At 34.9% G+C, this 57,671-nt stretch carries 56 protein-coding genes (2 of these 56 cut by a window edge); 38 read left to right on the top strand and 18 right to left on the bottom strand.

Features of this window, described 5'->3' with window-relative positions; genetic code table 11:
• From AC52CF_RS20030 to AC52CF_RS20085, 12 genes are all read left to right on the top strand, one after another.
• On the top strand, nt 1-1,034 hold the 3' portion of the coding sequence (locus tag AC52CF_RS20030; RefSeq protein ID WP_496517608.1) for a DUF7380 domain-containing protein. Its footprint begins 733 nt before the window's first position; only the last 1,034 of its 1,767 coding nucleotides appear in the window; the start codon falls outside the window, past its left edge; it ends in the stop codon at nt 1,032-1,034.
• Between the two features lie 147 nt (nt 1,035-1,181).
• Nucleotides 1,182-2,414, top strand: a complete 1,233-nt coding sequence (locus AC52CF_RS20035; protein WP_290264399.1) for a Shedu anti-phage system protein SduA domain-containing protein — start codon at nt 1,182-1,184, stop codon at nt 2,412-2,414.
• 273 nt (nt 2,415-2,687) lie between these two features.
• Complete coding sequence (locus AC52CF_RS20040; RefSeq protein WP_290264397.1) at nt 2,688-2,945, top strand: hypothetical protein; 258 nt, start codon at nt 2,688-2,690, stop codon at nt 2,943-2,945.
• 54 nt (nt 2,946-2,999) lie between these two features.
• Entirely contained in the window at nt 3,000-3,323 is a 324-nt protein-coding gene (locus AC52CF_RS20045; protein ID WP_290264395.1) for a hypothetical protein, read from the top strand.
• Nucleotides 3,324-3,397: 74 nt separating this feature from the next.
• Nucleotides 3,398-3,760: a VOC family protein gene (locus AC52CF_RS20050; RefSeq protein WP_290264392.1), complete on the top strand. Its 363-nt coding sequence runs from the start codon at nt 3,398-3,400 to the stop codon at nt 3,758-3,760.
• 643 nt (nt 3,761-4,403) lie between these two features.
• On the top strand, nt 4,404-4,679 hold the full coding sequence (locus tag AC52CF_RS20055) for a hypothetical protein (protein WP_290264389.1): 276 nt from the start codon (nt 4,404-4,406) through the stop codon (nt 4,677-4,679).
• A 409-nt stretch (nt 4,680-5,088) separates the two neighbouring features.
• Nucleotides 5,089-6,315 carry a T9SS type A sorting domain-containing protein gene (locus tag AC52CF_RS20060; protein WP_290264386.1) on the top strand — a complete coding sequence of 409 codons (1,227 nt, stop codon included), beginning with the start codon at nt 5,089-5,091 and terminating at the stop codon, nt 6,313-6,315.
• Between the two features lie 130 nt (nt 6,316-6,445).
• Nucleotides 6,446-6,868 carry a PepSY-like domain-containing protein gene (locus AC52CF_RS20065; protein WP_290264383.1) on the top strand — a complete coding sequence of 141 codons (423 nt, stop codon included), beginning with the start codon at nt 6,446-6,448 and terminating at the stop codon, nt 6,866-6,868.
• 193 nt (nt 6,869-7,061) lie between these two features.
• The gene (locus tag AC52CF_RS20070) at nt 7,062-7,643 is read left to right on the top strand and encodes an HD domain-containing protein (RefSeq protein WP_290264380.1); all 582 of its coding nucleotides are present in this window, start codon (nt 7,062-7,064) and stop codon (nt 7,641-7,643) included.
• Between the two features lie 26 nt (nt 7,644-7,669).
• Entirely contained in the window at nt 7,670-8,464 is a 795-nt protein-coding gene (locus tag AC52CF_RS20075) for a phosphatase PAP2 family protein (RefSeq protein WP_290264377.1), read from the top strand.
• A 10-nt stretch (nt 8,465-8,474) separates the two neighbouring features.
• A complete protein-coding gene (locus tag AC52CF_RS20080; protein ID WP_290264374.1) occupies nt 8,475-8,891 on the top strand; it encodes an EamA family transporter in 417 nt (138 codons plus the stop codon).
• A gap of 81 nt (nt 8,892-8,972) precedes the next feature.
• Nucleotides 8,973-11,198, top strand: coding sequence for a TonB-dependent receptor domain-containing protein (locus tag AC52CF_RS20085; protein ID WP_496517609.1), 2,226 nt, complete (start codon nt 8,973-8,975; stop codon nt 11,196-11,198).
• A gap of 100 nt (nt 11,199-11,298) precedes the next feature.
• On the opposite strand, the gene AC52CF_RS20090 is transcribed toward AC52CF_RS20085, so the two are convergent.
• The 4 genes from AC52CF_RS20090 to AC52CF_RS20105 form a co-directional block, all read right to left on the bottom strand.
• A complete protein-coding gene (locus tag AC52CF_RS20090; RefSeq protein ID WP_290264368.1) occupies nt 11,299-12,321 on the bottom strand; it encodes a sulfite exporter TauE/SafE family protein in 1,023 nt (340 codons plus the stop codon).
• A gap of 315 nt (nt 12,322-12,636) precedes the next feature.
• Nucleotides 12,637-13,920, bottom strand: coding sequence for a sensor histidine kinase (locus AC52CF_RS20095; protein WP_290264365.1), 1,284 nt, complete (start codon nt 13,918-13,920; stop codon nt 12,637-12,639).
• A 12-nt stretch (nt 13,921-13,932) separates the two neighbouring features.
• On the bottom strand, nt 13,933-14,610 hold the full coding sequence (locus tag AC52CF_RS20100; RefSeq protein ID WP_273077795.1) for a response regulator transcription factor: 678 nt from the start codon (nt 14,608-14,610) through the stop codon (nt 13,933-13,935).
• A gap of 857 nt (nt 14,611-15,467) precedes the next feature.
• Nucleotides 15,468-15,806 carry a Y-family DNA polymerase gene (locus AC52CF_RS20105; protein WP_317195182.1) on the bottom strand — a complete coding sequence of 113 codons (339 nt, stop codon included), beginning with the start codon at nt 15,804-15,806 and terminating at the stop codon, nt 15,468-15,470.
• A 588-nt stretch (nt 15,807-16,394) separates the two neighbouring features.
• On the opposite strand from AC52CF_RS20105, the gene AC52CF_RS20110 reads away from it, so the two are divergent.
• Together AC52CF_RS20110 and AC52CF_RS20115 are read left to right on the top strand one after the other, a co-directional pair.
• Nucleotides 16,395-16,940 carry a peptidoglycan-binding protein LysM gene (locus AC52CF_RS20110; protein WP_214588098.1) on the top strand — a complete coding sequence of 182 codons (546 nt, stop codon included), beginning with the start codon at nt 16,395-16,397 and terminating at the stop codon, nt 16,938-16,940.
• A gap of 456 nt (nt 16,941-17,396) precedes the next feature.
• Nucleotides 17,397-18,167: an XRE family transcriptional regulator gene (locus tag AC52CF_RS20115; RefSeq protein ID WP_214588096.1), complete on the top strand. Its 771-nt coding sequence runs from the start codon at nt 17,397-17,399 to the stop codon at nt 18,165-18,167.
• A 101-nt stretch (nt 18,168-18,268) separates the two neighbouring features.
• Here AC52CF_RS20115 and AC52CF_RS20120 read toward each other — a convergent pair whose 3' ends face one another.
• From AC52CF_RS20120 to AC52CF_RS20130, 3 genes are read right to left on the bottom strand one after another with little or no spacing between them, the layout of a single operon-like run.
• Nucleotides 18,269-19,390 (bottom strand): hypothetical protein, encoded by a 1,122-nt coding sequence (locus tag AC52CF_RS20120; RefSeq protein WP_214588094.1) that lies wholly within the window; start codon nt 19,388-19,390, stop codon nt 18,269-18,271.
• 5 nt (nt 19,391-19,395) lie between these two features.
• Nucleotides 19,396-20,538 carry a hypothetical protein gene (locus AC52CF_RS20125; RefSeq protein WP_290264349.1) on the bottom strand — a complete coding sequence of 381 codons (1,143 nt, stop codon included), beginning with the start codon at nt 20,536-20,538 and terminating at the stop codon, nt 19,396-19,398.
• 10 nt (nt 20,539-20,548) lie between these two features.
• Nucleotides 20,549-21,796, bottom strand: a complete 1,248-nt coding sequence (locus AC52CF_RS20130; RefSeq protein WP_290264348.1) for a phage tail-like protein — start codon at nt 21,794-21,796, stop codon at nt 20,549-20,551.
• 636 nt (nt 21,797-22,432) lie between these two features.
• Between AC52CF_RS20130 and AC52CF_RS20135 the strand changes: the two genes are divergently transcribed.
• A complete protein-coding gene (locus AC52CF_RS20135) occupies nt 22,433-23,056 on the top strand; it encodes a response regulator (RefSeq protein WP_214588088.1) in 624 nt (207 codons plus the stop codon).
• Here the strand turns inward: AC52CF_RS20135 and AC52CF_RS20140 are convergent.
• A complete protein-coding gene (locus AC52CF_RS20140) occupies nt 23,045-24,076 on the bottom strand; it encodes a sensor histidine kinase (protein ID WP_214588086.1) in 1,032 nt (343 codons plus the stop codon). The two genes, AC52CF_RS20135 and AC52CF_RS20140, sit on opposite strands and share 12 nt — an antisense overlap.
• Nucleotides 24,077-24,653: 577 nt before the next feature.
• Between AC52CF_RS20140 and AC52CF_RS20145 the strand changes: the two genes are divergently transcribed.
• The 14 genes from AC52CF_RS20145 (at nt 24,654) to AC52CF_RS20210 (ending at nt 36,331) form a co-directional block, all read left to right on the top strand.
• A complete protein-coding gene (locus tag AC52CF_RS20145; protein ID WP_214588084.1) occupies nt 24,654-25,187 on the top strand; it encodes a hypothetical protein in 534 nt (177 codons plus the stop codon).
• 82 nt (nt 25,188-25,269) lie between these two features.
• A complete protein-coding gene (locus AC52CF_RS20150) occupies nt 25,270-26,556 on the top strand; it encodes a phage tail-like protein (RefSeq protein ID WP_214588082.1) in 1,287 nt (428 codons plus the stop codon).
• 80 nt (nt 26,557-26,636) lie between these two features.
• Entirely contained in the window at nt 26,637-27,926 is a 1,290-nt protein-coding gene (locus AC52CF_RS20155) for a phage tail-like protein (protein ID WP_214588080.1), read from the top strand.
• A 748-nt stretch (nt 27,927-28,674) separates the two neighbouring features.
• Nucleotides 28,675-29,175: a M15 family metallopeptidase gene (locus AC52CF_RS20160; RefSeq protein ID WP_375191115.1), complete on the top strand. Its 501-nt coding sequence runs from the start codon at nt 28,675-28,677 to the stop codon at nt 29,173-29,175.
• A gap of 188 nt (nt 29,176-29,363) precedes the next feature.
• Complete coding sequence (locus AC52CF_RS20165; RefSeq protein ID WP_214588076.1) at nt 29,364-30,401, top strand: patatin-like phospholipase family protein; 1,038 nt, start codon at nt 29,364-29,366, stop codon at nt 30,399-30,401.
• 62 nt (nt 30,402-30,463) lie between these two features.
• Nucleotides 30,464-30,682 carry a hypothetical protein gene (locus tag AC52CF_RS20170; RefSeq protein WP_375191116.1) on the top strand — a complete coding sequence of 73 codons (219 nt, stop codon included), beginning with the start codon at nt 30,464-30,466 and terminating at the stop codon, nt 30,680-30,682.
• Between the two features lie 317 nt (nt 30,683-30,999).
• A complete protein-coding gene (locus AC52CF_RS20175) occupies nt 31,000-31,656 on the top strand; it encodes a DUF2589 domain-containing protein (RefSeq protein WP_214588074.1) in 657 nt (218 codons plus the stop codon).
• Nucleotides 31,657-31,730: 74 nt separating this feature from the next.
• Entirely contained in the window at nt 31,731-32,420 is a 690-nt protein-coding gene (locus AC52CF_RS20180) for a hypothetical protein (RefSeq protein WP_214588072.1), read from the top strand.
• Nucleotides 32,421-32,422: 2 nt separating this feature from the next.
• Nucleotides 32,423-32,977, top strand: coding sequence for a hypothetical protein (locus tag AC52CF_RS20185; protein WP_214588070.1), 555 nt, complete (start codon nt 32,423-32,425; stop codon nt 32,975-32,977).
• A gap of 240 nt (nt 32,978-33,217) precedes the next feature.
• Entirely contained in the window at nt 33,218-33,391 is a 174-nt protein-coding gene (locus AC52CF_RS20190) for a hypothetical protein (protein WP_214588068.1), read from the top strand.
• 153 nt (nt 33,392-33,544) lie between these two features.
• A complete protein-coding gene (locus AC52CF_RS20195; RefSeq protein WP_214588066.1) occupies nt 33,545-34,171 on the top strand; it encodes a leucine-rich repeat domain-containing protein in 627 nt (208 codons plus the stop codon).
• 123 nt (nt 34,172-34,294) lie between these two features.
• Nucleotides 34,295-35,215, top strand: a complete 921-nt coding sequence (locus tag AC52CF_RS20200) for a helix-turn-helix transcriptional regulator (protein WP_214588064.1) — start codon at nt 34,295-34,297, stop codon at nt 35,213-35,215.
• A 54-nt stretch (nt 35,216-35,269) separates the two neighbouring features.
• On the top strand, nt 35,270-35,899 hold the full coding sequence (locus tag AC52CF_RS20205; RefSeq protein WP_250902073.1) for an energy transducer TonB: 630 nt from the start codon (nt 35,270-35,272) through the stop codon (nt 35,897-35,899).
• A complete protein-coding gene (locus AC52CF_RS20210) occupies nt 35,900-36,331 on the top strand; it encodes a nucleoside deaminase (RefSeq protein ID WP_214588061.1) in 432 nt (143 codons plus the stop codon).
• Between the two features lie 72 nt (nt 36,332-36,403).
• Here the strand turns inward: AC52CF_RS20210 and AC52CF_RS20215 are convergent, their stop codons facing one another.
• Complete coding sequence (locus AC52CF_RS20215; RefSeq protein WP_214588059.1) at nt 36,404-37,162, bottom strand: type III pantothenate kinase; 759 nt, start codon at nt 37,160-37,162, stop codon at nt 36,404-36,406.
• Nucleotides 37,163-37,319: 157 nt separating this feature from the next.
• Between AC52CF_RS20215 and AC52CF_RS20220 the strand changes: the two genes are divergently transcribed.
• On the top strand, nt 37,320-37,922 hold the full coding sequence (locus tag AC52CF_RS20220; RefSeq protein ID WP_214588057.1) for a hypothetical protein: 603 nt from the start codon (nt 37,320-37,322) through the stop codon (nt 37,920-37,922).
• An 89-nt stretch (nt 37,923-38,011) separates the two neighbouring features.
• Here the strand turns inward: AC52CF_RS20220 and AC52CF_RS20225 are convergent, their stop codons facing one another.
• The 3 genes from AC52CF_RS20225 to AC52CF_RS20235 form a co-directional block, all read right to left on the bottom strand.
• Complete coding sequence (locus tag AC52CF_RS20225; protein WP_214588055.1) at nt 38,012-39,853, bottom strand: M1 family metallopeptidase; 1,842 nt, start codon at nt 39,851-39,853, stop codon at nt 38,012-38,014.
• 135 nt (nt 39,854-39,988) lie between these two features.
• Complete coding sequence (locus tag AC52CF_RS20230) at nt 39,989-40,453, bottom strand: DUF1572 domain-containing protein (protein WP_214588053.1); 465 nt, start codon at nt 40,451-40,453, stop codon at nt 39,989-39,991.
• 307 nt (nt 40,454-40,760) lie between these two features.
• Entirely contained in the window at nt 40,761-42,452 is a 1,692-nt protein-coding gene (locus AC52CF_RS20235; RefSeq protein WP_214588052.1) for a DUF6909 family protein, read from the bottom strand.
• A 366-nt stretch (nt 42,453-42,818) separates the two neighbouring features.
• Between AC52CF_RS20235 and AC52CF_RS20240 the strand changes: the two genes are divergently transcribed.
• Nucleotides 42,819-45,014, top strand: coding sequence for a glutamine synthetase III family protein (locus AC52CF_RS20240; protein WP_076391403.1), 2,196 nt, complete (start codon nt 42,819-42,821; stop codon nt 45,012-45,014).
• Nucleotides 45,015-45,458: 444 nt separating this feature from the next.
• Complete coding sequence (locus AC52CF_RS20245; RefSeq protein ID WP_214588050.1) at nt 45,459-46,172, top strand: C40 family peptidase; 714 nt, start codon at nt 45,459-45,461, stop codon at nt 46,170-46,172.
• A 378-nt stretch (nt 46,173-46,550) separates the two neighbouring features.
• On the opposite strand, the gene AC52CF_RS20250 is transcribed toward AC52CF_RS20245, so the two are convergent.
• The 6 genes from AC52CF_RS20250 to AC52CF_RS20275 all read right to left on the bottom strand — a co-directional run bounded on the left by AC52CF_RS20250 (nt 46,551) and on the right by AC52CF_RS20275 (nt 52,898).
• The gene (locus AC52CF_RS20250) at nt 46,551-47,129 is read right to left on the bottom strand and encodes a pentapeptide repeat-containing protein (RefSeq protein WP_214588048.1); all 579 of its coding nucleotides are present in this window, start codon (nt 47,127-47,129) and stop codon (nt 46,551-46,553) included.
• 106 nt (nt 47,130-47,235) lie between these two features.
• Entirely contained in the window at nt 47,236-48,465 is a 1,230-nt protein-coding gene (rodA, locus tag AC52CF_RS20255) for a rod shape-determining protein RodA (RefSeq protein WP_235132488.1), read from the bottom strand.
• The gene (locus AC52CF_RS20260) at nt 48,462-50,495 is read right to left on the bottom strand and encodes a peptidoglycan D,D-transpeptidase FtsI family protein (RefSeq protein WP_496517610.1); all 2,034 of its coding nucleotides are present in this window, start codon (nt 50,493-50,495) and stop codon (nt 48,462-48,464) included. Before AC52CF_RS20260 ends, rodA begins: the two co-directional genes overlap by 4 nt.
• Nucleotides 50,492-50,998, bottom strand: a complete 507-nt coding sequence (locus AC52CF_RS20265; protein ID WP_076391393.1) for a rod shape-determining protein MreD — start codon at nt 50,996-50,998, stop codon at nt 50,492-50,494. The genes AC52CF_RS20260 and AC52CF_RS20265 overlap by 4 nt, the downstream gene beginning before the upstream one ends.
• Nucleotides 50,991-51,845, bottom strand: coding sequence for a rod shape-determining protein MreC (gene mreC / locus AC52CF_RS20270; RefSeq protein ID WP_076391391.1), 855 nt, complete (start codon nt 51,843-51,845; stop codon nt 50,991-50,993). Before mreC ends, AC52CF_RS20265 begins: the two co-directional genes overlap by 8 nt.
• Before the next feature lie 27 nt (nt 51,846-51,872).
• Nucleotides 51,873-52,898 (bottom strand): rod shape-determining protein, encoded by a 1,026-nt coding sequence (locus tag AC52CF_RS20275; RefSeq protein WP_027381028.1) that lies wholly within the window; start codon nt 52,896-52,898, stop codon nt 51,873-51,875.
• A 396-nt stretch (nt 52,899-53,294) separates the two neighbouring features.
• Between AC52CF_RS20275 and hemA the strand changes: the two genes are divergently transcribed.
• The 6 genes in view from hemA to hemE are tightly spaced (at most 42 nt apart) and all read left to right on the top strand, a layout consistent with a single transcriptional unit that may run on beyond the window.
• Nucleotides 53,295-54,569, top strand: a complete 1,275-nt coding sequence (gene hemA / locus AC52CF_RS20280) for a glutamyl-tRNA reductase (protein WP_235132485.1) — start codon at nt 53,295-53,297, stop codon at nt 54,567-54,569.
• Entirely contained in the window at nt 54,556-55,467 is a 912-nt protein-coding gene (hemC, locus tag AC52CF_RS20285; protein WP_214588037.1) for a hydroxymethylbilane synthase, read from the top strand. Before hemA ends, hemC begins: the two co-directional genes overlap by 14 nt.
• A gap of 42 nt (nt 55,468-55,509) precedes the next feature.
• Nucleotides 55,510-56,091 (top strand): DUF1287 domain-containing protein, encoded by a 582-nt coding sequence (locus AC52CF_RS20290; protein WP_214588036.1) that lies wholly within the window; start codon nt 55,510-55,512, stop codon nt 56,089-56,091.
• A gap of 2 nt (nt 56,092-56,093) precedes the next feature.
• On the top strand, nt 56,094-56,750 hold the full coding sequence (locus AC52CF_RS20295) for a peptidoglycan recognition protein family protein (protein WP_214588035.1): 657 nt from the start codon (nt 56,094-56,096) through the stop codon (nt 56,748-56,750).
• On the top strand, nt 56,750-57,433 hold the full coding sequence (locus tag AC52CF_RS20300; RefSeq protein ID WP_214588033.1) for a uroporphyrinogen-III synthase: 684 nt from the start codon (nt 56,750-56,752) through the stop codon (nt 57,431-57,433). The genes AC52CF_RS20295 and AC52CF_RS20300 overlap by 1 nt, the downstream gene beginning before the upstream one ends.
• Nucleotides 57,434-57,473: 40 nt before the next feature.
• A protein-coding gene (gene hemE, locus AC52CF_RS20305) for a uroporphyrinogen decarboxylase (protein WP_214588032.1) crosses the window boundary here: on the top strand, nt 57,474-57,671 show its start. Its footprint extends 840 nt past the window's final position; 198 of the gene's 1,038 nt are visible here — the first part of the coding sequence; it begins with the start codon at nt 57,474-57,476; its stop codon lies off the right edge, out of view.

Here is a 57,671-nt window from a genome sequence, read left to right on the forward strand (position 1 = left end):
AACTTGGTGATTGGCATATTTCGCAACTGAAAAAGGAAAATGAACAAAGTTTTGTGGCTCACCATTTTTATTTAAATGCGTTGGAGGAGTATAGAAAAGCTAATCATAAAGAGAAAATAGAGCAGACGAGTGTATTGCTTGAACAAGCTAAGAAGACGATTAATTTAAAGAGAGTACCTCTTGAAATCAAAGATGAGAAAATACTTGAAGCTCTTAACCAATATTGGAAAATGACCGTTGATATCATTAAGCGGATTGTAACTGAAAAATCAAGTAAATATATTTACGAATATCTAATTGTAGAGGATTTTTTACCTAAACCAAATTCAGAAGAAGATGAACCTAAATCAGCTTTATCTGATTTGGTGACAACTATGACATTTGACATCAATAGAAATGTGAATAAAAATAAATCCGGAATGATCAATCTTTATCATCTGCATATTAATAATTTTACTTTCCCACAGATTAGCCGTGTATTTTTAGAAGGTATGAAGGAGGGAAAAATTACATTCGAATCCTTAACTGACTATATGAAAAATTTTACGTGGTACGGAACAGATTTTACATATGTAGATAATAATAATGAAAAACAAGGATTTGACTGGATTGAATTACTGACACCATCTTTACAAGTTTTCTTTAATCAAATCGAGACTGATATTAAAACAGTAACGAATCACCATCAAGGATATATTGTTGCGATAGATAGTTTAGTATTAAAATTTGAAGGTTTGTTGCGTGAATTTTCTAGAGCAATTGCAGCGCAAACAATCGAATTTAAGGCAGACGGAACAGAAGAGCGTATATCATTCGATAGACTCTTAGATAACAAAAAAATTACGGACTTAATACCCGCTAATGATATTGCGTTTTTTAAATATCTTTTTACTTCAGAAGGTATGAATCTAAGAAATAATATTGCACATTGTTTTTATAAAACAGAGAATTATAGCTCTTCCACAATGCTACTGCTAATAGTTGCTTTGCTAAGGCTCGGTAATTATCGCTTGGAGCAAACACATGATAAATAAGATTTATTTAAGATAGCTGGAAAATGTAATATCGATCAAAAATAAAATTTTTATATTAGTAACTTACATTGCTTTGCGAGTATCATATAGTTGGAATTTATGCAATGCACAAAGACAAAAGTTTGCTGAAACCATTAAACAAATATTGTGGATAAAGAAATATTAGACTATAAAGGAATTTCAATGTTGTTGTTAGAAAAAATTCTTGAATTGTATTGGAAACCTTTAAGAGAATACCTTAATGCAAAACCAGAATTGATTAAAACTTTTCCAGGCTTTTTATTAAATCCAGAAAAAATAATTTTCTATTTCAGTAAAACACATTTAGCAATTGAATATGTTGGATCAGAAAAAGTACAAGAAATAAATAATAGTTTTAATTTTTCAGTCGAAATAAGAGATTTTACCTTTATAGACGATAATATCGTAGAAAGTATAGTTGGTTTTAAATACGATGATTCAACCTTTAATAAAACATTTGAACTACCTAGATATTCAGAAAATTTAATTATGCCAACAAATCGAGGATTTGATAAACTACATGAATTAGGTTGGGATTTTATAGCTCAAAACGGAATCATTGCATTTAATGCAGGAAATTTTGAGATACCGAGAGATACACCATCAAGATATGTTAATGCCTTCTTTTTTGACTGTGAAAATGATAGTTTAAAAACTAGACATATTAAATGGCTTGAATGTATTCCAGCAAGTTTTTCAGATGATAATTCGGAATATGATTCATTCAATTTCAATATTGGTTTTCTAAATAATTTAGTAAATATTGATGCTCATTATCAATATCCTCTTCCTGAAGATTCAGATTTTAAATATGTTAAATTACCACAAATTAATAGATTTATTGAATTATTTGGAAATAAAAATACTCATGAGGTGGAATTGACAAATTTTCTGGAGAAGGATGAAAATAAATTCATTCTTTTAATGGCATTTTTTGGGAAAAATGTTCATTCACAATTAAAATGTGAATGGCAATCAGATGAAAGGAAACCAATAAAACCAGATTTCTTTATTGAACAGCCAAATGGTTACGCCAATATCGTAGAGTTTAAACTGCCAGAATTTAAGTCAAGATCATTAATAGGAAAACCAAATCGTGAAACTTTCTCTGCTGAATTAAATTCTTATATTTCACAAACAAGAGTTTATAAGAATTACTTTAATGACCCCAATAACAGAAAATGGTTTAAAGAAAAGTATAAATTTAATGTACATAATCCAAAAAGAATTTTGGTAATTGGGAGAAGGTGGGACTTTAATAATGATGAATGGAGAGAAATTGTTTCAGATTTTAGAGATGTAGAAATTGTAACTTACGATGATTTAGTTGATGGATTATTTGCTCAATTTTATAATTAATTTGGTTTCAATTACTATACTTTTTAGTCGCCAATATTTTTACATTACAGATGAAATTCAATCTCAAAAAACGATTCGATGAAAAATAAAAATTTACTCTATATGACATCTCTTCTATTCTTAATAGTGTTTCTTTTGAGTTTTATTTTAATACAGATAGAAGTGAGAAATACATATATTGATATTATTTACTCAGCGGTTATCTTATCAACTATGGTTACTAGTGTAGCTTTATTTTTTAATCTAATACTAAATCTAAAAAAATGATAAATAATGAAAATAGATGAAAACTTAATAATAAATAATATTGTAATAGAAAATATTACGGTAACAAATTCGGCTGAATTAATAGTATTTGGAATAGTGAATGGAAATATAACGATTGAATCAAATTCATCAAGCATAATTTACGGAATGATTAATGGAACAATTTATAATTTTGGAAGTTGTGAAATATTTGGAAAGATAAACGGAAATGTAATAGGCGAAAACATAAAAATTGACACGAATGCAGTAATCAATAAAAATTAAGTAATCAAAAAAAATCTCAACAATGATTGCTATCAGCCCAAATTTTATTATAAAATGAAAATATTAGGAATAATTTTAATTTCGTATTTGTTTGGAATTATAACTCAAAGAATTATAACCTATTATAATTATAAAAGAGAAAATGCAAAATCTTTAAAAGATTTAAATGATCTTCAAGAACGATTGAAAGCAAATATTCGGAAAGTAGAAGAGAGTACTTTTGACGGTATAATAACTTTAATTACAGGAGAAAAAATTGAAAGCGAATTTTTTCATAGGCTCTCAGATGATGTCTTTATTGACCGAAGAAATAAAACTGAATTTATTAGAGATAAAATTGTGAGTATAAAATATATTGAAGACCGAAGAAAGCAATAATATTAATAAATCTCAAAAACGATTCAAAAATTAACAAAAGAATAAGAACTATTTTGGAGCAATAACTACAAATTATGAATTTTACAAAATTAGTAGCCAGTATATTTTATACAGACATTTCAGACGGCCTTAAATTATTTGTTGACTGTCTGCAATTTTCCATCGAACATAAAGATTTAAATATATCGCAACCTTATTGTGTATTAGGAAAAGACGGAATAAGAATTATGGTGTTTCAAGACGAGCAATTAGCCAAAGAGCATTATCCAGAGATTAGACTTGAAACGAATAATATTGAGGAGGTTTTTGCACAAATATCCGTATCTCATCCTAATTTGCTCCACCCAAACCTTAACAAAGTTACAGTCAGACCTTGGGGGGCAAAGGAATTTGCAATAAAAGACAATCAAATAGGAATAAGATTTCAACAATGGTAATGTTGAAATAAAAAATAAACAGCAAACCACAAACAACTAATGGTTTACTTATTCCGATACTAAGTAATAATTCGGCTATAATAAGATTAAATTGTTTTTCTTTTTATTGCTGAATGTTTGATGTATTCTCTCTATATATATGAGATACTTATTTTGTCTCCAGACTTTTTGCAATCACCATATAAACATTTAACTTATTAATCCTATGGTTAATTTTGTAATTTTGGTAAATGATCTCATTGGAGAAGAAAATGAACGAAATCAAGATGTAGTTTTCATCTAGAAAATTTATTAAATATTTCAATTTGATAATGATTTTTTTAGTAAATTTAATTGTTAAAAACTTATTACCATGACTTCTTTTCTACTAACAGCAGTGCTTTTAGTTCAAGATTCTGCAACAAGTTTCTGGGATAAAAGCTCAGACAACGTTCCATTTTGGGTAACCTTAATCTCTCAGATTATAGTTGGTGGTGTGATAATCGCTTTCATTCAACAAATACTCAATAATAATCTAGAGAAATACAAATCTACACTTAGTCATAATAGCCAATTTCAGCTCTCCTGAAAAGATGAGGAAAGGAAGGCGTTAGTTGGGTTGCACGACAAAATTTTTGATCATTATATTTTTTTAACGGGTCAAATGGAGAATGCATTTATTCATGAAAGTTATAAAGAAATGGTTGCCAGAAATGAAGCTATAAATAACACAATTAATGAAAAAACAAAAGCAATTAAACATAGTGTTCTTTTTGGATCTGATGAAGAAATACAAAAACTAGTTAACGCATATAATAAACGATCAAATAAATATTATGTTGATTTATCCGAGTTTATGTTTATTTGCTTCAAATTTCAAAGCTTTGAAATTATGGATGGTTTGGCAATTGATAAAAAAGTTCTTAGCGATAAAGAGTAGAATGATCTTCAAACTGTCAAAACTAAAATCAAAAATCTTATTGATAGCTATACAATTCCTTTTATGGAAGATGCAGAACCAATTTTAAATAGCCTTTCGGGCAAAATTCAGAAAAAAATAAAAAGTATCGAATTTTGAATCAATCAGTGCAACATCATATCCGAAATCTGCACAGCAATTTCGGTTTTGTGATGCTTTACACCTTCTTTATCTTCATATTGCAGATATTGAATTTCACCTTCGATTTATTATATGCAATTTTATCAAGAAGTGAGAAATTACGGAGTTAATTTAAATTGTATAATTGGTATTGTAAGATTATGAGATGATAATTCAGAATTTCTACAAAATTGAGTTGTAATATTGCTTGTTAGCAAATTGATACATTTTAACCTTTAATTACCGTTTAATGAAAAGAATAATTACTTTGGTCATTTTATTAGTTGCAATTAATTTTTCAAAAGCCCAAATCAAAATTTTATTCGATGCCACTAAAGCTGAAATGGCTGGAAACGGAGATTGGGTCATAGATGCCGATTTACATAATCTTAAAGCAAATTCCAATGGAACTGTCACTGTTGGCGGATCGGATTCCAATCCCCAAAAAACTCCCACTCCGGCACAAAGTGGTATCACGGCAAGTACGCCCGAAACTTATTGGACCGGTGCTTTGAGCGCGTGGGCAGTAGATTTGGTAAAAAGAGGATATATTGTAGAAACGCTCCCTTACAATGGCATAATTACTTATGGCGACCCTACAAATGTACAGGATTTATCCAATTATAAAGTTTATATTATTGATGAGCCTAATCTAAAGTTTACAACAAGTGAAGCTAATGCTTTGATTAATTTTGTAAACAACGGCGGTGGATTATTTATGATCAGTGATCACGATGTAAGCGATCGGAATGGGGATGGCTGGGATTCTCCTGGAATTTGGAATGATATCCTGAGCAATAATACAATACAGACTAACCCTTTCGGGATCTCTTTTGATTTACAGAACATCTCACAAACGAGTACCAACATTGCAAATCTTCCAACAGACCCTATTCTACACGGTTCTGCAGGCACACCAGCACAAATCCAGTTTAGTAATGGGACGACAATGACACTAAATAAGGCAGCTAACCCATCTGTAAAGGGATTAATATTTAAAACAGGCTCTTCGACAACAGGTACTACCAATGTTTTATTTGCAACGGCTACTTATGGGCTTGGAAAAGTTTGTGCTTTGGGAGACAGTTCTGTTCCGGATGATGGGACAGGTGATCCTGGTGATACTTTGTACAATGGCTATACAGGTGATGCCAATGGAAATCATAAGCCGTTACTATTAAATGCAACTATATGGCTGGCAACAAGTTCTTCTAATTTAAATATAAATGATTTGTCATATGTCACTGGCGATATAAGTATTTACCCGAATCCAGCTTCAGATTATATTTATATCTCAACAGGCAAAGATTCAAATAATTATCAATATTCGATTACGGATTTCTTAGGTAGAAACCTAGAAACAGGAATAGTAACCTCAGGAAAAATCAATGTTGAAAAATACAATTCAGGAACCTATATTTTGACAGTGAAGTCAGCTTCAAATAGTACAAAATCATTCAAGTTTATTAAAAAATAAGCTATCGTAATCTTATAAATTTTTAGCTACCATTTACTTTGCATTTTACTGGTTTTTTTAAGTTCATTAAAAATTCAACATTTCTACAAAATTATGTTCCAATTTTACCATATTAATTTAAATCAGAAAAATGAAAAAGTCATTGTTAGTAATGTTATCAATATGCCTATGTACTTTGGCGTATTCTCAGGAAAAAATAAAAACTGAAGTCCCTGCAGCTGTAGAAAAAGCCTTTATGAAAGCCTTTCCTAATACAAAAGCAAAATGGGAAAAAGAAGATGGCAAATATGAAGCAGGATTCAAGTATAAAGGAGAGGAAATGAGTGTGCTTTATAATGCAAAGGGCGTTTGGGAAGAAAAGGAAACAGAGATTAAAGTGAGCAAGCTTCCGGTAGGAGCTTCATCTTATGTGGAAAAAAAACAATTGGGCAAAATAAAAGAAGCTTCTAAAATTATCAAGGCCGATGGTTCTGTAATGTACGAAGCAGAAGTCAAAAGCGGCGACATTTTGTTTGATACCAAAGGTAACTTTGTAAAACTGGTAAAAGATTAGGATCTGATAGAAAATAAAAAGAATTATAAAAGCTACTTGTATGAGTGGCTTTCTTTTTTTAAATGATTCGGTATAATTTTAAAATTCAAAATTTCTTCAAAATTATTACTCATCATTGTATAAAAGTACTTGTAATGGATAAAATCAAATAGATTATTTGATAACTACACAAGTTTTAAATTATACATCATTAATGAATAGTTTATTGGAAGCCGTAAGCTCTTATGTGACATTATTTCTTTCTGAAAATCTTTCAGATGAACTTATTTTTCATAACATCAATCATACGTATGAAGTCGTTGCTGCGGCAAAAGAAATAGGTTCACATTGTGTTCTTTCGGAAGATGAAATGTTGGTGCTGGAGGTTGCAGCTTGGTTTCACGATTGTGGCTATGCCAATACTTATATCGGTCACGAGGATGAAAGCAAGAAAATCGCTAACGATTTTTTGGAATTCTTCGGTTGTAATAAAAACTTCAAAGAATCTGTTTTATCCTGTATAGAATCCACCAAATATCCTCCAAGACCATCTTCATTAGTTGAAAAGGTTCTTTGTGATGCGGACCTCTATCACTTAACAAGAACCAATTACCAAAAGTATGAAAAAGCATTAAGACAGGAATTTGAATCATTCCTGAAAACGTCATACAGTGACGAAGATTGGCACACTATGAATTGCAGATTTCTCGTTGGTCATTCCTATTACACAGAATTTGGTCAGACGGTTCTTGCCCAATTAAAAGAAATCAATGTCCGAAACATTTGTCATAAATAATTTAAATCGGAATTAAGAAAATTAAGATGTTAAAATTTATTCCTAAATCAGTTTTTAGCATTTTTCTGCTAACTTCTGTATTCGTAAAAGTTGTTGCGCAAAATAACGATCCTATTCTGGCACAGCAGCCAAAAATTGACAGCATTGGTAATATGGATGTTGAGCTAAACAATTTGAAATTCCAAAGCTTGATTGTCCCTTCTGCGTTCATCGGTTACGGGATCGCAAGTTTGTCGGTAAAAGGTATAAAGCAATTGAATTTTTCGACGCGAGACGAAATTAATGAGCACAGACCAGATCATATTAAATTGGATAACTATACACAATTTGCTCCTGCCGCATTGGTTTATGGATTAAATGCATTAGGAATGAAAGGAAAGCATAATCTGCGGGACCGAAGTACTATATACGGAACCTCGATGTTGATTACTTCTGCATTGGTAATTCCGTTAAAGCATATGGTAAAAGAGGAAAGACCTGACCAATCCAATAATTTGTCATTTCCATCAGGGCATACGGCGATTGCGTTTGCATCTGCTCAATTTATGTTTCGAGAATATCAGGATACTAATTTCTGGTTGGGAGTTTCCGGCTATTCATTTGCAGTGTTTACAGGTATTTATAGAATGCTGAATGACAAACATTGGGTTGGAGATGTTGTTGGAGGTGCTGGTTTCGGGATTCTGTCAACTGAATTAGCTTATTGGCTCTATCCCAAAATAAATAATTTTTTGAGCGGCAAAAATAAAAATTCCAGTGCAATGGTAATGCCTTTTTATCAGAATAAGATCATCGGAATAGGTTTGGTGAAAAATTTTTAATCACGTATCTATGTGGTTCTACTATGCTTTGTTATCGGCATTATTTGCAGCACTTACGGCTATTTTTGCAAAAATGGGAGTGTCTAATGTTAATTCCAATTTGGCAACAGGAATCAGAACTGTTATCATTCTGGTATTGGTTTGGAGTATCGTATTTATAAAAGGAGAAGCAAAAGATATTAGTTCATTGTCGAAATTTAATCTTATTTTTCTTACCCTTTCCGGTATTGCAACAGGATTATCGTGGTTATTTTATTTTAAGGCTTTACAGATAGGAAAAGTTTCGCAAGTAGCGGCTGTAGATAAATTGAGCGTAGCCATCGCCATTATCCTTTCCACACTATTTTTCAAAGAACCGTTGACGTTTAAAACAGCGATAGGAGCTTTGCTTATTATCGGCGGAACTATTTTATTTGCTCTGAAATAGTATTAAATCTCTTTAATATCAGTCAAAATTCAAAATGTTTACAGAATTTAGCTGAATTTTTGCCGTCTAATAAAGTCTACTGTGAAACAATTATCAATTCTTTTAGTATTACTATTAACAATAACAATTAATGCACAAGCCGTAGCCGGAAAAGAAGCTGATTCTTTAAAAATCAATCGGGTTAAGACCATTCAGGAAGTTGTTATCAACGGAAAAAAACCGATTGTCGAAAACAAAGTTGATAAAATTGTTTACAATGTTGCCAACGACATCACATCTCAGAATGGTTCAGCTATTGAGGTTTTGAGGAAAGTGCCACAAGTGACGGTAGATGCAGACGGAAATATAGAATTACAGGGTAATCCTAATGTGAGATTCCTGATCAACGGAAAACCTTCCGGCGTATTTGGAAACAGCCTAGCCGATGCACTTGCTTCAATTCCTGCAAGCCAGATCAAAAGTATCGAAGCAGTGACCACTCCCGGAGCAAGATACGATGCACAGGGAACGGGTGGAATCATCAATATTATCCTTAATGAAAATAAAGTTAAAGGGATCAATGGGTTGATTAATACTTCCGCCGGAACACGTTTTGAAACTGGCTCATTAAATCTGAATTTCAGAAACAACCACTTGAGTCTGAATGCTTTTTTCAGCGGAAATGCTCAATTGAAATCAAGAACACCATCGTCTCAAAACAGAATTTCGCGCGATTCTTCCTCACAAACTCAAACCCGATTATTGCAAAATGCTTTAAGCTATTTTGAGAGACACGGTTATCGTACGGGATTAGGATTTGACTGGTCGATTAATAAAACGAATACTTTGTCCGGTTCCATTTCTTACAACGATTTTGCAAACAAAAGTGTCAGTTTGATTAATCAGGAACAGTACATTGCTGATTTTTTTAATGCAACAGAACAATCATCAATTGGTTACAGAAATTCATATAATCGTTCTTCAGTGAACTCCATTGATGGAAATATAAGTTACAGAAAAACATTTCCGAAAGAAGGAAAGGAGTTGACGGCAGATTATGTGATGAGCTACGGTTCTCCTAAAAGTAATTATTTGCAAACTCAGAATTTGGCAGGATCTTTATCTCCTTATGATGGCATTTCAGGTAGCAATCCAGGAACAGATGTTAGCCATAATATATCGTTAGATTATGCGCAGCCAATAAAAGATAATCTTACATTGGAAATGGGTACAAAAGCAATATTTCAGCATATTATAAATAACACTGATGTGAATATTTTAAGCACTTGGTCGGGACAATATGAATCGGATCTTAATCAGTCCTACCACTTGAAATATGATATCGGAATTTATGCAGTGTATCTTTCTTCATCATTAAAATTATTCAATTGGCTGGACATGAGAACTGGGATACGTTACGAATATACAACAGTGAAAATCGATTATCATAATACCAATATTCCCTCATACGGTCTGCTTGTACCGTCATTCATTTTATCCCATAAATTTGATAGTGCGGAAACAATAAAACTGGCTTATACGAGAAGAGTTGAAAGACCGGAATATTCTGAATTAAATCCATTTTTAAATTTCAGCGATCCTCATAATATTACAACCGGAAATCCGGCATTAAAGCCAGAGATAGGAGATAATATGGAGTTAGGCTACAGCAAAAATTATGAAAAAGGTGCTAATATTTCAATTACCCTTACAGAAAAAATCAACAGTCAGGATCTCAAGCAAATCACAACTTTTTACCCAGCATTTAATGTTAACGGAACAGATTACACTAATGTTTCAGTTACTTTAAGAGAAAATATTGGAAAAGAGTATAATTCCGGCGGTACGTTATCAGGTTCTGTTTCTTTTTTTAATAGTAAATTAAATTTTCGAGGAAATATGATGGTTTTTCACCGATTTATTGTAAGTGACTATTTTGGAAATGTAGATATGGGTATTCGATATCGTTTAAACTTGAACTTTACTTATCAGTTTCCAAAGGATTTTATAGTAGAAATATTCGGAAATTACAACTCGCCTGCAAAAAATATTCAGGGTAAAAATCCTCAGTCAATTACTTATAACATTGCTGCAAGAAAGCAGTTTTGGAGCAAAAAAGCAAGTATTGGAATTACAACTACTAATCCTTTTAACCAATATATTAAACAGGCAACAACTGTTAACACATATGATTACAGTTCATATTCTGTGCGGTATTTGCCACTTCGTTCGTTCGGGGTTAGTTTCAGCTATAAATTTGGCAAAGATTTTAAAAAAGCAAAAGATATCAGTGATGAGTATTTGAATGGAGCGATTCAAGGAACTTAAACGCCGCACTCTTATATAATAAATATATGGGTATAACATATAATTACTAAGTATTTAAACCTGAGAATAATATTTTATTGAAAAATTTCTGGATTAAAATCTAACTTTCAAATTTTGTAAGCTGATTGTTTTTGTAACAGTAGAATTCATAGGAAGGTTTGTTTCTAAACGTAAAAACTTTTTCAAGATGAATGATATCAAAATGATTTTTCAGCGAAGCATATTTGGTTTTAAGATGATCCGGCAATTCTTCCGGATGAATTGGTCTTTCAATTTCCAATCCCTCATCAAAGGCGAATTCAATTATAAAATCTGTTGACCGCCACGAAATAATGGATTCGCTTTTTGCAATCGTAACGCCCAATTTATTTTGTTGGATGATTTTGCCAGAAGTTCCTATTAATAAAATTATTCCTGAAACTACCATTGCGCCGTAACCGACTTTTCTGAAGAGATTTTCACTAAGAAGAGGAAGAATATATTTAAAAGTATAAGATGAAATAATGGTTGCCACCGCAACGGCTATTCCCAGCCATAATGCAAGATTGGAATAGAGTCCTAGCGAAATATAAATTATCAATTTAATTAGATGAAGAAAAACTTCATTGGCTGCTCTGGTGGCAACAATTTCTTCTTTTTTCAATCCAAACTGCAAATAAAAACGATTAAACAAAAGCCCTATCGCGCCCGTAATTCCGGAAACAAATCCTGCAAGAAAACCAATAATTGCCAAGACATATGTAGGAGAAGTGTTGTCATCTTTTTCATTGTCCTTAACTTTTTTGAAAAGCTGTGGAACATTGGAAACCAGAAAAAAAGCCACAATCAACTGCAGATAATTGGGGTTGATATATTTAATGAGATAAGCACCAATCAAAACTGCAGGAATCGAAAACGGAACGAACCAAAAGAAAATCTTCCAGTTGATGTGTTTTTTGAAAACTGCAATTCGTGATACAGAACTTGTAAATGTTCCGATTGTAAGAGAAAATGGAACTACAGAAGCTGGTAATAAAAGATTAAGAATCGGAATCAAAATGAGGCTTGCACCACCGCCGCAAATGGCGCTCAGCCAAAATGCGAAAATGGTTCCGAAGAACAATAAAATAATTTCAATAAGCATTTTTATCAACAAAAAGGTTACACCATAAATTTTACTTTACAAAGATGCTATCTGATTTTGAAGATATTTTGAAGAAAGTAATTTCACTTTCATCTTTTATTTTGAATCTTTAGTTAGACAACTTGATCATAAACGAATAATAAGTTTGATGAGCCAAGCAATTTATTTTATCGGCTCTTTGAGAAAGACTATTAGCCTAATGCTGAAAATTTACAGAAAATATCCTGTCGATAATCTTTTAAAATTGTATTAATCATTATTGTTACGTGTTTGTAAATGGGTAAAGCTAAATTCAATTTTGAGGAAATTCCGAATTTATAGTTTAACAGAAAAAATGTGGTTGTGGTTTTCAAACCTGTACTCAATACTCCAGTTCTGAGATTTACATATTTCTTTTACAATAGCTAATCCAAGTCCACTCCCTTTGTTTTCTTTTGAGAATCCTGAAAACCTTTTGAATAGCAAATCCGTATTCAATTTCTCTGTTCCCGAATTAGATACTTCAAAAAGAGATTGCATTAGTTTAATTCCGATTGAACCATAAGCGGGAGTATGTCGAATAGCATTTAAAATCAAATTATTAATCAGTACTTCTGTTAAGCCGATATTACCATTGACTTTAATCTCAGATGAAATTTCACTTCGAATAGTGAGGTTTTTTTGTTCAAAGTGTTCCTGCAGGATTTCCATACTTTGATTCAATAATTCATCAAAATTTATTTTGGAATTCTCAAACTGGTTGTTTTCAATCTTTGCCAGCAATAAAAGGTTCTTATTGATTCTGGAACTTCTCGACAAAGCCCGATTCATTTCCTCCACAATATGATACTGTTTTTCTGTTAAATCATCATCCTGCATAAGAATGTCGAGCTTATTTTTTAGAATTGCCAGAGGTGTTTGAAGTTCATGGGAAGCATTTTCTGTAAACTCTTTTTGAGTTATGAAAACCGACAGATTATGTTCTATTAACCTGTTCAATGACTGGTTCAGTTCATCAAATTCGGTAACGTCGGTTGGCGGCAATTCAATTTTTGTCTGATTATTAAGATTGAAGGTTTTCAATTTATCCAAAGTTGCACGGAAAGGTGTCCACACCGATTTGGAGAGCCATCTGTTCAAAATCAATAATCCGCCGACAATCAGGATAAAAAGTATAACCGTGGTTCCTGAGATGAAAAAGATCGTTTCTTGAGATTCTTCGATATTGGTTTCTATACTAAAGCGATAAGGCTTTCTGTTAAGATAGATGATCTTTGACAAGCATTGAAATCTGTCAACCTCTTCAAAATGAAGAAAGTCATGAGGTTTTTCGATGATATAAACACTGTCTTGGAGAGGATCATCCATTTCTGCCTTTTTGATATTTGTGGCAGGTTGTACTTTGTTCCACAACTTTATCGTTTCATCAAGTTTTTCATCGGATAACTTCAAACTGTTGATTTGAACCATTGTTTTTTCCGCAACAATTTTATTGTGCTCATCCAGCTCATTTTTCCAAATAGCATCTACAATAAGATAATAAATGGGAATACTTATGACCAAAATAATCAGGACATAAATGATGAAAGGTTTTGTTGCTTTGTTTAAAAGTGGTTTCAAATCGGATGCAAATTAAGAATTTTCCCACTTATAACCCGTCCCATAAACTGTTTTTAGATACTTGTCACAACCGGCGTCATGTAGTTTTTTTTTTAAATTTTTTACGTGCGCATAAACAAAATCATGATTGTCTAACATATCTGCAAAATCTCCGGAAAGGTGTTCTGCCAAAGTACTTTTTGAAATGACTTTATTTTTATTACCTACAAAATAAATCAGCAGATCAAATTCTTTTTTTGTCAATGTAATGATTTCTTTATTGACTGAAACTGTCTTTGCCAGAAGGTCAATCTGTAATTCATTTTGACTGATAATATTAGAATTATTAAATTGTTTTCGTCTGATTACAGAATAAATTCTCGCCATTAATTCCGACAAATGAAATGGTTTTGTAAGATAATCATCTGCTCCAAGCTGCAATCCTTTTATTTTATCATCCAAAGCATTTTTTGCAGAAACGATAATAACTCCGTCTTGTTTATTTTGTTTTTTTAGTTCTTCCAAGATTTCAAGGCCGTTGCCGTCAGGAAGCATTATGTCAAGGATGATGCAGTCATACTGAAATGTCTCTATCTTATACATTGCCTCATAAAAAGTGTACGCAAATTCACACAGGTAGTTTTCTTCAGAAAGATATTCTGCTACACTTTTGGCTAATTCGGTCTCGTCTTCAATTATCAGAATTTTCATCAGTAATCTATTTTATCCAATAAATTTATATATTGAATTTAGTAGAAATTTTGAAGATTAAAAAATACATATAAATTCATTTAGTAAAGAAATAATTTCTAAATTACACTTTTGCGTAATATTTATAGGGATATTCCTTGCTAGCTCCAACTAAACATTCGCTAAAGTTGTAAATAAAATTGTAAAAAAACACTTCAAATAGTACAAAATCATTCAAGTTTATTAAAAAATAAGCTATCGTAATCTTATAAATTTTTAGCTACCATTTACTTTGCATTTTATTGGTTTTTTAAGTTCAAACCTGTTTAAAATTATAAAAAACACCAAACATTCAGCAAAGTCAATTTAATTATAAACTATTGGTTTAAATTATAATTTCCATGTAAAAACTCTAATAGTTAGATTATGGTCCTGCTTACTGTTTTATTCAATAACATTTTTATAGCAAATAATTTAAAGATATTTTCAGATGTCTTCATTAAGAATGCACAAATTCTCCTCAATCTTTGATCATTATAAAACCCTAAAAATGCACGTTTCAAACATCCTATTCATGGTTAGGTTAGAATCAGTTTCTTAGATCATCTAAAGAAATACAGATCTTAATAATATATCTATTTACTTCTTTATGGCATCTTTAATTTCAGAAAACGTTTAATAAAGTTTAATCCTTAATTTAAAGAAAACTTTTTTTAACTATCAAAAATATTGATAAAAATTTTTCAGTTTGTAATAATTGCTGAATGTTTGGTGTATTTATAAATTCTAAAAAATTACCGAATCGACATATATATTTTATCAAAATATTAATATCATAAGCACGATTAAATATCAACACATTACAACGTTTTTAGCTTCTAACTTGTAATAATAATTTTCTTTTGATAATCAATTGAATACACCTCATAATCAGACTTATCCACATACGCTGTGGATATCTCTATAACACGCTGGCTTTTAAAATTATACAATTCGAATTTTGCGGAAAAACATTGTACATCATGCTCTTTAAATAATTCCTTATACTTAAAAGCTGGAGCTGCCATCGGAATTCCCAGATCTTTAGCTTCTTTACTTCTGGACACTACACAGCCATCGTTGTTGGAAAGTACTACAACAGGCTTATTTTCTAGTTTCGGATCAAGCGTTCTTTCGCAGGAAACAAAGAAATTATTGCAATCTACCAAAGCATACATAATTGTTGATTCTATAGAACAAAATTAGATACTATTTGTATCATTTCTAGTATATTTATAGATACAATTTGTATCAATATCAATTTTTTCAGATAACATCAGGTTTTCCAGGACTCAGAAAAATGTATCGCAGCAGGAATTGACTTCTTATTATAAAATCATTATAATTTCGGTAGAAAATGCTTTTTTAAGCTGTATAAGAACCAACTTGTTTTCCTTCTAATTCAATAAAAATTTTGTATCACTTGTGGCTCTAAAAATGTCTAAATTGTAGAAATGATATTTAATGTACAATGCATTTTGAAAATATAATTGATATATCTGAGGGAATTGATGATGTCCCCTAAATTTGTAAAAATTGTGGATTGATGAACTATTTACTAATAGAAATAACAGCAATTGATATATGCCCTCAACAATTTCTAAATGTTGAGGGCTTTTCTATTTAACGCAAATAATTGATCGTGTAGTTATTTTACTACATGAACTTCCGTTTTCCACTACAAAGAAAATTTTTTCGCCGCTGTAGATTTGTAATGTTCAAAAGAGAACAATTAAACAAAGAATAAAAAATTAAATAATACGATCATGACAAAACAAATCGCCATCGCAGCATTAACTATCGGAGCATTCATTTTAGGAACTAACAATGCCCAAGCTCAAAATACTACAGCGACCACAACAGTAAACATTACCCTGAACGATGTAATTTCTATCGATGCGGGAAGTACTGCAATCGGGAACACTGTAGATTTCAATTATGTTACTGCAGCGGATTATAACTCTGATCAAACGATAACTAAAGCCAACTCTTTAAAAGTTACTTCAACGAAGAACTTTAATGTTAAAGTAAAAGCAGGAGGTGCCAATTTTATGAATGGAACGAACCTGATTCCTGTAAATGTTTTAACCATCAAAGCAGCTACAGCTTCCGGAACTATGGGAGGAACAAAAAGTGCTGTTGTTTTATCCGCAACAGATCAGACATTAGTATCAAATGCTCCGCTTGGAAGTGCCTTAACACTGAATTTGGACTATACCATTCCGGCAGCAAAGTCTTCTTCTTCTGACATTTTAGGTAAACCGGCTGGAACTTATACGCAGACAGTAACTTATACTGCAACAGCTTTATAAAAAAATTTCATATTAATATTTTGTGATTTGGTGTTTCGAAGGCTTCCTAAGGGAGGCCTTCGATTTTTTACATATCAATACCAATATAAAGAAAATTCAAAATCCGGGAATAATCATTTATCAGCTGTAAGGTAAAATTTATGTTTTTAAACATTTTAAATCTAGTTAATAAATCACACCAAACATTCAGCAATTTATTAAGCCGTTTTATATCTTTTTTAAGCTGACTAGTATATTTAATAAGAATTATCCAAACATTATTATGAAAATTCATATTGATTATCAACCCATTAAGTAAGTAGATATTTTTAACCATTGATAATATTTAACTTTTGATAACAAGAAACAAAGAAATTATTGGAATCTGCCAAAGCATACATAATTGTTGACTCTACAGAACAAGATTAGATACTATTTGTATCATTTTCAGTATATTTACAGATACAATTTGTATCAATGTCAATTTTTTCAGATAACATCAGGTTTTTAAGGACTCAGAAAAATTTATCACAGCAGGAACTTGCGGACAAAACATTAATGAGCCGTGTCCGGTATTCGAAATATGAGGACGGGCGTTCTGAACCGCCTTATGAACTGCTGATCAGAATTTCGAAGTATTTCAATATCAGTATCGATCTGCTTCTTACGGTAGACATCCGCAAATATCCGCTGGAAGATGTATTAAAACTTCCGGATAACAGAATTGTTCTTCCGGTTGTGGTGGATCAATCGGGAAACAACAGCATTGAAATTGTCCCTCAAAAAGCATCGATGGGTTATTTATCCGGTTACAGTGATCCTGAATATATTGAAAGTTTACAGCGAATTTCTTTACCTTTCTTAATTAACGGGAAGTACAGGGCATTTCCGGCAGAAGGAGATTCAATGCCGCCTTTTAAAGACGGCTCTTATATTATCGGGAAGTATGTTGAAAATATTGAAGATCTAAAACCGAATAAAAGTTATGTTTTCGTGACTTTGAATGACGGCATTTCTTACAAAAGATTTAAAATCAAAAAGAAAAAATCAATAACAGTAGCTTCAGACAATTCATTTTATAAACCTTATGATATTCCTTTGGGAGAAATTGTTGAAATCTGGCAATATGCATCTGGAATTTTTCCGGAAGATTTTGAACCTGATAATTTTGATAATTATAATTTAAAAGATATGTTTCTGGAGTTAAGAAGAGATATTAAAGAAGTGAATGATAAATTGAAGAATTAAAAATCAGGGTAAAAGCTTCTTAGCCATACCGGACTTTTAATGTAATTATTTACAGTAGATTTTAAAATTCAGACTTTATTCGATGATTTTTTTAAAAAGCTTTAATTAATCTGTTCCCATTGATTATTAATACTCTGCAACCAAAGCACAGAGTTTGCAGCAATAGTTGAAGTACTTCCTCCAGAAATATTATTATAAGCTGATATCGAGGGGGTATTCGTAGTCGGATTTTTAATGATGTACATTCTGCCGTTACATAAACTTGCAGAAGGAAGACTTATGTTATGATTTCCTCCCAAAATGACAGTGAAGTTTAATTCGGTTAATGTTAAGGATGCGGTAGTAGTAACAATCGGTAAAGAAAGTGATCCTGAAATCTGCAGTGTTGAATTAGGAACGCTTCCAGCCATATTAATTCCCACCCGGACTGTATTATCCAATCCTGTACCCTGCAGACGAAGCATTTCGATATAGGTCTGAGAGGTATAGTTGTATTTATAAAAAAGGTAAGGTTCATCGCCGTCATCTCCTACCAGAAAATCAAATCGTCCATTTTCTGATGATCCATTACTTCCAAGTTCAAAAAAATCGCTGGAAGCAGCAGATCCTCTCATTCTAAAATTACCGTTGCTGTCTGTAAAGAAAACAGGTTTATAGATGGCAGCGTTATCTGCCTGAAATTGCAGGGCAGAATTTCCTGATGTCCCTCTCATATACATAGTAGATGCAGTTGTAGAGTTATAAGGGCTGGGTTTTGAGCTTTCCGTAAGCCCTAAAGTCTGCCTTGTTCCCAATTCTAGCATTTCGGTATTGTTGGAACGCAGCTGTAAACGCACATCATTCGTTGTACCTAACAAACTGCTTGCCGAAGCATTCGTATTACCAGTGAGGAACCAATTGTTAGTGGCTGCATCTGTGGAAGGCACCCACGTATTTGTCGTACTGTTCCAGCTTAAAACCTGACCGTTAGTCGCTCCCATCTGTCCCAGAGAATATGGGCTAGATGATGTTCCGTTACCGGAAAATATGGCTGCAGTAAAAACCGGACTTAATGCATTCACGGTACCGTTTCTTAAACCTATATAGATCTGGCCATCATCAGTTGCTTTGTACAGGTTACCTTCTGCTGCATTAGATACAGTAGAAGCGGATGCTATACTTTCCTGTCCAAAAGAAAAGATATTGATACAAATGACAAAAACAGCAGAATAAATTCCTTTCATTTTTATTAATTTATACGTTGCCAGTTAGTTCCATCACTCTGAAGCCATAAAATAGAGTTTGCCGTAAGTGCTGTTACAGCAGTTCCTGACAAGTTTCTGTATGAAGAAATTGCCGGAGTATTAGCCGTAGGATTCTTTATTACATACATCCTTCCCGTACAGGTATTTGCTGCAGGTAAAGTTATGGCGTGGTTTCCTCCGATAATTACTGTAAAGTGACTTTCAGTAAGTGTTAAAGCCGCTGTAGTTGTAATTGTTGACGTGGATAATGATCCGTTGTTCTGTAAAGTGGAATTGGCTAAAGCACCGGTATTTATTCCTACTCTTACATTGGTATTGAGACCATTCCCTGATAAGCGCATTAACTCAACCGTAGTGGCTGTAGCGCCATTGTATTTATTAAAAACAAAAGGCTCATCTCCATCATCCCCGATTATAAAATCGAATCTTCCGGCATTGGATGCTCCGCTGCTTCCCATTTCAAAGAAATCAGTTCCGGCTGAAGAGCCTCTTAGTCTGAAGTTTCCGCTGCTGTCTGTATAAAAAACAGGCTTGTAAAAACTCGCACCTCCTGCTTCAAACTGTAGCGCCGAATTCCCTCCTGTTCCGCGAACATACATCACCGATGCATCTGGTTGATTATAGGGATAAAGACCTGTACTGCTGGAATCATACAGCCCTAAAGTCTGTCTTCGCCCTACTTCCAGCATAGGGGTATTGTTTGATGCCAACTGAAGTTTTACGTCGTTAGTAGTCCCCAGAAAATTACTGGAAGTTGTATTGGCATTTCCGGTAATCAGCCAGTTAGATGCAGCTGCCGGTGTTGCAGGTTTCCAGCTGTTAAGGGTAGAATCCCAAGTCATCACCTGTTGGTTGGCAGCTCCGTTTTGAGCCAGTTTAAGAGGATTCGCTGCCGTACCTGCTCCCGAAAGTGTCACATTATCTACAACGATATTCCCTCCCACTAATTTAAGAGTTCCGTTTCGCAGACCTATATAAATCTGCCCATCATCTGTTGCTTTATATAAATTCCCTTCGGCTGCTGTTGCAAATCCTGTTGCCGTTGGTATAGTCTCCTGAGCAAAAGAATCAATAGCCGCGAAATTTAGTATGATAAGAAATATTTTGCCTAAGTTTAAAATTTTCATTTTTAAAGAATTACAGTTTTTCTACAATTAAAGATGAACCATTAGCAACCAGCTGAAGGGTTCTGTTCGTGGTGTTCCAAACCTTTCCCTGCACTCTTAAAATATCATTAGCATTAAGACTCAGTATTTTCGTTACTGTTACAGAACCTCTTGGGTCTGCACTGTTCCTATGAAACGTGAAGCCTGAAGTTCCTGCAACATCGGTTCCGTTTACCTGAAGTTTGTACTCTCCGGTAGCCTGAGAATTTGTAGTGACGGATGCAGATATACGATAAGTTACCCTGTACTTTCCTGCATTGGTAATCGTAATTGTTCCTGAGCCCGCAGTATAACCACTGTCTACAACTCCGGCGGTGGTTATTAACATCGTTGTAAATCCGGCTGCTGTAGCAAAAGTCTGTGTTCCTGCCGCATCATATATTTCTGCTACACTTGAAGTAAAGGGTGTAGACCAGCTTAAGGCACTTCCTGTTCCGTTTGATGTTAGGACCTGCCCTGCCGTTCCGGGTAAAAGAGTTTGGTAAACAGTTCCGTCTCCCTGCAAAACAGCGCCGACAGCGGGTACAGATGTATTTCCTGTACCTCCATTGGATGGTTTTAAGGTTCCGGCCAAAGTAACAGCTCCTGACGTTGAAGTGGAAGGAGTTAATCCTGTAGTTCCTGCACTGAAGCTGCTTACATTTGAAGGGACACTTATAGTACCGTCTGGCGCTACATTTAATCCGCTACCTACTTTTACTCCTCCGACAGAAGAAGCTGTAGCCGGATTTAATGTAATTGTATTAGCCGTATTGGTAAGCCCCGTTGAGAAAGTTAAAGCATTCTGCTTATTATTAAAGATATTCCAATCAGCAGATGATAAATAGCCATTAGCCGAAGATCCTGCCTGAGAAATTGAGAATACACCCGTTAAATTATTATAAGCTAACGGTGATGCTGCCGAAAAATTTGATAAAGTTAATGATGCTCCTCCTAACTGTTTCCAGGCTGTGCCGTCCCAGAATATAAATCCCGGAACCAGACTTCCGTCATTTGCAGTTAAATAAACCAATTGGCTGTTTGTAGTACCGGATGCATTGGAAACCTGATTTACCCGAGGAATTACGATTCCATCTTTAGGGTCTACAGCTCCTCCTGAATTTTTTCCTACTATTTCTAAAGTTGCTTTTGGTGTTGTTGTGTTGATACCCACCTGAGAATATGATACGCTACTACATAGGAGTAATAATACCTGGATTATTAGATAATTATTTTTCATTTAGTGTTTTTTTATTTTTCAGGAATGATCTTCTTCCCGAAAAACAAATATAAAAGAATTTTTGTAAAAGTTAAATCAATTTTCAGCAAAAATTTTCCTTTTTAACTCATTAAATTCTTTTTACACCTCTACTCTTTAATATTGATAATAAAAATGTTAGAGTAAAAAAATATTTAAAGCAATAACTTTTCACAAATCCCAACTTACACATTTTAATAATTTAGAGGAGACAAAAAATTATAGAGAATCTGCGATGCGCCTGTTTGTTTAGGATTAAAATAAATTAAGGCGTTAAACATATTTCTTTCCCAATTAAATTAAGTTGTCCCAAAGCAATCTATACAAAGTAGAATATCCTTGAATAAGCTAAGCTATTTAGTTATGCATCAGCATTCAAAAGAAATCTAACACAGACATTGAAGAATATTTAATACAACAGACGTATAAATAAAGATTTTTAACCCTCAAATCATATACCATAATAAAAATCTAGGACTTTAAGATTTTTTGGCTAAATTTACACTACGACCGGACAGATAAAAACACACTTCCAATTACACCTTTGATGAAAGATACGTAAATATACACAAGCCCTTATCATTGAGTGAGTTTGGAGTATAAAAACAAAAAACTCAAATGAAAAGAATTTTATTAGTAGATGATCATAGTATTGTAAGGCAGGGAATGAAGTATGTCATTAAAAGCATCATAGCACAAGCTGAAATCTTTAATGCTGATGACGTTAAATCTGCTATAGAGCTTATTAAAACTTCGGCTGTAGATTTCATATTTCTGGATATTAGCTTTCCTGATCAAAATATATCTACAACAACTGTAGAATTGATGAAACACATTTTACCCAATGCTAAGATTACAATTTTTTCTGCAATGGATGAGGAAATATATGCATCAAGATTTATAAAAGCGGGAGCCGATGGGTTTATCAACAAACTATCCAGCGATGAAGAACTTTTTTTTGCCTTAGATTACTTTTTTAAAAATGGAAGATACATTAGTGAGAATATCAAAAGTAAAATAATAGACGATTATTTAAACAAAAAGACCAGCAGTCAGATATCCCTTCTTTCCGATAAAGAATTAGAAGTATCCCAGTTTATCATTAAGGGATACTCTACTTCCAGTATAGCAAAAACAATGAATCTGAAAAAATCCACTATAAGCACATACAAAAAGAGAATATACGAGAAGCTTGAAATAAGCAATATTGCAGAACTGTTCGAAATATTTTCAATTATATAACGTCAGCCATATTTTTACTTCCAATCCGCCGCCCAATCTGTTTTTGAGTTTCATTTTAACTCCTGTTTTTTTAACTATTTCTGTAATGATTTTATAACCAATACCCTTAGAACTATCTACATCGGTATTCTGATAATTGTTTATTCTGCCAAGTTTTTCAGGATTCATCCCGTTTCCTGTATCCTGTATAAAAACAATTATATTTTGTTCTTTCTGATATGCAGAAATAGTTACCGTACCAATAGAAGTATATTTAACAGCATTATCTATCAGGTTATGAAAAAGCATCTCCAATAAAGCCTTGTTATTATTGAAAACAATGTTTTCGTCTACATTATTAATGAGATCTATATTCTTCTTTGCAGCAAGATTACGGAAAATCATGATTTTCTCATGGATAAGCTGCCTAAGATTGATCGTTTCCCTGTATTCATCATCCGTTAAAAATAATTTGGTATAATCCAGACTATTTAAAACAAAATGATACAGCTCTTCCGTGGTCTCCTGCGTGGAAATTAATGATTCTTTAATCTCCATATCATCTGTAGTCGAAATCAGACTTTTCAGGTTTAAATTAATAAACCTCAGAGGACTCTTAATATCATGGCAGATAAGGCGGGTTAGTTTTTCCTGATTTTCCAGCTTTATCTTTAATTTTTCTTTGGACTTCTGTAATTTATCCAGCAGAATGACCAGATCTTTTGTATGATTTTCTATTTCTATTCTTAGCTTTTCCTTTTCTCTTTCAATGTAAAAATTTCTTATCTTAATAAGGAAAAAAACCATTAAGATGAAAAGTATAAAAAAAGCAACTTTGAAGATCCCGGTTTCCCAAATTTCAGGTTTTTTATAAGGATCTACATTCCCATCCTGAAAATCTGCAAATAAATTATTTAGAGCTTCATCAAAAAATATATTATTTTCAAATAAGGTAAAAGGATCAAAGACATCCGTTCTTCTATGAATATTATTTACTTCTCTTTGGAAAAGCCGTCCATTATCTGAAATATAGCATTCCAAATTCTTTTTTTTCTGCTGAGAAAAAAAAAGGGAAAAGAAAAAGATAAAAAGAACAGCAAATTTTTTCATATCATTTACTACAAAAATATAAAATAGTTGCAGAAACTATATATAAAAAATTCTACAAAAAGAAGTAGAAAAAATTCTACACGCAAAGCTTTTATAAGTTCTTTATTTTATCCGTTTAAAAAAGTTTAACGAAGTCTGAATAATCAGAATCGTACAATAAATAAATCTCTTATTATAAAAACTATTTTTTTTCAACCTGCCATTTTCTGCCAATTAAAAATTCAGCAAAACGGGAATTATAAGAGGGTAAGAAAGTTCTGCACAGCTTGAGAACAGGAGGAATTTTCGGTTTTTAATACCTCAAAAAATATAATAATGAAAAGAGATTTATTTCGTTTTATTTTTATTTTACGGTTATTTTTTGTAGAAATAGTTCTACAAAAAGAAACTTATTTATTCTACACAATCTGTTTTTATTACAGCATATTTTTGTACAAAGCTTCACTACGTGTGTAAATTGATAATTAATAAGATATTTTTTAAAAACACTGCCTTTTTATTAAAAGTAGTGCTTTTATTATTAATTATTAATTCATCTTTTTCATTTTCTCAAGTAAAATTTGTAAATGCTGCTACATCTGATGATTCAGAAGCAAATACAACCCAGACCTACATTTATAATAAAGATCTTATTGTTGTAACAGGGGATGCAGTAATTTATGAAAAAACGAACGAAGAAGAAATAACCATAAGCAAATCCGCTAATCCGGAAAAAAAAGCGACTAAGAATAGATCCGGAAAAAACAAGCTGATAAGCAAGAAAAAAAACACTAAAAAAGATTCCGGACAATGCATCGCCAAAAGCAATTGTAACTACACCCCTCATCAGGACCAGAATAATTCCACAATAAAAAATAAAGGAGGCAGTTCTCTGGCTTCTGTAGACAATAAAACTCAAAAAGAGATTATCTTCCATTTTGGATCTTCCCCTTTTTTGGGAAGACTGTGGAGAGTTCATAAAAAGTTTTACCATTACAAATTTTATAATTCGAGTTTAAAAATTTGTAAAAACTCTTCAAGAGCTCCGCCATTTGCTGTTTGATTATCCAATGGCTTTGATTTTGGGCCATCAGACTATTTTGAATATTCAAATAAAGCATACAACCTATTTTAATTTTACTAAAATGAAGATATCATCTACCATTATATTTTTATTTTTTGCCTCTGCAATCAGTGCACAGACAGGAAATATCGGAGTAAATACTACTACTCCTCAAAAAACCTTACACGTTAACGGTTCTCTACAAGTTACAAACGAAATAAATGTAGGGGGCAATTCCTCTACAGCAGGAAGTGCCGGTACAGCAGGACAGGTTCTTACCTCTGGCGGAGCCGGAACAGCTCCCACTTGGGCAACAGTTCCTGGAGCCGGTTCTACAACCAACACACTTACCAATACTACCAATACTATTACCAGCACAGTAAATGGATTAGTTGCAACTGCACCCGCAGTAAATACTGTAGCTAACACTACCGTACTTACAGGAAATAACAACAGCTTGGTAACTACGGTAAACGGAGTCGCGAGTACTTCTGTAAACGTCCCTAACCTTTACACTGCAAACGGAACTCTTACTGCAAACAGAACGGTAACACAGGGAGCTAATACACTCGCATTTACCTCAACAGCAACGAATGGATTCTCAGTAGACGGCACCACATTTTCTGTAGATGCGGCCAATCATGAAGTGGGGATAGGTACAGCAGCGCCCAATACCAATGCGGTATTAGATCTTACTTCTACTACAAAAGGGTTATTAATCCCAAGACTTACATTATCAGCTCTTAACAGTGCGTCTCCGCTTTCTGCGAATGTAGCAGGAATGGAAGTCTATAATACCACTACGAATACTGCCACTTCCGGACAGGAAGTATACCCTGGAGAATATGTAAATAACGGGACCACTTGGGGAAGAACTTTAAATTCCGGTGATGTTAATGTTATTGCAGGAGCAGATGGCACAGACGCCATTGCCACTACATCAACGATTACGGTTCCGGCAGCAGGAGCTGTAAATACAGCCATCTATACCAACACATTTACCCTTACTAAACCTTCTTTAGTTACTTTCAGTGCAAGTGTTTCATTCAGAATGCTTAGCAATACTACCGATACCACAGTATCTAAATTATATCGTTCATTTTGGGAGTTCACATCGCTTCCGGCGGGCTCTACACTGGCAACGGCAACACCATACGGACCAAGTAGTGCATTATATTTTGGAGCGACAAATGCCACATCAGGAATTTTTGAACTTACCCCTAGTGTAACTCTGAGACTCATTGCAGGAACTTATACAGTACAATTAACGGGAAGAGCGGCAGAACCTACATCAGGAACCGGCTTTACCGCAAATTTTGGAGCCGGAAGCAATGATAACGTAAGCATAACAGCGGTACCTATAAAATAATCGTATCTAATTTAGGTTATCTACCATAAATAATAGAATACGATAACCGTAACTTCTATGTCTTACTAAAATCTAAAGAAATGAAAAAGATAATTATAGCATATACTTGTGTTCTCGGAACATTCATATATGCACAGACAGGAAATGTAGGCGTGAATACAACCACCCCTCAAAAAAACCTCCATGTTAATGGTTCTCTGCAGGTCACAAACGAAATTAATGTAGGAGGTAATGCCTCAACAGCCGGAAGTGCGGGAACAGCAGGGCAGGTTCTTACCTCTGGCGGAGCCGGAACGGCTCCCAGCTGGACAACAGTTTCAATTACGCCAATTACCACGAATACCCTTACTAATACTACCAATACTATTACAAGTACAGTAAATGGAACAGCTGCTACTGCACCCTCAGTAAATACCGTAGCTAACACCACAGTACTTACGGGAAATAATAACAGCTTGGTAACTACAGTAAACGGAGTCGCGAGTACTTCTGTAAATGTCTCTAATCTTTATACTGCGAACGGAACCCTTACTGCAAACAGAACGGTAACACAGGGAGCTAATACACTGGCATTTACCCCGACAGCGACCAATGGATTCTCAGTAGATGGCACCACATTTTCTGTGGATGCAGCCAATCATGAAGTGGGGATAGGTACAGCAGCACCCAACACTAATGCAGCATTAGATGTTAATTCTACCAGCAAAGGACTGCTGCTCCCAAGAGTAACATTATCCGCAACCAACAACGCCTCTCCGCTCTCTGCCCATGTAGCGGGAATGGAAGTCTATAATACTGCTACGAATACGTCCACTACGGGACAGGAAGTATATCCCGGAAAATATGTAAATGATGGTACTGCGTGGAGAAGACCTTTAAATATCAATGATATAAACATTGTTGCAGGAGCAGATGGTACAGATGCCATGGCTACTACCGCCACGATTACAGTTCCGGCAGGAGGAAGCGTGAATACCACTCTATACACTGCTACATTTACCCTTACGAAGCCTTCTTTGGTTACTTTTAAAGCCAGTGTAGGGTGTGGTATGACTGGAACCCCGGCTAATGATACTGCAGTTTCTAAACTTTACCGTTCTTATTGGCAATTTACATCTCTTCCTGCGGGATCCACACTGGCAACCAGCACCCCTTATGGTCCCAGCAGCGGATTGTTTCGTGGAACTACATTTGCAATTTCAGGAGTTTTTAACATGACCCCCAATGTCGCCTTAGCATTAATTCCGGGAACTTACACAGTACAGTTGGTAGGAAGGCTTACAGATGCTACAGGAGGAACAGGTTTTACGGCTACTTTAGGTAGTTCTGCTAATGATAACTTAAGTATTACAGCACTACCTTTAAGATAATACAGAGGTACAGCCAATAAATATAATAGTAAGACACAATGTTTCTCGCTATTATAGGCTGCCATCCCGTCTTCAGGATGTTTGGAATAAATATATCTGCGGTTTCTTTTGAAACCTGAAAAACAGATCTTATATTCTTATCATCCTGAAGACTTTTTTATGGGATAAAGGATTTCAGAAGCAGATAAAAACAATCTGAGTATCTTTCAGCAATCCTAACGCTTAATTTTAACACATAGTTTAAGTTTTTTAAGCAAAAAATTATTTTTCAAGCTCAAAAATAGAAATAGCCGATAATGTGATTTGACTCCATTTTTTATATTAAAATTTCGAGCTTTTTTCGGTATTAGTCTTTAAACATTCTGTTATAAAATCAGGATTCAAAACATTCTGCATACTATATTCTTTCTGAATTTCATTCTATTCCAGACTTTCATTTTTTCCACAATATTCGCGCCCATATCAAATGATTTATTCAGATACAAATCTTTTAAGCATCTTCAATATTACATCATATAATGTGTTCATGCATTAATTTTCTGCCACTCTTAGTATACAGCTGACTACTTTTAAGCATAATTCTATTGTTGTCATTTTCCAAAACAAATCCGGATTTGCTTGTTTATTTTTCGATTAATAAAAGCCCTCCTATTATTATTCATTTAGCCCAAAATTCATAAAAACACGTCAAGTTTTGGCGTTGTCAGTGTATAGCTTTGTATTTCAAAATCATAAAAAATATTTAATAATGGATAAAGCAACTTTACAGAGAATTGAAAAACTTCACCCTTATGTAAGAGAGGAAGTAAAGAAGATAATCGATGAATGCGACAAAGCATTAACAGGCAGAGCAAAAGTACGAATTACACAAGGTTTAAGGAGCTTTGAAGAACAGGAAAAACTTTATGCCATCGGAAGAATTACTTCAGGAAAAAAAGTAACCAATGCGAAGGCAGGACAAAGCATCCATAATTACGGATTGGCTGTAGATATATGCCTGGTAATTGACGGAACAACGGCAAGTTGGGATACCGCCAAAGACTGGGATAATGATCAGGTTGCCGATTGGTACGAGTGTGTAAAAATTTTCGCAAAGTACGGATGGGACTGGGGCGGAAACTGGAAAACCTTTAAAGATCTTCCGCATTTTGAAAAGAAAAATATTGTAACAAAGAAAGGATTAATAAAATCATCCTGGAGAACGCTTTCTAAAATGCCCAGAGATAAAGAAAACTACGTTATACTTTAATTCTCATTTATTTGAAAATTATTTTTAATACGTCAAGTTTTGTCGCTTCCCCGATCTATCTTTGCTTCAGTAAGATAACACTAAGACAATCATCATATCAAGCTAAAACCAATAGTTATTTCTCCTGAATCTATTGGTTTTACTTGTCTAAAATTGTTAAATGTTTCTTCAAAAAAGAGAAAAATCATATGAAAAAAACAACCATTCTTTCTTTGGACGGAGGCGGAATCAGAGGAATTATCACCTGCATTATTCTGCGTTACATAGAAGAGCAGCTTCAGATTCATGACAAGCCAAGCGCCAGACTTGGTGATTATTTCGATTTTGTTGCGGGAAGCAGCACCGGCGGACTGATTGCTTCTATTATTCTTTGTCCCGATGAACACCGGAAAGCAAAATATTCTATCCAAAAAGGATTAGAATTATATGCTGAAAAAGGTGGTGACATATTTCAGGTTTCTTTTTGGGAACGTTTGGTAAATCCTTTCGGACTTCTGAACGAAAAAATTTCTCAGGAAGCACTTGAAAAAAACCTGAATGATTTTTTTGGAAATTTAGAATTAAAAGAATTAATAAAACCTTGTTTAATAACCAGTTACGATATAGAAAACCGAAGAGCAAAACTATTCAATTCGTGGAAAGCCAGTTTAAGTACAGATAATTTTTATGTAAAAGACGTATGCAGAGCTACTTCTGCGGCTCCGACGTATTTCAGCCCGGTTCAGATAAAATCGATGTACGGGCAAATTTTCAGCTTAATTGATGGTGGAATGTTTGCTAATAATCCGGCTTTGTGCGCCTACGCAGAAGCAAGAAAAATTCCGTTTGCGGAAGTTCTGAAAAATCATCAGAAAGCCAATCATCCAAGCGTAAATGATATGATTGTTATTTCTATTGGAACGGGGATCGAAGCGAGATCATATTCTTTTAAAAAACTGGAAAAATCCGGAAAAATAGGTTGGGTAAATCCGATAATCGATATTTTGATGTCTGCCAACGCAGAAACAGTAGACTATCAGCTTTGTCAGATGTTCCAGACTTTAGGACTGAGAAATCAGAAAAATTATTACAGACTTAATCCTTCTTTAAAAAACGCTTCTCCTGCGATGGATAATGTAAAGAGATCTAATATCGAAAATCTGATACAAGCAGGATTAAGCTATATTGATGATAACAGAGAGATCTTAAATCAAATTGTTCAAAAACTAATTAAAAACAAAATATAAGCTATATACCTTATAAAATACAGATATAAGCTTTTTTAATTATATTTAAATAATAATTAATCATGAAAACAATATTCACATTTATTATTCTCAATATCCTTTCTTTCATTACAGGCTGTTTTATTTTTTATTTTTTGTTAGACTACTTCAATCCTCCGGTCACAAAAGATGGACATCCATATATGCCGATTGAAAATGTAATATGTTCGGTAATCGCTGCTTTTGTTTTTACTATTCTGTTTTTTGTATTTATTAGAAAATATATTTCAGAAAATTTTTAATTTTTTAGAAAATAATTAAAAATACGTCGAGTTTTGACGCTTTGGGTAAATATCTTTACCTCAGAAATTAAAAACAATAATCTAAAAACTTACAACGATGAATATTTTAATACAAAAAGAATATTAATAATTACACTTTCAGTTCTGAAAGGATGATCTTCAGAATTCTTTCTCTTTAATCTATCCGGCCTTTTTTACTACAAAGAATCATTCAGTTTTCTCACTGGATAGGATAAGATTATGTTCAAAATAAGATTAGTTTGCTAGCACTAACTATATTTCAATTATTATTAACATTTTAAAACCATTCACAAATTATGGCAAATTTAGTACAAGAATTAAACAGTTTAGATTTTAGTGTTTACATTGGTGGTCCTTTGCAGGCTGCAGTAAAAGCACAACACGACGCTTCGATTTCCCAGGTTAATTTCATTAAAGAAGTAGGCTTTACCCCTGCGGTTCCCGCTGCAGGAAGTACTCCCGCAATACCCTCTCAGTTGAGATATGTAGATTTTAATTATGAAAAATCTCTACCCAATCCGGATTATGGTAAAACACTTCAGGACCTGAAAGACGCAGGAAGAGTAGAAGCTTCTGCAACCGCTATACCTGCTACCATTAATGTATCTCAACAATTTCTAAAATCAGCCGTAAATCTAAAAGTTCCTTTCCTTACGATGCTTACGATTCCGGCTTTGAGAATTGATGAAGTAACTATTGATTTTAATGCGAAATTGAATTCAGTAGAAACGCAAAATGTATCTAGCGAATTCTCAGGAAACGCTTCTATCAGTGCAAAATTCTGGAAAGTAAAATTCAATGCATCCGCTTCTTACAAGAAGACGACTTCAAGTACTTCAACTACAGAAAGAACATACACTTTGGGTGTACATGTAAGAGCTGTAAACGATGAACTGCCTGCTGGTCTTTCAAGAATTATGGATATGCTGGAAGACAGTATTGCCGCTGTTTAATTTAAATTTCAGGGTGGTTGCTTTGGCAGCCATCCTTTTGCTTCATTTTTTTTAATACTAAAAACTAACTTATTATGCCGACATTAAAAGAATATTTAGGCGGAATTGTATCAGAAATTACCGCAGCCAGAAAAATGGCAGATATACAAACATTAGAGATTGCGAAAGAATATGCTCAGGACGATTTGCTAAAACATTTCTCTGTTCCAAGAATGAAGGTAGGAACAGTAGAACTTACAGTTCCTTTTGCAAAAGCACCGGCATCACCGGTTTTATCTTTCGCTGAGTTTACCTATGACGAAATTTTAAAAGCAGCCAAAACAGATTACGATCCTTCTGATACAGACAGTGATAAAGAGCTCAAGGCACTTCTTAGTGATAAGCAGGTTCAGTATAATAGCGCCATTGCAGAAATGAAACGAGAAAATATTACTGATGTCACTCAAGCTCACATGAAGTATTTTAACAGTATCCCTAAGTATATTATAGAGCTTTGTACTTCACTTCCAAACTTCAAATGGAAATTGGTAAATCCTGATCAACTGCAGGAAAGGCTTTATTCCCGAATGTTTCAGGAAGCAAAAAAAGCGATAGAAGACAAACCGAATAACCCCAACGAGGTAATTGTAGAAGCAAGTAAACTGATGGATTTGGATCCCAAATGTATCATTATAGCGAAAATGAGTGTCACCGAATCCGGAATGGAATGGTCCAGACATGAAGATATTGACGGTAACATAGTCGAAACATTAATTCCTGAATAAATATGAAAAAATCACAATTTATTTTGATCAAACAACTGAAAGAGAAATTGCTCCAGTTTCCTTCTATTGTTTCGAAACTGGAAAAGAAAGATCCTTATTTTATCGACTCGTTATTGGTCTGGCTGAAATCTGCTGAAGATATCTTTTCTTCTTATAACATTAGTGCTGTTTCCGAGCTGGCAGGTTTCAGGGCAAAAATTCTCGCTGCAAGAATAGGTAACGAAAGAGGAGGCAATATTAAAAAAAAACAAATTAAAGCAGCTTCAGATATTCTGTATGATCTGCAAAGTACGGTATTAACAGTATTAATGCCTTTTGAAAAGAAAATAGACGACTGTCGTGAACTTATAAAACAGCTGCTTACACTTCTAAAACAAAAGGGAACAATACATTACAATCCTCAGGTTTCTTTTGAAGTATTTGTTAATAGTGTATGGCAGACCATACTTATCGATAATGAACTGAGCTTAGGAGCCATCAAATTAAAATCTATACTGTCTGAAACAGACATTATTATGGTTGTTGGCGATGAGATCGAAATAACGGAATTTATGTGACACTATTTTTGCGCATTATCTATTGCAGAAAATAACTCAATATTTGGGTTATTTTTTTTCATCAGAAATAAATTTTTAAATATTAAAAAAATACGTCAAGTTTTGACGTTCACCATGTCTACATTTGAAGTATAAAACAAAACACAAAGTATCATTTAAAAAAATAAATTCTCACTCAACGTATCTATGCTGAACAGCCCAAAATGTATTCAATTTTTTAATGCCAAACACCAAAACAAAATGAAAACACAACATCATTACTCAGACATTATTTTCGACAGAAACCGCTACACTATTGAATGGAGCGATATTGAAAATGCCGAAACAGATTACGACAATTATCTTAATGACATTAAAACGTCTTCCGACGGAGTTTTAAAAATGATGACATTCAAAAATATATATATCAATTAAATTTTAAACATATCAAGTTCTGCTGCTGTTCAGCAGTCTCTTATACCACCATTTCTGTTTCGTTTTTCTAAATTCAATATTCTTAAAATGCTGAACAGCCGGAACTTTGTTTAAAAAATACCACCAAATTAATACGCAAAAATTACATATATTATGATAACAAAAGAAGCACTAAAACTCTACTTTGAAAAGGGAGATTACCCTACACAAAATCAGTTCTGGGAATGGATGGATTCGTATTGGCATAAGGAAGAAAAAATACCACAGGATTCTGTTGAAACATTTGAAAAAGTGATTCCGCTTTTTGACGGAGATAATTTAATTGGATCCGGGATTAAACTGATAATACCATCCAATACAAAGAAGATTTTTGTGGCTGCATACTCGTATGAAGGATTTAACTATCAAATAAGAGAGGTCATTTTTAATGAAGGTTTAGAAGAAATCGGGCAATATGCTTTTAGCAATCAGAACATTAAAGTTATTAAAACTCCCTCTACATTAAAACTCATTGGATCTAATGCTTTTGATAGTCAATCCAATACAAGAGGAACAGGGGTTTTAGAAAAAATCATACTCAATGAAGGTCTTATAAGGATTGAAGATTCTGCCTTCTTGAATTATAAAGCGGCAGTTAATGATCTGTATATTCCAAACACAGTACAATCAGTAGGAAAAAATGCTTTTTTAATTCCTTCATTACAAGCGGTGTCTGCTCCTGCAGGGTTAGATCTTAGTGCTTCGGGAATTCCTGCAACAGCAGTGATTACGTACAGATAAAAAATAATCTTATAACAAATATCACGAAACTCATATCAATTCTAAAAATAATCTTTAAAAAAATTAAAACACGACAAGTTTTGTCGCTTTAACCTCATATATTTGTGGTAGAAGCTTTTAACAATGAAAAAAGATTTTTATCTCACAAGGTACGCCTTAATTATTAAAAGACTGGAAGGTTCTCCAGCGACTTATTCTCAATTGGAAGAATACCTTCTTAATTCCTTCGAATTTCAGGATGCGGGGATTAAAAGCTACTCTATCCGTACACTGCAACGAGATATCCGGGAAATTTCAGATCTTTTCAATCTTTCTATTCATAACAAAAAGAAAGGTGATAACCGGTATTATATCGAGAGCCGCCCGATTATGGAAGTGGATGAATATAATCAAAAATTACTGGAGTCTTTTCAGGTAAGCAACGCCCTGAATCTTCATCCTGATTTTTCAAATCTTATCTTTTTTGAAAGCAGAAAACCAACTGGCGTTGAGCATTTTTATGACCTTTTCTTTGCCATCCGTAATAAAAGAATTGTTTCTTTTGAACATTACAACTACAAAAATAAACTGATGACTTCAAGAAAAGTCCATCCGCTGGCTTTAAAAGAATCCAAAGGAAGGTGGTATCTTATCGCTATCGACACAAAAGATAAAATGCTGAAATCTTTCGGATTAGACAGAATTAATTATCTGGATGTTTCTAAAAATACTTTCAGAGAGAAATACAAATACAATTTCAGAGAACATTTTAAAAATGCTTTTGGAGTGATGAATCTTACGGAACAGAATCCACAGAAAATTGCCTTGAAGTGCAGCAGACATCAGGGAGAATATATCAGAAGTTTTCCGCTTCATCAGTCTCAGAAAGAAACCAAAGAAACACCGGAAGAAATATTTTTTGAGTTTTTCCTGCATCCTACGTACGATTTTTTGCAGGAAATTCTCTCCTTCGGAAAAGAAGTTCAGGTACTGGAACCTAAAGTTTTAGTTGACGATATCCGCAAACATCTGCAGGAATCCTTAAACAGGTATCTTGAAAGCTAAAAAACTTATTAAATTGATCCATTTTTTTGATTACATTTACATAAATATATCAAAGTGAAATCTTTTTTTGTTTTTCTTTTTTGCTGCGGTTTTTCTTTCTGTTTTTCCCAACAGACTGAAGAATTTAAGCTTATTAAGAATTATTACAACCAGCACCGTTCCATGCTCGGCAAAGAGTTTAAGAAAAAATTTGATGCCGAGACAGACAATTATCATAAGGCTTCTATAAAGGTCGACTATATGCTTTTTATGCAGAAAATGGACAGCATAGAGAATGTTGCGCTTACAGGAGCTTTATTAAAAACAAAAAATCTCGAAGATCTTAATAAACTAAAATTATTGAAAACTCCGTCCGCTGAAACTCCTGCTATTCCTTCTGTTGTTATCGATAAGATGGCAGATTATCCGGGAGGAATTAATGAACTTCGGAAAGAAGTTGCCAACCTTTTTTATCTCGGGGGTGTATATTCTGATGTAAAAACCGTAAAGGCAAATGTTGCATTTATCGTAGAAAAAGACGGAAGTATAAGTAACGTTCAGGCAGAAGGAGATAATTTTACCTTTAACAGACAGGCAGAAATTGCTCTGTATTCTGTTTCTCAGAAGTTTTCTCCGGCTATCATTAACGGCGGTCCGGTAAGATACCGTTTCCGGCTCCCACTCACCATGAATATTGAGCAATAAATGTTTACCGACGAATATTTCATGAAAATGGCTCTTCATGAAGCCGAAATTGCACTGGAAAAAGATGAAGTCCCCATCGGATGTATTATCGTTTCAAACAATCGGGTGATTGCAAGAGCCCATAATCTTACCGAAACATTAAATGATGTAACGGCTCATGCAGAGATGCAGGCCATAACTTCTGCAGCCAATTTTCTGGGCGGAAAATACTTAAAAGACTGTACGATGTATGTTACAATGGAACCTTGCGTAATGTGTTCAGGGGCATTGTCTTGGTCACAAATTTCAAAAGTCGTGATCGGAGCACGAGACGAGCATCGAGGATTCATCAACAAACACCTTTCACTTCATCCAAAAACAGAAATCATCACAGGTGTTTTAGAATATGACTGTTCTTTAATTGTGAAAGAATTTTTTAAATCTAAAAGATGATATAAAAGTTGAGGCTGAGGTTTAGGATACTTTTTATCAATGTTTTTTTTAAAATCTGAACCTCAACTTTTACTATAAATTTTTCCCCAGAAAATATAGTCCTTTCAAAGTATGCAATCTGTCCATCACGTGAATTTTATCTGTTAAAGGCTTGTAGACGTGGGAAACTCCTCCTGTAGCTACCACAAAACAATCATCATTCACTTCATCGTTTATCCTGTCGATAAACCCTTCCACCATTCCCAGAAATCCATACACCATTCCGCTCTGCATACAGGTTACGGTATCTAATCCCAAAACTGTTTTTGGCTTTACCAGCTCTATTTCCGGAAGCTGAGCTGTCTGGCTGATCAGAGAATTAAGAGCGGTAACAATTCCCGGAGCAATAATTACCCCTAAAGTTTCCCCACTTTCCGCAACACAGCTCGCTGTAAGTGCTGTTCCGAAATCCAGAACAATTTTTTTCCTGTGCGGATACATATTATGAGCAGCGACAAGGTTTGCATAAATATCCGTTCCCATCTGTTTAGATTTTGCCTGAACTCCGGAAGGTGTATTTCTGTCTACAATTACGGGATGAATATCATGAATTTTTTTTATCGCCGCACTCATCACTTTTGTAAGCTGAGGTACAACGGAACCGATAATGACTTTACCAATTTCTTCAGGTTCAATTTTATAAGTCTGATACAGCATCAGCATTTGCGCATACAGCTCATCTGTCGTTCGGTAAGGTTTTGTATTAATTACCCAGGAAATCTCGCAGTTATCTTCGTTAAAAAGCCCGAATCTGATGTTGCTGTTTCCTATGTTTATTACAATTGACTTCATTTATTTATTTTCAAAAAGATGGAAATCTCCGGTTAATTTTAAGGCACTAAATTTAATGATTTTAATAAAAACACAGTCGATGTTCGGGATAAGTTTTGTTATACTTAAAAAACAATTATTTATATTTAGATCTAAAAATCACTTCAACTCAATTTTCATGAAAAAACTGATCCTTCTATTTTTATTTCTTTGGGGAATAAACAGCTTCTCTCAGACTGCCGCTGCTGCAAAAGAAGTCTTTGAAAAGCTTAAAAAAGAATCCAAAACTGATGGAACCGACAAAACAGTGTATAATATTCTAGACGAGTTTTACAATAAAACTTTGCAGGCGGAAAATGATGAAATGACGAACGAAACTATAGGAAAAATTCAGACTCTGATTTCTAATCCCGATACTAAAAACATCCACATTCTTTTGCTTTTTTTGATGTATCAGCAGCACATCAGCCAGACTGCCGCTGTCGGGAAAAAATCAAACCCTGAATTTCAGATCGAAACGATGAGCTTGCTGGAAGAAGAAACAAAAAAAATTTATGGAAAAATCCCAGCCATTATTTATATCTATAAATACGAATCATTCGACAGTGGTGATAAAAAACAGGAAGCCAAAGCGGCAGTTATTCAGGGATTAAAAGAATATCCCGATTCTGTTCCTTTAAAAGTTTATCATTACCTCAACACCAAAGATGAAGCTTTAAAAAACGATTTGATTAAGAACCATTCTAATCATTGGATGGTAAAGCAATTTGGAATTCAATAAAAATTCACTTTCAATTATCACGTAATATCGTATAAAAAAATCCCTGAAAAAACTCTTCAGGGATTTATTATGCTTCATTAAATTTAATTCTATTTCACCTCAACGAAATTATCCGCCATATTAACATCAGCAAGTCTTTGGCTGAAATCTATTCCTAAAACAGACAATTGTGATTTTGTATAAGGTACAGTAATCGAATATTCTTTCTGAGTCCAAGGCCAATATGGCATTGTTTTGAATTCTCCGTAAGCATCTTTTTCCTTCCACGTACGAGTCATGTTCATAGGAATCTGGTAAGTAACCATTTTCTTATCGGTCGTCATCACACTGAAATCAATCGGCATCGGAACCTGCCCGTTATTCACCAAAGTAATGGTGGTAGATTTTGCATCGTATTTTACGTCTTTGATTCCGTAATCAATTGTTTTTGTGGTATTGATCCAATAATTCTGAAACCATTTCAGATCCATACCCGAAACTTTCTGGGCAATATGTAAGAAATCTCTGTCTGAAGGATGTTTCAGCGCCCATTGATCGTAATACTGCTTCAATGTTTCCGCAAGATTCTGTTCACCCATAATGTAACCCAGCTCAACCAGATACAATTCTCCTTTTACATAAGAAGCATACGTATAGGAAGTTCCGTTATCATGATGATCTCCCAACCAGATTGCCGGTTCTTCGATACCTTTTTTTACAAAATTTCTGTAAGCATTTAAAGAATTGGCAAAAGGATTCGGAAGTTCTTTTGCAGGAGGAAATAACTGATTCATGACATATCCTTCCGCATAACTTGTAAATCCTTCATCCATCCACGGACGCATCGGTTCGTTGGTAGCCAACATTTGCTGATACCATGAATGAGCTCCTTCATGAGCCATTAATCCCATCAATCCTTCAATATCATTTGCTTCGCCTAAGATCATGGTACACATTCCGTATTCCATACCTCCGTCTCCTCCCTGAATGAAAGAATATGTCGGATACACATATTTCCCGAAATGGGAATTCATCAACTGATAATATTTCGTGATGTAAGGCTGTGCTTCTTCCCAGACTTTTGTTTTATCGTTATTCTGATATACTAAGAAAACTTTCGGACCTTGCGGAACGTCAAAACTTTTTACGATATAGTCTTTATCTGCAGCCCATGCAAAATCAAGAATGTTTTTAGCGCTCCATTTCCATGTTGCTTTATTTTTATCTGCTTTAATTTTAGCATTGGCATCATACCCTTTTACTTCAGAAGGATTTTCCAGAATTCCTCCTGCTCCGATGACATACTCTTTATTGATTTTAATGGTTACATCAAAATCCGAAAATGGCGCGTGAAATTCTCTTCCTATATAATCAAATGTCGCCCAACCGTCGTAATCGTATTCTGCGATTTTCGGATACCACTGCGTCATCGTCATATCCACTCCTTCCCTGTTATTTCTTCCGCTTCTTCTGATTTGCTGCGGAATTACCGCATCCCATTCTAAAGTAAATGTAGTGGATGAATTAGGTTTAATCGGTTCCGCAAGATAAACTTTCATTACCGTCTCCTGAACTTCAAATTTCAGTGTTTTGCCGTTCTGTTTAATCCAATGGATATTTTGTGCTCCTTCCTGATCTTTTGGGATAGAAGCTAATCTTGAAACGCCGTCTTTCTGCAGTCTTGAATCTCCGTTTTTTCCTTGTCCTGCAACTCTCTGATCCATCATCGAATTGGGTTTGAAAGCATTCCAGTACAAATGGAAATAGACAACATTCAGTTCGTCCGGAGAGTTATTTTTGTAATCTAAGGTCTGTTTTCCTTCGTAGGTAAACTTTTCAGCATTTACATCAATATCCATCTTATATTTCGCACTCTGCTGATAATAATCTCCCTGCTGAGCATGAAACTGTGAAATGATAAATGCAAACAGGATTGCAACCGATTTTTTCATTTAAAATTTTATTTTTTCTAAAGATAAGTATTTAAAAATAATAATCTATTTAAACACGAATATCACTAATATTCACACAATTTTAAGCACAAATAAAAATTCGTGTGATTAGTGAAAAATTAACGTCATTTATGTTTAATTCAACAATTTTTTAATCAAAGTAATCTGTCCCAGATGATAATAGCAATGCTCGATCATGCCATCTATATTTCTGAGATAGGTTCCGTACTTTTCGTCTACAAAACCTTCATTTATTTTCGAATCGGGCATTTTCTCTAATAAATCCGCGAAATTTTCGGCATCGCTTAAAAATTTACTTTTCAAACTTTCCCACTGTTCCGGAGATTCAATTGGAGGTAGGTCGAAGCTGAATTGGTCTCTGATTTCCAAATTGCCACCTTCAAAAACATTGATTAAACCAGCAATATAATAATCAATATGAAAAGTAAGCATTGCGATGGTATTTAAAGAATCTACTTTGGCTGTTGCCTTTTCCCAAGAAACATCGGAAAGCTGATCTCTGAAGTTGGTATTTGCAATCCATAAACCATCTAATGTGACCTCCCGGAATCTTTTGGCTAATTGTGCTGTTGAACTCATCTGTTTTAATTTTTCTTAAAGATATGTTCTTAAACACAAATTTCACAAATAAAAACCACAATTTTAGACACAAATAAACTTAGTGAAATTCGTGTGGAAAATTCGTGCGGCTGAGTTTACTTTCTTTAAAGCAAATGTCTTAAACACAAATTCAATAAATAATAATCATAATTTTAGGCACAAATAAATTTAGCGAAATTCGTGTGGAAAATTCGCGTCATTCGTGTTTAAATAAACTGAATTCGTGCCTCAACAAAAAACCTCAAATGAAGACATTCGAGGTTTATATGTATTGAAATTAATCAGACTATTTTTTCGCTGAAGATTCTTTTTTTCCGCTCTGTAAGATCTTTTCTAAGATTCTTAAGGTGATAAGATACGTTGGTTTTACTCCTGTTAATCCTAAACCTCCCGAAGAAAGGGTACTTCCTGTTTCCAAAGGATTATCGGATGCGTAATAAGCATACATCACGAATAAATCCGGAGTAATGTGATGTCTGATTTTAGATGCCACCTGAATGGCTTTCTGGTAATGCGCTCCTTCCATCTCAAGACCGATCGCTTTCCATGAAGTATTCATAAAATAAGAAAGAATATCCCTGTTCTGAAGCGAAGTTCCCAAAACAGTAATCATCGGACCTTCGAAAGCTTTTAATTCATCATCTTTAAAATCATCCAGCTTCAGGGCATTTTCGAACGGATAATTATCTGCTGTTCCTTCAAAAATATGTGAAGTAGGGATCATGATGTCGCCTTTTCCTCCGGCAAGAATTCCCGCTTTCCCCATGATGGAAACAGATTTTACCTTCATCATATACACTTCGCCTTTATGTTCGTAAGGTCTCAGCAATTCGTCCATCACCTCGTAAGCCTGTTCTCCGAATGCATAATCGAAAACCATTACGACATCATCTCCCGCAAATTTAATATCCTGAAAAGGCGTATTTCTGAGATCTGTTTTGCTGAGGTCGATGATCTGTACATCAATATTACTTCCGCTTTTGTCATTAATGTAGATCATCCCCTGTTCCAAAGCGTATTTTGAAACTTTATCGCGAAGTTCTTTTTTGTCGGAAATTTCTCCGTACATTTTATAATCTACTTCTTTATGATCTTTTTTCTTCAATGCTTCGTTGGCATACAGCATATTTTTCACAGAGTGCATATTCGCAGAAATAATGTGAAGCGGTCTCATATGAAGATTATTTTCAAACAAAACTTCTTTCACTTTATTTGCCCACTTTTCACCAAAATAGTGATGCCCTACTCTTTCCTTTAAAATAGCACTGAAATGAATTTCTCTTTCTCTCGTCTGTTTTGCATCTTCCAGACTTACTTTCGCAAGGTTGTAGATGATTTTGAATAAACGGTCAGGATTTTCATCATCCCCGAAAGTATTGTAAGCCTTTAAAGTTTCATCAAACGTTCTTCCTATTAAAGAAGACAAATGAATAAGGGCAACTTCTTTTTCTCTTCTGCTGAATTTTTTCTCCCCTTTTACTACTTCTTCAATAATTTTGAAAGCCCTTGTCGGTTTCCAGTTTTCATCCTGAATGAAAGCCAGATTGCGGACTTTATCTGCCTCAATAAATAAAAAGGTAAGATGGGTAAGAATATCATAAATTTCCGAACGTCCCAAAAGAACTTCAATGTTCATCTGGTGTTCATCGATTCTGTAACAGTTTCTTCTTCTTTTTTTAGGAACAATCGGTTCGAAACTTCCTTTATCAAAACCTTCGTCTGATGTAAGATGAATGAAGGCGCATTCTTCAATTCCTTCTGGAAGTCTGTCTAAAACATACATCAAACCATCGAGTTCCAGTTTCCCTGGAATACTCATGGTACCGTAAATTTCCGGATTGATCGTCTTCAACAAACTTCTAATGCTTTCTCCTGAAACTCCGCTCGGCTTGAAAAAACCTCTATAAAACAGGTGTCTCATAGAAATGTAAAGTCTTTCAATTGCCTCGGTGGTTTCTCTTGCTCTAGAATTTGTCATATATTTAAAATTTTTATAAAAAGTCTGCTAAGTTACGAAAAATATTTTAAATCATATATTCGTTTGCTAACCAATGCATTAACGAATTTTTTAATCCCGCAAAAATATTTCGTGTTTTAAAATTAAGATTTTCGCCGCTTGTTTTTAAAAGTTTCAGGAATAAATTTTCTTAATATCAAATTCTACATTCAGAAAAAGCATCCTATATATAATAAGGTATGAATGTAATTTTGAAAGTCAGCCCCTCCAAAAACTACAATCATTTTAAAATTATATTAAATTTTAAAAACACCCCTTAAATTTTTAGGGTAAAATAATTTTCGATTCAATTTTTTCGTAAATTTGCCCCGTAAAAATTAACCTAATATGTCAACTTTAAGATTCAAAGCGTTAGAAACTTTACCATTCAAGGACTTCAGAAGAGATAATTCTGTAGAAGTTCCCGTGAAATTATCAGAATTATTCTGTCAGAATGTTTTCTCAGAAGAAACGATGAGAGAATATTTAACGAAAGAAGCATTCCAGTCTATTATGGATGCGGTAAAAAAAGGAAGCAAAATCCAGAGACACATTGCAGATCAGGTTGCGGTGGCTATGAAGGATTGGGCAATGAGCAAAGGTGTAACGCACTACACACACTGGTTTCAGCCTTTAACAGGTTCTACGGCAGAAAAGCACGATTCTTTCTTCACTCCGATTGAAGGTGGAAGAGCGATCGAAAGATTCAGCGGAAATTTATTGATTCAGCAGGAACCGGATGCATCTTCTTTCCCGAATGGAGGTATCAGAAACACTTTTGAAGCGAGAGGTTACACCGCGTGGGATCCTACATCTCCTGCGTTCATCATGGGAACTACTCTATGCATTCCTTCGATCTTCATCTCTTACACAGGAGAAACTTTAGATTATAAGGCTCCTCTTCTAAGAGCTTTGAACGCGGTAGACGAAGCTGCAACCAATGTAATGCAGTATTTCGACAAAAATGTAACGAAAGTAACCCCAACTTTAGGTTGGGAGCAGGAATATTTCTTAGTAGATTCTGCTTTATATCAATCTCGTCCAGACCTTGTATTAACAGGGAAAACTTTGTTAGGACACTCTCCTGCAAAAGGACAGCAGTTGGATGACCATTATTTCGGTTCAATTCCTACAAGAGTCATGAATTTCATGAAAGAGCTGGAAATCGAATGTATGAAATTAGGAATCCCTGTAACAACGAGACACAACGAGGTAGCTCCAAATCAATTCGAGCTTGCTCCGATGTTTGAAGAAGTAAACGTTGCTGTTGACCACAACTCTTTGTTGATGGACGTTATGGCAAGAATCGCTCACAGACATCATTTCCATATTTTGTTCCACGAAAAACCATTCGCTGGCGTAAACGGAAGCGGAAAGCACAATAACTGGTCTTTAGCAACCGATACAGGTGAAAACCTTTTAAGCCCGGGAAAAAACCCTAAGAAAAACTTACAGTTCTTAACGTTCTTTGTCAACACAATTAAAGCAGTTCACGAATATGCAGATCTTTTAAGAGCAAGTATTGCTTCTGCAAGCAACGACCACAGATTGGGTGCAAACGAAGCTCCGCCGGCAATTATTTCCGTATTCATCGGAAGTCAGTTGTTCAGAGTTTTGGAAGAGCTTGAAAAAGTAACGGAAGGAAAACTTTCTCCGGACGAAAAAACAGATTTAAAACTAAATGTTGTTGGAAAAATTCCTGAAATTCTGTTGGATAACACCGACAGAAACAGAACTTCTCCATTTGCATTTACAGGAAATAAATTCGAGATCAGAGCGGTAGGTTCTTCTGCAAACTGTGCAGAATCTATGACGGTAATGAACACAATTGCTGCAAAACAGTTAAACGACTTCAAAAAAGAAGTTGATGCTTTAATTGAAACAGGTCTTAAGAAAGATGAAGCGATCTTCAATGTATTAAGAGAATACATCAAACAGTGTAAAAACATTATGTTTGAAGGAGACGGATATTCTGATGACTGGGCTAAAGAAGCGGAAAAGAGAGGTTTAAACAACTTAAAAACAACTCCGGAAGCCCTTAAGCAGGAAATGGACGAGAAATTCTTAGCGCTTTACGAAGAGATGGGAATTTTCACACACAGAGAAGTTGAAGCAAGAAACGAAATCAAATTAGAAAAATATTCTACGGTTATTGATATCGAAGCAAGAGTATTAAGTGATATCGCAAGAAACCACATTATTCCTTCTGCTTTAAATTATCAGAACAGACTGATCGAGAACGTAAAAGGGTTAAAAGAAATCTTCGGTGACAAAGAATTCAAATCTTTGGCAAAAGAACAGATGAGCTTAATTACAAGCATTTCTGAGAATGTTTCTAAAATTAAAGTAGGCGTTGAAGATCTTATTAAAGCAAGAGAAGCGGCAAAAGCAGTTACAGAGAGCCAAAAACAGGCTGAAGAATACTGTAATAAGGTAAAACCTTTATTCGACACCATCAGAGATGCATCAGACGATCTTGAAATGATGGTAGATGATGAGCTTTGGCCAATGACGAAATACAGAGAAATGTTATTTACAAAGTAACATTTGTAAAGTTCCATATTAGTGAAACTCCCCTATTGATCGGGGAGTTTTTTTTATGGGGTTATGAATTCTTTTTTAAATCGAATACAAAAGGTGTTATAAAAGCATTAAAAAGTAGAGTTAAAAACCTGAAACAGCCGAAAAACCAATCATTTATTAACAAAATTTATAATGGGGTATTTTGAATTAATTTGATTGCCTTTCCTTTATTCTACCATAATCGGTGATAATTTTGTTAAAGAATCTTAATAAAAAAAACCGCACACCTACCCAAAACAGGCGGTTGCGGTTTATTTTTTTTTAACATACGTAAAAATTATGTTAAAATGTGTTAAATAAAGAACCTGACAATTGTCATATCGGGGCTCTTTTACTCGGATTCTATATTTTTGTATTGCTTTTGAAAATATACTATCCTTTTTTTAACACGGTAATCAAATATATATGAAGAAAAGAGTTTTGTTTTATCTAGTTGCTTTCGTCTCTACTGTATCGTTACAATCGTGTGTTACAAACTACGTAGTTTCAAAACCAGCAACTTACGCTAAAGAATACAAAACAGATGCCAAACTTGCCTCTCTTGAAACAAACAAAATGGAGCAGGATAAGCAGAAATTAATCAACTCATTTCTTGCAGAAAAGGCAGCTACTTTAGCCAACACAAAAAATTCTATCAAAAATTCTGAGATTGCAAAAGCAATCAAACATAACGCAACAATCGACAACATCTTAAACGAAGCACAGACTTATCTTGGAACTCCTTACCGATATGGAGGAATGACAAGAAACGGAATCGACTGTTCAGCTTTCGTTCTTTCAGTTTTCGGAGCTGCAGCAGGTCTTAGTTTACCAAGAGTAGCTGCTTCACAATCTGAAGAAGGTGAAAGAATCGAGAAAGAAAACCTTCAGAAAGGAGATCTTATTTTCTTTTCTCACGGAAGAAGAATTTCTCACGTAGGAATCGTAGAAAGCGTAACTGAAGACGGAGAAGTGAAGTTTATTCACGCCGCAACTTCTAAAGGAGTCATGATTTCTTCATTAAATGATTCTTATTGGGGTCCAAAATACAGATTCGGAAAGAGAATCATCAACGAAAACGGAGAAGCTTACAATAATCTTGCAACAACAACTCCGGCAGCAAACGCAGCAAGTTTTTAATTTTAAATAATTGATTTAAATAATGAAACCATCAAAAATTTTGATGGTTTTTTTATTGTTCCGTTTTTAACTACCCCGTCTTTTGCTTCGCAAAATCCACCCCTTCAGAGAAGGGGAATTGCTTTTTCTAATACTAAGAAGATAAATAATTTGCTTTTAGTTTCACAGAGCCGTTTCACTCATAAAAGAGCTTAGATAATTTTTATCTCATTTTGTTATTAAAATTACTGTGAAATTGAACTCCTGCGGAGTTCTGATTCTGCATTCTTCATTTATGCTGCACAGATACAATTCCTACGGAATATTTATGTAAAGAAAATCCAAAGATAAAATGGTATTAGACAGCAAAACGATCAACGATTAACCATCAACAGTAACCTATCCGTTTTTATCAATTTCAATATCGAATTGATGAAGGAGTCCATGAATTTCAGAAAGCGAAAATTTAGCCTTTTTAAGCCTGTTTGAAGCCGGATTTATGGAATAGCTGAACGATGTACGGAAATCCGCTTTTTCAAGGTTGGTATGGTCAAAAACAGCTCCGGAGAGATCGCATCCGGCAAATATTGCGTTCGATAAATCACATTCGGAAAAATCAACCTCAATTAATTTTGAATTTCTGAATAGTGTTTTTTTGATTGATGTTTTATAAAATATGGAATTGTTGAGAAGACAGCTTTCAAATGTAAACGATAATCCGAATTCGTTGCAGTCGTTAAAATGCAGTCCGAACATTTTACACTCTTTAAAAACCACCTCGCGAAAAGCTGTTGAAACCAGATTCATCATGCTGAGGTTGCAGCCAATAAATTCGCAGTCGTTAAAATTATAGCCTGAAAGATTGGCGTATTCTAAATTACAGTTTCGGAAAGTACAGTTTTCGTATTCGCCATTGTCTAAAGGCTGCGTGAAATTTTTGTTCTCGAAATGCTGATCTGAAAAATAGGATTCTTTCATAAACTTTGTTGAGAGTTATTTTATCTCACGAATTTAGCCGATTCAAGTAAGAAAATTAAAACATACCATTTTAAACTTCCATCATTAGACTTCCGGCTTCCAGCTTTTAAACCAGACTATTCTTATCCGAATAATTCAGTTTAAAGAAAATAAAAGTCATCATTGAGAACGCCAGTAAAGAACTTCCTCCGTAACTGAAATACGGCAACGGAATACCAACAGTTGGGAATAGCCCCATTACCATTCCTAAATTGATGGTAAAGTGCATTAAAAGAATTGAGGCAAAGCAATATCCAAAGACGCGGTTAAATCCCGATTTCTGCTGCTCGGCAAGATAATAAATCCTTCCGATGTAGATCATGTAACAAAGAATAAGAACAGCGCTTCCTACAAACCCCCACTCCTCACCTACCGTACAGAAAATATAGTCGGTTTCCTGTTCCGGAACAAATTTCCCCTGTGTAACGGAACCTTCACGGTATCCTTTTCCCCAAAGACCTCCGGAACCGATAGCGGTTTTGGAATACAATAAATTATAACCGGAAGTATCTCTGAACGCTTTTTCACCTTTAAAAAGAACCTCAATTCTTTCTCTCTGGTGTTTCGGCAGTTTTTCTAAAATATAAGGCGCACCGAAAGCCAGACCACATAAAAGCAGCACCGAACCCGCAATACTTGAAATGGAAATAATATTCCACGACATTTTGTAATAATTCATTGCAATGTAACCTCCGATGATCAGAACGATGGTAATCGCAACCCAGATCGGATCTATTGCCAAAGAGACGAGGAAAACCCCTGCAAAAAGAAATCCTACTCCAAACAGAACTCCGCTCAATCCTTCACGATACAAGGCAATAAAAAAGGCGATAAAAACCAACATGGAACCAACATCGGGAATGGCAAGAACGACAACAGCCGGAATTCCTACAATAGCTAAAGTCGTTAATAGAGATTTCCTGTTTTTCAGATTAAATTCCGGTCCGGAAACATAATTTGCGAGCATTAAAGCGGTTCCTATCTTTGCAAACTCAACGGGCTGCATGGTAAAACTTCCGAATTTATACCAGTTTTTCTGCCCGAGGATTTCTTTACCAAAAGGAAAAAGCCCGACCAGAAGTAGAACACCACCGATGTAAATAATTCCTGACATGTTTTCGAAGAACTTGCTTCGTCCCACGAAAATCACCAATCCGACGAACAGGGAAATACAGAAGAAAATAAGCTGTTTTTCTCCTAATTTCTGGTCTACACTGTAAATATTTGCGATGGCAAAAGCACAAAGCAGGAAATATAAGCCAAGACCTAATTTATCTATTCCTTCTGCCCATTTCATTGTTTAGCAGGTTTTGTTTTATTATTTTTCGTTTCGATGTCTATCTGTTTCTGCAGTTTTGCTTTCTGCTCTTTTACAAATTTCAGGCTGTCCTGTATTCTTTTCTGCTTGAGAGAATCTACCGGTTCTTTGTATAAACCTTTACGCTTCAGATCCGCAATCCACTGTCTTTTGTATTCAGGCATAAAGCTTGAGGAAGTCATTTTTTTGTAGAGATTTTCACGCTTCAGATCGCCTGTAATAAATTTTTCGGCGATTACCGTTGAGGCTGGACCTGCCCAGGTTGCTCCAAATCCGGCGTGTTCCATTACCGCTGCAACCACAATTTTAGGTTTATCAGCTGGAGCAATCAAAACAAAAATGGAATTATCTTTTCCCTGCGGAACCTGTGCAGTCCCTGTTTTTGCAAGCTGGGTAAAATCGTTTGATTTTAAGCCATGTGCCGTACCTCTTAAAACTACGGCTTCCATTCCTTTCAGCACCGGTTCAAAATGTTTTTTATCAACTAAAGTCTGATGCTTCTTTCTGAATCTCGGATCCGGATTGGGCTTTCCGTCGATCGATTTTACGATATGCGGAGTGTAATACCATCCTTTATTGGCGATTGCTGCCACATAATTGGCAAGCTGAAGCGGAGTTACCAATACGTCTCCCTGTCCCATTCCGTTGAAAACAGCCCCTGTTGCCAAAGGATCCCAGTTTTTAGGATCTTTTTTAGAACCGCTTGCTTTATAAATGGAAGCCATTCTTTTTTCATAAAACTCTCCGGTAGGAATTCTTCCTTTTGCGCCTACTGCAAAATCATTGTTCAAAAATTCCCCTACTCCAAAGCTGCTCATGATCTTTTTCCATTCGTCAACCCCTTTCGAAGGATTTCCGGGATATTTATTAACGATCGCCAAATACGCGTAGGAAAAGTAACAGTTACTGGAAACCTGAATAGCAGGAATCAGCGGATCTGCGCCACCGTGACCTTTAATTCTCAAGCCTCTGTAATTAAATCCACCACCGCAAGGGAAGATTGTATTTTCGTCCATCACGCCCATCTGCATCGCAGACAAAGCGGTTAACAATTTGAATGTGGAACCGGGAGGATAAGCCGCCTGTAAAGATCGGTCGAAAGTCGGTTTGTTTTCGTAAATTGTATCTTTGGATAAAGCGTAGAGGTTTTTAGATTTATTCGGTCCGGTAAAAAGATTAGGATCGATATCCGGTCCCGTTGCTGCGACCAGAACTTCTCCGTTATTGGGATCAATTGCTACAATCGCACCGTGCTTATTGACAAGCATTTCTTCAGCAATTCTCTGCAAATCGTAGTCTATGGTAAGCGTAATGTCTTTTCCTGTGATAACGTCTTTGTCTAAAGATCCGTTTTTGTAAGGTCCTACATTTCTCAGTTTGATGTCCTTCTGAATGTATTTCATTCCCTTCACTCCGCGAAGATCTTTTTCGTAGGCTTTTTCAACCCCTGTTTTTCCGATGAAATCGCCCGGTAAATAATAGGCAGAGTCTTTTTTAATTTCTCTTTCGTTAACTTCACTGGTATATCCCAAAAGATTTCCCGACGTAGAAACTTCATATTGTCGCTGAGGTCTTGAAACGATGCTGAAAGCGGGATATTTGAATATGATTTCCTGAACTCTCGCAATGTCTTCACGGCTTAGATTTTTCATGAAGGTCATGGGAGTCAGTTTGGAATAATATTTTTCTTTTTTAATATTTTCAATGGTTCTTACGAAATCATTTTTCGAAATCTTCATCAGATTACAGAATCCTACGGTATCAAAATCAGGACGCATTAGAGCCTGAGTGAAAGAAATTTCGTAGGCAGGCTGGTTTCCCACCAGAATTTTGCCGTTGCGGTCAAAAATAACCCCTCTTTGCGGAATAACGTATTCAATTTTAATGGAAGTATTCGCTGCATTTAAAGCATAACGATCCGTAAACAACTGTAAATAAGCAATTCTCGCCACAAAAATCAGAGCGATAACGATAAGAACGGAAAAGATTTTTAAATAACGTGTGTTCAAACTTTTTGTTTGATTTTAAAGATTAATGCGTAAATAACTATAAATATAAACGAAATTAAACTAGTTACCAATACATTAAGCAATATTTCAAAAAATCTGCTCAACTTGAAGAATTCAATGTACTGAACTAAAAGCTGATGCAAAAAGATACTTGAAAATAAAAACAGTAAAAACTGCGCCCACTGCAGGGACTGAAAAGAGAAAAAATCTGTAGAAGTATCTGTAGAAGTTCTGAAAATCAAAGTCCTGAAATAAGCAATCAAAGTGGTTGCAAAGGCATTCATTCCCCAGGTTCCGAGAAATGCATCTACGGAAAGCCCGATAAGAAAACTTAGTGCTAAAAACTGAAATTTATTTCTGAAAAAAGGATAAAACATCACGAATACCGGATAGAGCACCGGAGTGTACTTTCCGAAAATGGTGATCCTGTTCAGTACAAAAACCTGTAATGCAACCAGAAAAATCATAATCAATATATCCGTAAATAATGTTCTGCTAATCATTTTCCTTTTTTATTACAGCCTGCATGGTATCCTGAATCTTCTGAACTTCTGCTTTCTTGAGGTTTTTCACCACATAAACTTTGCTTAAAGCTCCCATTTTTTCACTTAGTTCCACCGAAATATCCCAGAATCCGGTTTTATTATCCACAGAATATCCCGCAATGGTTCCGATCTGTACGCCTTTAGGGAAAATCGCTGATTTTCCGTCGGTAACCACAGTATCGCCAATTTTCAGGGCAACATATTTTGGAATATCCGCCAAATGCATTACTCTGGAGTTGTCTCCGTTCCATGTTAAAGTTCCGAAATATCCTGAGTTTTTTAAGGCAGCATTGATTCTGATTTTATTAACACTTAAAACCGACTGAACCAAAGCATAGCTGTCTGTAGAGTTAATAACGATTCCGGCGATTCCTTTCGGAGCCATCACGCCCATTTGTGGAAAAACACCGTCTCTGCGACCTCTGTTGATGGTAAAGTAGTTATTTCTTCTGTTGATGCTGTTGAAAACAATCTCTCCGTCAACAAAAGTATAAATCTGTCCGCCTCCGATGGTATCATGAACTTTTCTGAACATTGGATTTTTTGCCCCCTGTTTTCCGTAAAGTTCCACCATCAAGGCTTTATTTTGTGCTACAAGATCTTCGTTGATCTGTTTCAGCTTAAGATACGAAACTCCTTCATCGATATATCCCGAAACCCAGGAATTGAAAGCAGCAGACTGCCCTGCAATCCATGATTGCTGCATTGCGTTTTTAGAGAATATCAGAACAAGAGCAATAATTTGCAGAAATATAAAGAAGACAAATAGCGCATTCTTTGAAAATAATCTCAGCAAAAATCCCATTCAGATGTGTTTCGTAAAAAGTTAGAATTATTTAATTAAGAAATTGAATTTATCCATATTCTTAAGTGCAATACCTGTTCCGCGAACAACCGCTCTCAACGGATCTTCTGCTACAAATACAGGAAGACCTGTCTTTTTGTGCAATCTGTCTGCAAGACCTCTTAATAATGCACCGCCACCGGCAAGATAAATTCCTGTCTTATAAATATCTGCCGCCAATTCCGGAGGAGTAAGAGAAAGTGTTTCCATTACCGCATCTTCAATTCTGATGATTGATTTGTCCAATGCTCTGGCAATCTCTTTGTAACCCACCATAATTTCTTTTGGCTTTCCGGTAATAAGGTCTCTTCCCTGTACCGGAATATCTTCGATATCTACGTCTAAGTCTTCAACAGCAGAACCAACTTCGATTTTAATTCTCTCTGCTGTTCTTTCTCCGATGTATAAGTTGTGATGAGTTCTTAAGTAATAAGCAATGTCGTTGGTAAATACATCTCCTGCAATTTTTACAGATTTATCGCAAACGATACCTCCCAAAGCTACAACAGCAATCTCTGTAGTACCGCCACCTATGTCGATAATCATGTTTCCTTCAGGTTTCTGTACATCGATTCCCACTCCTATCGCAGCAGCCATTGGTTCATAGATCAAACGAACTTCTTTAGCGTTTACTTTCTGGGCAGAATCTCTTACCGCTCTTTTTTCAACCTCTGTGATTCCGGAAGGAATACAGATAACAATTCTTAACGCCGGCTGAATAAATTTCCCTTTAATTCCAGGAATTTTTTTGATAAACTCCTTGATCATGTGTTCAGAAGCATGGAAATCAGCAATTACCCCATCTTTCAAAGGGCGGATTGTTTTGATATCCTCATGAGTTTTCCCCTGCATATGTTTTGCCTGTTCACCCACGGCAATCGGTCTTCCTGTCGAACGTTCGATCGCGACAATAGACGGCTGGTCTATAACAATTTTATTATTATGGATGATAAGGGTGTTGGCAGTACCAAGGTCTATCGCAATTTCTTGCGTAAACATATCGAATAAACTCATACTTTTACTTCTGATTTTTTAAAGAGTTACAAAGATATAAATTTAAGACAACCCAAGAAATTCCGCGAGCATATAATTTGGTTAAATTTTTATTAAAATTTGTAACAAGCTATTAACTTTTACCGTAAGCATTTACAGGATTTATTTTAAGCTGGATCTAAGGTAAATGCAGGCTTAATGCGGGTAAACCGACAATGAAAAGTAAATCCTGTATGGTGAAATATTTTTCGGGAAGAATGAAATGGTAAAAATTTATAATTTTTTCAAAATTAATTTTAACGTTTATTAACAACAAAACATTGCTTTTCATAATTTCCCGAAATAGTTTTTTACGATAATTATCATATACATTTTCAGAAAGTAATTTGCTAAAAAAAACGTAAATTTGCGACGCTTATGTTACAATATTCAAACATACATCAGACGTCTAATTTTGCTGTACTTTCCGTTAGTTTTGAAAAAGCTGACGCAGAAACAAGAGGTAAATTTGCATTTTTTGATGAAAACATTAAGAATTTCGTTGCCCGAATCCATAATGAAGATTTAGGGGATTCCTTTGTTGTTTCTACTTGTAACAGAACCGAAATCTATACCACTTCTCCCAACTATCTTCTGGTTGCGGAAGAATACTGTAAAACCATCGGGGTTAATCTGATGGATTTTCTTCAGTTTGCGAATATTTTAACGAAGGAAGAAGCTTTAACTCATCTTTTCAGGGTTGCAGCCGGACTTGAAAGCCAGATTATCGGAGATTTTGAGATCATCGGGCAGATTAAAAAAGCCTACAACCGCTTCAAAAAAGAAAGACAGAACTCTAATCCCTATCTTGAAAGAGCGATTAATTCTGCCATTCAGATTTCGAAAAGAATAAAAAACGAAACCGGAATTTCCAACGGAGCAGCTTCTGTTTCTTATGCGGCGGTTCATTATATCTTAAACAGCCAGAAAAGAATTACCGAAAAAAATATTCTTCTGCTTGGCGTAGGAGAAATCGGGCAGAATACGGTTGAAAATCTGGTAAAACACGTCTATCAGCCGAAAATAAAAATTGCCAACAGGACTCAGGAAACTGCAGCTAAGATTTCCGAGAAGTACAATATTCCGCATATTGATTATGCCGATTTTGATAAAGAACTGGGCAATACAGATATTCTTATCGTTGCGACCGGCGCAAGACATCCGATCGTGAACAGGTCTCATTTCCCGAACGGAAAAGAAACTTTGGTAATTGACCTCTCGATTCCGAATAACGTGGATAAAAATGTAACGGAAAATGAAAATGTAACGCTGATCGACGTGGATGAACTTTCCAAGCAGATTCAGGCAACCATTCAGCAGAGAGAAAAAGAGATCCCGAAAGCCGAAAAAATCATCAAGGAAATGACGAAAGACTTCCTTGAGTGGGAAAAAAAGAGAAAACTGGCACCCAATATCCATCATTTCAAAGCGGTTCTTAAGAATATGGAACGTAATGAAATGCATAATTTTTACAAAAAAAATAAATACATAAACATCACGGACATGGAACTTTCTGATAAAATGATCCAGAAAATTACCAACCGTTTTGCAAAATATATCATCGATAATCCTTTAAAAGCCGAAGAAATTAGTAAATTAATGCACGAAATATTAGTTGAACAACCAAACAACGAATTCAATGAAAAGCATTAGAATCGGAACCAGAAATTCTGCATTGGCACTTTGGCAGGCGAGAGAAGTTGCGAGACATCTTCAGAACAACAATTATTTAACGGAAATCGTTCCTATCGTCTCTTCGGGTGATAAAAATCTTACACAGCCTCTATATTCATTAGGGATAACAGGCGTTTTCACCAGAGATCTTGATGTTGCCTTATTAAATGACGAAATTGATATTGCTGTACATTCTTTAAAAGATGTTCCTACAAAACTTCCCGAAAACCTTGAGATCGTTTCTTATCTGGAAAGAGATTTTCCGCAGGATGTCCTGATCCGAAAAGAATCGGCAAGAAATAAAGAACTTCACGAGCTTAAACTGGCAACCAGCAGTTTAAGAAGAAGAGCATTCTGGCTGAAAAACTTCCCCAATGCTGAATTTTCGGACATTCGTGGAAATATTCAGACAAGGCTTCAGAAGCTGGAAGAAGGAGATTTTGATGCGACCATTCTGTCTCTGGCAGGAATTAAGAGAATGAAAATGGACATTGATTATGAAATGATTCCGTTTTTAATTCCGGCTCCGTCGCAGGGAGTGATTGCTGTCGCAGGGCATTCAGACAAAACTGAAATCAATGAAATCATCAGACAGTTTACCAATCATAAAAATACGCAGATCTGTGTGGAAATGGAAAGAAATTTCCTGAGCACTTTGGAAGGAGGCTGTACCGCACCTATCGGAGCATTTGCAGAACTTTTTGAAGACCAGATCCGTTTCAAGGCAGCGCTTTGTTCTCTGGATGGAAAGAATAGCATCGCAACCGATGAAAGCTTCATATATAATAATGAAGAAAATTTCGGGGAAAAATTTGCAAAAACTGTTCTTGAAAACGGCGGAAAAGAATTGATGGCGGAAATTAAAAGCCAGATCTAAAATTCACTTTTTACATTTTAACTTTTAAGGTTCCGGATTTCTATGAAGAAATATTTCTCAATATTTATTGTAGTTCTTTGCGTGTTTTTTGGAAAAGCACAGAATCAGTTTGCCCAAAAACTTTCTAATGCGGCTTTAAGCCTTACAAAAGACCGTGTAAGTTATGATCCCGCCTATTTCAACATCAAATATCCGAACGGAGACGTTCCTGCGGACAAAGGCGTTTGTACCGATGTTGTAATCAGAGCTTACCGAAAACTGGGGATTGATCTTCAGAAAGAAGTGCATGAAGATATGACGAAAAATTTTTCAAAATATCCTAAAAAATGGGGACTGAAAAAGCCCGACACGAACATCGACCATCGCAGAGTTCCCAACCTGAGAGTGTTCTTTGCCAAATTTGGAAAATCAAAATCCATTGAAACCAAACCGGAGCTGTATGTTCCCGGAGATATCGTAACCTGGGATCTTCCGGGAAATTTAACGCACATCGGGATTGTGGTGAACAGAAAATCGGCGGACGGAAAAAGGTATCTCATTGTACACAATATCGGAGGCGGACAGGTTCTGGAAGATTGTCTGTTTAAGTTTACCATTACAGGACATTATCAATATCAGAAATAATAATGAGAAATGTAATCTGTTTATTGGTTTTTATGTTGATGGGTTTTGTATCAGCTCAAAAAAACGAACTGAAAATCATCAATAAGCCTATCAATTATTCTGAAGAAAGAGTTCGTTTAAGTTTGGAATATCTGAAAGAGCATCACGGTTTGGTTCAGAAAATACCAACGATTGTTCCGAAAATGATCGTTCTTCATTATACGGCAGGCGGAAATGTGGAAAATAATTTTAAATATTTCAACAAAACGCATCTTGAAAATGCAAGAAACACTTTAAAAAAGCAAAGTACGCTGAATGTTTCTTCACAATTCATCATTGACAGAGACGGAACGGTTTATCAGTTGATGGAACCGAATCAGTTTGCCAGACATACGATTGGTTTGAATTACTGTGCCATCGGAATTGAAAATATCGGAAGTAAAAAAGAACCGCTTACGGACAAACAGGTTTCCGCGAACGCACAACTCATAAGATATTTAACCCAAAAATATAAAATAGAATACCTCATCGGACATTCGGAATACGGAATCTTCAGAAATTCAAAACTCTGGAAAGAATCTGATCCGAATTATTTCACAGGAAAAGAAGATCCAGGAAAGGATTTTATGAACAAAGTAAGGCTTCAGACCGCCGATTTACATTTAAAAGATAAACCATAATGAACATTTTATTTACCAAAAACCTAGATCCTGCGATTGTAACCAAAGAATTGGGAGACAGCATTTCGTTTGATTGTGTTGAGGTAATTAAAACAAGTTCTCTAACGGTTGAGTCTTTTGATCTCAAAGATTATTCATTGATTTTTACCAGCGCAAAAGGAGTAAGCTCCTTTTTTAAGAACGGATTTAAACCCAACGAAGATTTTACGGCGAAAAACTACAATAAAATCTACTGCGTCGGTGAAAAGACGAAAAAAGAGCTGAGAAAAAACGGTTTCGGAACGTTTAAAGTCCTTAAAAACGCGGAAGAGCTTTCACGGTTTATCATTATGCACTGTCAGCAGGAAAAATTCCTTCATTTCTGCGGAAACATCGCATTAGACGTGCTTGACAAAAATCTTCCCCTTCAAAACATCAGCTACAGAAAAATAACGGTCTACAATACGGAGGAAATCAATCCGCTGATAAATGAAAAATATCATGCCGCAGTGTTTTTTAGTCCGAGCGGAGTTCGTAGTTTTGCAAATCGAAATTCTTTTGGGGGTATGATTCTGGTTTCCATTGGAGAAACGACTGCCAATGAGCTCAGAAAGCATACTTCAAAGCCTGTTTTGGTTTCGGAAGGAAGCACATTACTGTCTGTTCTGAAGCTGATCCGAAAAGAGATTTTAAATAAAAATTGATATTTTAATTGTCATTCTTGGCAATAAAGTCTAGTATATTATGATTAAAAACGACCTATACTTAAAAGCACTTCGCGGAGAAACCGTAGAAAGACCGCCGGTTTGGATGATGAGACAGGCTGGAAGATATTTGCCGGAATTTATTGCATTACGCGATAAATACGACTTCTTCACAAGATGTCAGACACCGGAACTTGCTTCCGAAATTACCGTACAGCCGATCAGAAGATTTCCTTTG

Source organism: Chryseobacterium sp. 2P, assembly GCF_059579425.1.

Bases quoted from the DNA above. Each gene is read 5' to 3' on its own strand.
- AC52CF_RS20040 (WP_290264397.1), top strand. From the start codon at position 2,688: ATGAAAATAGATGAAAACTTAATAATAAATAATATTGTAATAGAAAAT.
- AC52CF_RS20045 (WP_290264395.1), top strand. From the start codon at position 3,000: ATGAAAATATTAGGAATAATTTTAATTTCGTATTTGTTTGGAATTATA.
- AC52CF_RS20050 (WP_290264392.1), top strand. From the start codon at position 3,398: ATGAATTTTACAAAATTAGTAGCCAGTATATTTTATACAGACATTTCA.
- AC52CF_RS20055 (WP_290264389.1), top strand. From the start codon at position 4,404: ATGGAGAATGCATTTATTCATGAAAGTTATAAAGAAATGGTTGCCAGA.
- AC52CF_RS20060 (WP_290264386.1), top strand. From the start codon at position 5,089: ATGAAAAGAATAATTACTTTGGTCATTTTATTAGTTGCAATTAATTTT.
- AC52CF_RS20065 (WP_290264383.1), top strand. From the start codon at position 6,446: ATGAAAAAGTCATTGTTAGTAATGTTATCAATATGCCTATGTACTTTG.
- AC52CF_RS20070 (WP_290264380.1), top strand. From the start codon at position 7,062: ATGAATAGTTTATTGGAAGCCGTAAGCTCTTATGTGACATTATTTCTT.
- AC52CF_RS20075 (WP_290264377.1), top strand. From the start codon at position 7,670: ATGTTAAAATTTATTCCTAAATCAGTTTTTAGCATTTTTCTGCTAACT.
- AC52CF_RS20080 (WP_290264374.1), top strand. From the start codon at position 8,475: ATGTGGTTCTACTATGCTTTGTTATCGGCATTATTTGCAGCACTTACG.
- AC52CF_RS20090 (WP_290264368.1), bottom strand. From the start codon at position 12,321: ATGCTTATTGAAATTATTTTATTGTTCTTCGGAACCATTTTCGCATTT.
- AC52CF_RS20100 (WP_273077795.1), bottom strand. From the start codon at position 14,610: ATGAAAATTCTGATAATTGAAGACGAGACCGAATTAGCCAAAAGTGTA.
- AC52CF_RS20105 (WP_317195182.1), bottom strand. From the start codon at position 15,806: ATGTATGCTTTGGTAGATTGCAATAATTTCTTTGTTTCCTGCGAAAGA.
- AC52CF_RS20110 (WP_214588098.1), top strand. From the start codon at position 16,395: ATGACAAAACAAATCGCCATCGCAGCATTAACTATCGGAGCATTCATT.
- AC52CF_RS20115 (WP_214588096.1), top strand. From the start codon at position 17,397: ATGTCAATTTTTTCAGATAACATCAGGTTTTTAAGGACTCAGAAAAAT.
- AC52CF_RS20120 (WP_214588094.1), bottom strand. From the start codon at position 19,390: ATGAAAGGAATTTATTCTGCTGTTTTTGTCATTTGTATCAATATCTTT.
- AC52CF_RS20125 (WP_290264349.1), bottom strand. From the start codon at position 20,538: ATGAAAATTTTAAACTTAGGCAAAATATTTCTTATCATACTAAATTTC.
- AC52CF_RS20130 (WP_290264348.1), bottom strand. From the start codon at position 21,796: ATGAAAAATAATTATCTAATAATCCAGGTATTATTACTCCTATGTAGT.
- AC52CF_RS20135 (WP_214588088.1), top strand. From the start codon at position 22,433: ATGAAAAGAATTTTATTAGTAGATGATCATAGTATTGTAAGGCAGGGA.
- AC52CF_RS20150 (WP_214588082.1), top strand. From the start codon at position 25,270: ATGAAGATATCATCTACCATTATATTTTTATTTTTTGCCTCTGCAATC.
- AC52CF_RS20155 (WP_214588080.1), top strand. From the start codon at position 26,637: ATGAAAAAGATAATTATAGCATATACTTGTGTTCTCGGAACATTCATA.
- AC52CF_RS20160 (WP_375191115.1), top strand. From the start codon at position 28,675: ATGGATAAAGCAACTTTACAGAGAATTGAAAAACTTCACCCTTATGTA.
- AC52CF_RS20165 (WP_214588076.1), top strand. From the start codon at position 29,364: ATGAAAAAAACAACCATTCTTTCTTTGGACGGAGGCGGAATCAGAGGA.
- AC52CF_RS20170 (WP_375191116.1), top strand. From the start codon at position 30,464: ATGAAAACAATATTCACATTTATTATTCTCAATATCCTTTCTTTCATT.
- AC52CF_RS20175 (WP_214588074.1), top strand. From the start codon at position 31,000: ATGGCAAATTTAGTACAAGAATTAAACAGTTTAGATTTTAGTGTTTAC.
- AC52CF_RS20180 (WP_214588072.1), top strand. From the start codon at position 31,731: ATGCCGACATTAAAAGAATATTTAGGCGGAATTGTATCAGAAATTACC.
- AC52CF_RS20185 (WP_214588070.1), top strand. From the start codon at position 32,423: ATGAAAAAATCACAATTTATTTTGATCAAACAACTGAAAGAGAAATTG.
- AC52CF_RS20190 (WP_214588068.1), top strand. From the start codon at position 33,218: ATGAAAACACAACATCATTACTCAGACATTATTTTCGACAGAAACCGC.
- AC52CF_RS20195 (WP_214588066.1), top strand. From the start codon at position 33,545: ATGATAACAAAAGAAGCACTAAAACTCTACTTTGAAAAGGGAGATTAC.
- AC52CF_RS20200 (WP_214588064.1), top strand. From the start codon at position 34,295: ATGAAAAAAGATTTTTATCTCACAAGGTACGCCTTAATTATTAAAAGA.
- AC52CF_RS20210 (WP_214588061.1), top strand. From the start codon at position 35,900: ATGTTTACCGACGAATATTTCATGAAAATGGCTCTTCATGAAGCCGAA.
- AC52CF_RS20215 (WP_214588059.1), bottom strand. From the start codon at position 37,162: ATGAAGTCAATTGTAATAAACATAGGAAACAGCAACATCAGATTCGGG.
- AC52CF_RS20220 (WP_214588057.1), top strand. From the start codon at position 37,320: ATGAAAAAACTGATCCTTCTATTTTTATTTCTTTGGGGAATAAACAGC.
- AC52CF_RS20225 (WP_214588055.1), bottom strand. From the start codon at position 39,853: ATGAAAAAATCGGTTGCAATCCTGTTTGCATTTATCATTTCACAGTTT.
- AC52CF_RS20230 (WP_214588053.1), bottom strand. From the start codon at position 40,453: ATGAGTTCAACAGCACAATTAGCCAAAAGATTCCGGGAGGTCACATTA.
- AC52CF_RS20235 (WP_214588052.1), bottom strand. From the start codon at position 42,452: ATGACAAATTCTAGAGCAAGAGAAACCACCGAGGCAATTGAAAGACTT.
- AC52CF_RS20240 (WP_076391403.1), top strand. From the start codon at position 42,819: ATGTCAACTTTAAGATTCAAAGCGTTAGAAACTTTACCATTCAAGGAC.
- AC52CF_RS20245 (WP_214588050.1), top strand. From the start codon at position 45,459: ATGAAGAAAAGAGTTTTGTTTTATCTAGTTGCTTTCGTCTCTACTGTA.
- AC52CF_RS20250 (WP_214588048.1), bottom strand. From the start codon at position 47,129: ATGAAAGAATCCTATTTTTCAGATCAGCATTTCGAGAACAAAAATTTC.
- rodA (WP_235132488.1), bottom strand. From the start codon at position 48,465: ATGAAATGGGCAGAAGGAATAGATAAATTAGGTCTTGGCTTATATTTC.
- AC52CF_RS20265 (WP_076391393.1), bottom strand. From the start codon at position 50,998: ATGATTAGCAGAACATTATTTACGGATATATTGATTATGATTTTTCTG.
- mreC (WP_076391391.1), bottom strand. From the start codon at position 51,845: ATGGGATTTTTGCTGAGATTATTTTCAAAGAATGCGCTATTTGTCTTC.
- AC52CF_RS20275 (WP_027381028.1), bottom strand. From the start codon at position 52,898: ATGAGTTTATTCGATATGTTTACGCAAGAAATTGCGATAGACCTTGGT.
- hemA (WP_235132485.1), top strand. From the start codon at position 53,295: ATGTTACAATATTCAAACATACATCAGACGTCTAATTTTGCTGTACTT.
- hemC (WP_214588037.1), top strand. From the start codon at position 54,556: ATGAAAAGCATTAGAATCGGAACCAGAAATTCTGCATTGGCACTTTGG.
- AC52CF_RS20290 (WP_214588036.1), top strand. From the start codon at position 55,510: ATGAAGAAATATTTCTCAATATTTATTGTAGTTCTTTGCGTGTTTTTT.
- AC52CF_RS20295 (WP_214588035.1), top strand. From the start codon at position 56,094: ATGAGAAATGTAATCTGTTTATTGGTTTTTATGTTGATGGGTTTTGTA.
- AC52CF_RS20300 (WP_214588033.1), top strand. From the start codon at position 56,750: ATGAACATTTTATTTACCAAAAACCTAGATCCTGCGATTGTAACCAAA.